This is a genomic window from Kitasatospora sp. NBC_01560 (assembly GCF_045208415.1).
Taxonomy (GTDB): Bacteria; Actinomycetota; Actinomycetes; order Streptomycetales; family Streptomycetaceae; genus Kitasatospora.
The window spans coordinates 9,251,364-9,309,034 of the sequence record NZ_CP109364.1 but is presented as its reverse complement, the minus strand read 5'-3'; the positions used below and the strand labels follow the sequence as shown (position 1 = coordinate 9,309,034).

Annotated in this window: 42 protein-coding genes (2 of these 42 cut by a window edge); 24 read left to right on the top strand and 18 right to left on the bottom strand. The window is 75.6% G+C overall.

What is annotated here, in order from left to right:
* The 6 genes from OH807_RS39655 to OH807_RS39630 form a co-directional block, all read left to right on the top strand.
* On the top strand, positions 1–1,632 hold the 3' portion of the coding sequence (locus OH807_RS39655; RefSeq protein ID WP_406209849.1) for a lantibiotic dehydratase. It extends 1,248 nt beyond the left edge of the window; only the last 1,632 of its 2,880 coding nucleotides appear in the window; the start codon falls outside the window, past its left edge; it ends in the stop codon at positions 1,630–1,632.
* Positions 1,625–2,692, top strand: coding sequence for a lantibiotic dehydratase C-terminal domain-containing protein (locus OH807_RS39650; RefSeq protein ID WP_406209846.1), 1,068 nt, complete (start codon positions 1,625–1,627; stop codon positions 2,690–2,692). Before OH807_RS39655 ends, OH807_RS39650 begins: the two co-directional genes overlap by 8 nt.
* The gene (locus tag OH807_RS39645; protein WP_406209844.1) at positions 2,689–4,017 is read left to right on the top strand and encodes a peptidase M50; all 1,329 of its coding nucleotides are present in this window, start codon (positions 2,689–2,691) and stop codon (positions 4,015–4,017) included. The genes OH807_RS39650 and OH807_RS39645 overlap by 4 nt, the downstream gene beginning before the upstream one ends.
* 64 nt (positions 4,018–4,081) lie before the next feature.
* Positions 4,082–5,071, top strand: a complete 990-nt coding sequence (locus OH807_RS39640) for an ABC transporter ATP-binding protein (RefSeq protein WP_406209841.1) — start codon at positions 4,082–4,084, stop codon at positions 5,069–5,071.
* Positions 5,068–5,820 (top strand): ABC transporter permease, encoded by a 753-nt coding sequence (locus OH807_RS39635; protein ID WP_406209838.1) that lies wholly within the window; start codon positions 5,068–5,070, stop codon positions 5,818–5,820. The genes OH807_RS39640 and OH807_RS39635 overlap by 4 nt, the downstream gene beginning before the upstream one ends.
* Entirely contained in the window at positions 5,817–7,754 is a 1,938-nt protein-coding gene (locus tag OH807_RS39630) for a TOMM precursor leader peptide-binding protein (protein ID WP_406209835.1), read from the top strand. Before OH807_RS39635 ends, OH807_RS39630 begins: the two co-directional genes overlap by 4 nt.
* Before the next feature lie 137 nt (positions 7,755–7,891).
* Here OH807_RS39630 and OH807_RS39625 read toward each other — a convergent pair whose 3' ends face one another.
* The gene (locus tag OH807_RS39625) at positions 7,892–8,080 is read right to left on the bottom strand and encodes a thiazolylpeptide-type bacteriocin (RefSeq protein WP_073926695.1); all 189 of its coding nucleotides are present in this window, start codon (positions 8,078–8,080) and stop codon (positions 7,892–7,894) included.
* 194 nt (positions 8,081–8,274) lie between these two features.
* Between OH807_RS39625 and OH807_RS39620 the strand changes: the two genes are divergently transcribed.
* The gene (locus OH807_RS39620) at positions 8,275–9,654 is read left to right on the top strand and encodes an amidohydrolase (RefSeq protein WP_406209830.1); all 1,380 of its coding nucleotides are present in this window, start codon (positions 8,275–8,277) and stop codon (positions 9,652–9,654) included.
* Between the two features lie 135 nt (positions 9,655–9,789).
* Here the strand turns inward: OH807_RS39620 and OH807_RS39615 are convergent, their stop codons facing one another.
* Positions 9,790–10,743 (bottom strand): ADP-ribosylglycohydrolase family protein, encoded by a 954-nt coding sequence (locus OH807_RS39615; protein WP_406209827.1) that lies wholly within the window; start codon positions 10,741–10,743, stop codon positions 9,790–9,792.
* A 555-nt stretch (positions 10,744–11,298) separates the two neighbouring features.
* On the opposite strand from OH807_RS39615, the gene OH807_RS39610 reads away from it, so the two are divergent.
* From OH807_RS39610 to gap, 3 genes are all read left to right on the top strand, one after another.
* Positions 11,299–11,688 (top strand): transglycosylase family protein, encoded by a 390-nt coding sequence (locus tag OH807_RS39610; RefSeq protein WP_406194293.1) that lies wholly within the window; start codon positions 11,299–11,301, stop codon positions 11,686–11,688.
* Between the two features lie 230 nt (positions 11,689–11,918).
* Positions 11,919–12,875, top strand: a complete 957-nt coding sequence (locus tag OH807_RS39605) for a GlxA family transcriptional regulator (RefSeq protein ID WP_406209823.1) — start codon at positions 11,919–11,921, stop codon at positions 12,873–12,875.
* Positions 12,876–13,131: 256 nt separating this feature from the next.
* On the top strand, positions 13,132–14,130 hold the full coding sequence (gap, locus tag OH807_RS39600; protein WP_406209820.1) for a type I glyceraldehyde-3-phosphate dehydrogenase: 999 nt from the start codon (positions 13,132–13,134) through the stop codon (positions 14,128–14,130).
* Between the two features lie 91 nt (positions 14,131–14,221).
* Here gap and OH807_RS39595 read toward each other — a convergent pair whose 3' ends face one another.
* Positions 14,222–18,232, bottom strand: coding sequence for a helix-turn-helix domain-containing protein (locus OH807_RS39595; RefSeq protein WP_406209817.1), 4,011 nt, complete (start codon positions 18,230–18,232; stop codon positions 14,222–14,224).
* A 319-nt stretch (positions 18,233–18,551) separates the two neighbouring features.
* Between OH807_RS39595 and OH807_RS39590 the strand changes: the two genes are divergently transcribed.
* The 3 genes from OH807_RS39590 to OH807_RS39580 all read left to right on the top strand — a co-directional run bounded on the left by OH807_RS39590 (position 18,552) and on the right by OH807_RS39580 (position 21,085).
* The gene (locus tag OH807_RS39590; RefSeq protein ID WP_406209814.1) at positions 18,552–19,409 is read left to right on the top strand and encodes a glycoside hydrolase family 25 protein; all 858 of its coding nucleotides are present in this window, start codon (positions 18,552–18,554) and stop codon (positions 19,407–19,409) included.
* 109 nt (positions 19,410–19,518) lie between these two features.
* Entirely contained in the window at positions 19,519–20,190 is a 672-nt protein-coding gene (locus OH807_RS39585; RefSeq protein WP_406209811.1) for a hypothetical protein, read from the top strand.
* A 142-nt stretch (positions 20,191–20,332) separates the two neighbouring features.
* On the top strand, positions 20,333–21,085 hold the full coding sequence (locus OH807_RS39580; protein ID WP_406209808.1) for a DUF6193 family natural product biosynthesis protein: 753 nt from the start codon (positions 20,333–20,335) through the stop codon (positions 21,083–21,085).
* Between the two features lie 165 nt (positions 21,086–21,250).
* On the opposite strand, the gene OH807_RS39575 is transcribed toward OH807_RS39580, so the two are convergent.
* The 4 genes from OH807_RS39575 to OH807_RS39560 form a co-directional block, all read right to left on the bottom strand.
* Positions 21,251–22,597 (bottom strand): esterase-like activity of phytase family protein, encoded by a 1,347-nt coding sequence (locus tag OH807_RS39575; protein ID WP_406209806.1) that lies wholly within the window; start codon positions 22,595–22,597, stop codon positions 21,251–21,253.
* Positions 22,598–22,969: 372 nt separating this feature from the next.
* Positions 22,970–24,178, bottom strand: coding sequence for a pyridoxal-phosphate dependent enzyme (locus tag OH807_RS39570; protein ID WP_406209804.1), 1,209 nt, complete (start codon positions 24,176–24,178; stop codon positions 22,970–22,972).
* Positions 24,179–24,318: 140 nt separating this feature from the next.
* Entirely contained in the window at positions 24,319–25,398 is a 1,080-nt protein-coding gene (locus OH807_RS39565; RefSeq protein WP_406209801.1) for a tyrosinase family protein, read from the bottom strand.
* Positions 25,385–26,044 carry a hypothetical protein gene (locus OH807_RS39560; RefSeq protein ID WP_406209798.1) on the bottom strand — a complete coding sequence of 220 codons (660 nt, stop codon included), beginning with the start codon at positions 26,042–26,044 and terminating at the stop codon, positions 25,385–25,387. Before OH807_RS39560 ends, OH807_RS39565 begins: the two co-directional genes overlap by 14 nt.
* Before the next feature lie 273 nt (positions 26,045–26,317).
* Here OH807_RS39560 and OH807_RS39555 point away from each other — a divergent pair, with 273 nt between their 5' ends.
* Positions 26,318–27,370, top strand: a complete 1,053-nt coding sequence (locus OH807_RS39555; protein WP_406209795.1) for a TIGR03617 family F420-dependent LLM class oxidoreductase — start codon at positions 26,318–26,320, stop codon at positions 27,368–27,370.
* Between the two features lie 61 nt (positions 27,371–27,431).
* On the opposite strand, the gene OH807_RS39550 is transcribed toward OH807_RS39555, so the two are convergent.
* A complete protein-coding gene (locus tag OH807_RS39550) occupies positions 27,432–28,160 on the bottom strand; it encodes a hypothetical protein (protein ID WP_406209792.1) in 729 nt (242 codons plus the stop codon).
* 15 nt (positions 28,161–28,175) lie between these two features.
* A complete protein-coding gene (locus tag OH807_RS39545; protein ID WP_406209789.1) occupies positions 28,176–30,479 on the bottom strand; it encodes a bifunctional lysylphosphatidylglycerol flippase/synthetase MprF in 2,304 nt (767 codons plus the stop codon).
* A 208-nt stretch (positions 30,480–30,687) separates the two neighbouring features.
* Here OH807_RS39545 and OH807_RS39540 point away from each other — a divergent pair, with 208 nt between their 5' ends.
* Complete coding sequence (locus OH807_RS39540; protein ID WP_406209787.1) at positions 30,688–31,713, top strand: hypothetical protein; 1,026 nt, start codon at positions 30,688–30,690, stop codon at positions 31,711–31,713.
* Between the two features lie 135 nt (positions 31,714–31,848).
* Here OH807_RS39540 and OH807_RS39535 read toward each other — a convergent pair whose 3' ends face one another.
* Both OH807_RS39535 and OH807_RS39530 read right to left on the bottom strand, forming a co-directional pair.
* On the bottom strand, positions 31,849–32,175 hold the full coding sequence (locus OH807_RS39535; protein ID WP_406209784.1) for a nuclear transport factor 2 family protein: 327 nt from the start codon (positions 32,173–32,175) through the stop codon (positions 31,849–31,851).
* A gap of 32 nt (positions 32,176–32,207) precedes the next feature.
* Entirely contained in the window at positions 32,208–33,392 is a 1,185-nt protein-coding gene (locus tag OH807_RS39530; protein ID WP_406209781.1) for a M20 family metallopeptidase, read from the bottom strand.
* Positions 33,393–33,561: 169 nt separating this feature from the next.
* Between OH807_RS39530 and OH807_RS39525 the strand changes: the two genes are divergently transcribed.
* The 9 genes from OH807_RS39525 (at position 33,562) to OH807_RS39485 (ending at position 41,771) form a co-directional block, all read left to right on the top strand.
* The gene (locus OH807_RS39525) at positions 33,562–34,587 is read left to right on the top strand and encodes an Lrp/AsnC family transcriptional regulator (RefSeq protein WP_406209778.1); all 1,026 of its coding nucleotides are present in this window, start codon (positions 33,562–33,564) and stop codon (positions 34,585–34,587) included.
* Between the two features lie 276 nt (positions 34,588–34,863).
* Positions 34,864–35,103: a hypothetical protein gene (locus tag OH807_RS39520; protein WP_406211431.1), complete on the top strand. Its 240-nt coding sequence runs from the start codon at positions 34,864–34,866 to the stop codon at positions 35,101–35,103.
* Between the two features lie 256 nt (positions 35,104–35,359).
* The gene (locus OH807_RS39515) at positions 35,360–35,662 is read left to right on the top strand and encodes a putative quinol monooxygenase (protein ID WP_406209775.1); all 303 of its coding nucleotides are present in this window, start codon (positions 35,360–35,362) and stop codon (positions 35,660–35,662) included.
* A gap of 371 nt (positions 35,663–36,033) precedes the next feature.
* Positions 36,034–36,786, top strand: a complete 753-nt coding sequence (gene dhbA / locus OH807_RS39510; RefSeq protein WP_406209772.1) for a 2,3-dihydro-2,3-dihydroxybenzoate dehydrogenase — start codon at positions 36,034–36,036, stop codon at positions 36,784–36,786.
* 174 nt (positions 36,787–36,960) lie between these two features.
* Complete coding sequence (locus OH807_RS39505) at positions 36,961–38,214, top strand: isochorismate synthase (protein ID WP_406209769.1); 1,254 nt, start codon at positions 36,961–36,963, stop codon at positions 38,212–38,214.
* A complete protein-coding gene (locus OH807_RS39500) occupies positions 38,211–39,803 on the top strand; it encodes a (2,3-dihydroxybenzoyl)adenylate synthase (RefSeq protein WP_406209766.1) in 1,593 nt (530 codons plus the stop codon). The genes OH807_RS39505 and OH807_RS39500 overlap by 4 nt, the downstream gene beginning before the upstream one ends.
* Before the next feature lie 20 nt (positions 39,804–39,823).
* Positions 39,824–40,456, top strand: a complete 633-nt coding sequence (locus OH807_RS39495; protein WP_406209763.1) for an isochorismatase family protein — start codon at positions 39,824–39,826, stop codon at positions 40,454–40,456.
* Entirely contained in the window at positions 40,453–41,265 is an 813-nt protein-coding gene (locus OH807_RS39490) for an ABC transporter ATP-binding protein (protein ID WP_406209761.1), read from the top strand. Before OH807_RS39495 ends, OH807_RS39490 begins: the two co-directional genes overlap by 4 nt.
* Entirely contained in the window at positions 41,262–41,771 is a 510-nt protein-coding gene (locus OH807_RS39485) for a GNAT family N-acetyltransferase (RefSeq protein ID WP_406209758.1), read from the top strand. Before OH807_RS39490 ends, OH807_RS39485 begins: the two co-directional genes overlap by 4 nt.
* An 81-nt stretch (positions 41,772–41,852) precedes the next feature.
* Here OH807_RS39485 and OH807_RS39480 read toward each other — a convergent pair whose 3' ends face one another.
* The 7 genes from OH807_RS39480 to OH807_RS39450 all read right to left on the bottom strand — a co-directional run.
* On the bottom strand, positions 41,853–42,962 hold the full coding sequence (locus OH807_RS39480; protein ID WP_406209755.1) for a FecCD family ABC transporter permease: 1,110 nt from the start codon (positions 42,960–42,962) through the stop codon (positions 41,853–41,855).
* Entirely contained in the window at positions 42,959–44,029 is a 1,071-nt protein-coding gene (locus OH807_RS39475) for a FecCD family ABC transporter permease (RefSeq protein ID WP_406209752.1), read from the bottom strand. The genes OH807_RS39480 and OH807_RS39475 overlap by 4 nt, the downstream gene beginning before the upstream one ends.
* A complete protein-coding gene (locus OH807_RS39470) occupies positions 44,026–44,865 on the bottom strand; it encodes a siderophore-interacting protein (RefSeq protein WP_406209749.1) in 840 nt (279 codons plus the stop codon). Before OH807_RS39470 ends, OH807_RS39475 begins: the two co-directional genes overlap by 4 nt.
* Before the next feature lie 109 nt (positions 44,866–44,974).
* Positions 44,975–46,732 carry an ABC transporter ATP-binding protein gene (locus OH807_RS39465; RefSeq protein WP_406209746.1) on the bottom strand — a complete coding sequence of 586 codons (1,758 nt, stop codon included), beginning with the start codon at positions 46,730–46,732 and terminating at the stop codon, positions 44,975–44,977.
* Positions 46,725–48,551 carry an ABC transporter ATP-binding protein gene (locus tag OH807_RS39460; RefSeq protein ID WP_406209743.1) on the bottom strand — a complete coding sequence of 609 codons (1,827 nt, stop codon included), beginning with the start codon at positions 48,549–48,551 and terminating at the stop codon, positions 46,725–46,727. Before OH807_RS39460 ends, OH807_RS39465 begins: the two co-directional genes overlap by 8 nt.
* A gap of 83 nt (positions 48,552–48,634) precedes the next feature.
* Positions 48,635–48,862 (bottom strand): MbtH family protein, encoded by a 228-nt coding sequence (locus OH807_RS39455; protein WP_406209740.1) that lies wholly within the window; start codon positions 48,860–48,862, stop codon positions 48,635–48,637.
* Between the two features lie 90 nt (positions 48,863–48,952).
* Positions 48,953–57,671 carry the 3' portion of an amino acid adenylation domain-containing protein gene (locus OH807_RS39450; protein ID WP_406209737.1) on the bottom strand. The gene runs 1,061 nt beyond the window's last position, so 8,719 of the gene's 9,780 nt are visible here — the last part of the coding sequence; its start codon lies beyond the right edge, outside the window — the gene reads right to left on this strand; it ends in the stop codon at positions 48,953–48,955.

The window sequence follows — 57,671 nt, the reverse complement described above, 5'->3', positions numbered from 1 at the left end:
CCGGCCGACTGCCTGGCGGGCTACCCGGCCGCCGACACCGCCGGACGCCGCTCCCTGCTGGCCGGGCTGCGCCGCGATCTGCTGGACGTGCAGCGCGCGTTGGGCGCACCGGAGCCCTCGCTGCCGCAGACCCTGCTGTACGAGGACGTGACCGGCCCGCCGGTGGCGGCGGACGCGGCCCCGTGGGCGCGGCTGGCCGCCGGACCGCTGGAGTCGCTGACCCGGATCCTGCCGCTCTTCGACGTGGCCCTCGCCCAACGCCTCACCCTGAAGGGCTTCTTCCTGGTGCGGTACGGCCGGGGCGGCCGCTGCGAGGACCTGCTCAAACTGGTGCACGACTTCCACGAGGACATCTTCACCCAGTACCTGCAGTTCACCTCGCAGCGCCCGGCCGCCGGCCCGGACGGCGCCCACCCGCCCGAGGAGAACTGGCTGGGGATGCCGGAGATCACCGCTCTCGACCGCGCCCGGAGCGAACTCACCGCCCGGATGGCCGCGTTGTGGGAGGGGCGGGCGGCCGGGGCCGAGGAGCTCGAACTGGACGACGCCACGGTGGCGGCGGTGGCCGCCGAGCTCGCACCGCTCCCCCGGGGGTTCGAACCGTACAGCCACTTCCTCCAGTTGGCCCGGCGCGACGGGCGCCCGCTGGTGGTGCTCAACAACTCCTACGGCGGCCTCTGCTTCCCGTTCACCCGCTTCACCCACTGCTTCGACCCGGCCGAGGACACCGGGCCGGAGCCGGTCGGACCTCCCGGCACGGCCGGCGAGGCAGCGGAGGACGGGCTGGTCGCCGGGCTGCGCGGGACGCTGCGCGGGACGCTGCGCGGCCTGCAGCCTCCCGGCGCGGTCTTCGCCGAGGTCACCGCCGGCGCCGCCACCACCAATCTCAACCTGCACGCCCGGCTGACGGACTTCGAGATCGTCTGCCCCGGCGAGACCAGCACCGCCCCCGCCGCCGCCCGGATCCAGCTCGACGACCTGTACGTCGAGCACGACCCGGCGGCGGACCGGCTGGTGCTGCGCTCGCGCCGCCTGCGGCAGGAGGTGGTGCCGCTCTACCTGGGCTACCTCGTCCCGATGGTGCTGCCGGAGATCCCCCGCACCCTGCTGCTGTTCTCCCCCACCTCGCGGGTCACCCCGGACGCCTGGCGCGGGGTGCCGGCCGGCCCGGCGGACGACGGGGTGACCCACCGCCCGCGCCTGCGGCACGGCAGCCTCGTCCTGCACCGGCGGTCCTGGAGCGCCGGCCCGGGGGCGCTGCCCGAGCCGCGGCCGGGCGAGGGCGAGGCGGCCCGCTACCTGGCCTGGCAGCGGTGGCGGCGCCGGCACGGGCTGCCCGCCCAGCTGTTCGCCAGGGTCCGCCCGGAGCCCGGGCCCGGGGGTGCCACCGGCTGGCAGGGCGCCACCAAGCCCCAGTACGTCGACTTCGACAGCCCGTTGTCGCTGACGGCCCTGGACGCCCTGCTCGCGGCCGGCCCGGCCCGGGTGGTGCTGGAGGAGATGCTGCCCGGCGAGCAGGCCCTGCACGTCCGCTCCCCGCTCGGCCGGCACGTCGCCGAGCTGGCCGTGGAGATCGTCCCCCGCGCGGCCGCCGCCGCGCCCGAGCAGCAGGGAGCGCACGGCCGTGACTGACCCCACCACGCCGGACACCGACCCCGGGCCCGCCCCCGGCGACTGGCTGGCCTTCCACGTGTTCTACGCCGCGAGCCCGCGCCCGCTGCTGCTGGAGTGCGTCCGCCCGCTGACCGAGGAACTGGCCCGCGACGGCCTGCTGGCCGGCTGGTTCTTCATCAACTACTGGCTGGAGGGCCCGCACCTGCGGCTGCGGCTGCGCCCCGCCTCCCCCGCCGCGACCGAGGAGGTACGGGCGCGCGCCGAGCGGGCGATCGCCGGATTCCTGCGCCGTCGGCCGGCGTTGTACGAGGTCAAGGGCGGCTTCCTGGCCGAGCTGTACAACACCCTGTTCGAGCTGGAGTACCCGGAGGAGGAGCGCGGGCGGCTGCTCGGCGCGGACGGCCGGATGCGGCTGCGGCCCAACAACACCTTCAGCGCCGAGCCGTACGAGCCGGAGTACGGCAAGTACGGCGGTCCGGCCGGGATCGCGCTCGCCGAACGGCACTTCCAGCGGTCCAGCGAGCTGGTGGTCGAGGCGGCCCGCACGATGAACGTGCACCTGCGCACGGTGGTCCTCGGGCTCTCCGCCCAGCTGATGATGACCATGTCCGGCTGCTTCCTGTCCGGTGACGAGGCCCTGCTGTCCTTCCTGGACCGCTACCACGCCTTCTGGAACGGTGCGTTCGCCGGCACCAACTACACCGCGCGGGACGGGTACGACCGCGCCTACGAGGCGATGGACGCCACCCTGCCGCAGCGCTTCCGGGTGATCCGGGAGGCCGTCGCGGCCGGAGAGCCGCAGCGGCTGCCGAGCGTCCTGCGCGGCTGGGCCGAGCACTGCCTGGAGCTGCGCGAGCAGGTGCTGGACCTCACCCGGCGCGGCGACCTCGTCTTCCGCTCCTGGGACGGCACCCGGGACCTCCCGGTCGGCGATCCGGCCGAGTCGCTCCCGATGCTGCTCTCGCCCTACCTGCACATGACCAACAACCGGCTGTCGGTGACCGTCCGGGACGAGGCCTACCTCAGCTACGTCCTCGGCCGCGCGCTGCGCGAGCCGCACCCGGCGGCGGCGCCGTGAGCGACCGGGACCTGCTCCTCCTGAGACCGCGGATCAAGCCGGGGGTGCGGATCAGCGGCGCCCTGCGGCGCGGCACCGGCACGATCCACCTGATCCGCGACCCGGACGGCGAACGGCGGCTGGAGGTCGGGGTGAAGGAGTACTTCATCATCGTCCGGCTCGACGGCACCCGGTCGCTGGACGAGATCGGCCAGGAGTACGCGCGGCAGTTCCGGCTGCGCCTGGGCGGTGCCCAGTGGCAGCAGATGCTGGGCCTGCTGTACGGGCGCGGGCTGCTCGCCGGCCACACCCCCGCCGCCGCCCCCGCACGGTCCGCCCCGCCCCCGTCCTCGTCCCCGTCCGCACGCTCCGCCTCGCCCCCGCCCGTCAGCTTCGCCTCTCCCCCGCCCACGCCCCCGCCCGTCCGCGGGCCCGGGCGCCGTTCGACGCTGCTCACCGGCAGCGTCCGGCTGGTCGCCGACCCGCCGGCCCTGCTCGACCGGCTCCACCGCGCCACCGGATTCGTCCGCCGCCCGCTCTTCCTGCTCCCCCTGGCGGTGCTGGTCCTGGCCCTGCTCGCCGGCATCGCCGCCCGGCTCGGGCAACTCGTCGACGAAACCGCCCGGCTCACCCACCAGCCGGTGGCCCTGGCGGCCGTCGGCGCGGTGCTCTGGGTGAGCCTCGCCCTGCACGAGCTGGCGCACGGTCTGGCCGGGCGGGCCTTCGGGGCCCGGACCACCGAGATCGGCCTGCGCCGGTGGCTGCTGATGACGTACCTTTACTGCGAGATGGAGGACGTCCGGTTCCTCCCCCGCCGCCGGCAGCAGGTCGCCACGGCGGGCGCGGGGGCGCTGATGAACCTGGCCCTGCTGCTGCCGTGCTACCCGGTCTGGGCGCTGCTCCCGGAGCGGGCCCAGGCCCGGCCGTTCCTGGCCGGCCTGCTGCTGTTCGGCACCGTGATGGCGCTCGCCAATCTGCTGCCGCTGCCGCCACTGGACGGGTACAAGATCCTCGGGTACGCCCTGGGCCACGTCCAACTCGCCACCGACAGCCGGACGTTCGCCACCCTGTTGGCGCGCGCGGCCGTCCGGCGCGGCAAACCGGGGGCGCTCGCCGGGTACTCCGGCCGGCTGCGGCTGGTGCTCGGCGGCTACGCGCTGGTCTGCGCCGGGCTGGCCGCCCTGGCCCTGGCCGCCACCGGACCGCTCTGCCGTTACCTGCTGCCGGCCCGCTACGCCGGCCCGGCCGGCTGGGCGCCCCTGCTGGTGGCCGGCGTCGCCCTGGCGCTGTGGGCGGTGGGCCTGCTGGCCCGGGCCGCCCGCCGCCGGCGCGGGGGTGCACCGTGACCGACCGCCCCGGGCCGCCGCCCCCGCCCCGCCGCCCCTGCCCGTCAACGATGGAGCACCCAGCATGAGTTCAGCGCGCAGCACACCGGACGCCGGCGATGCCGCCACGCCCGCACCCACGCCCGCATCCGCATCCGCATCCGAGTCCGCCCACGCCCCCGCCGTCCTGATCAACGGGGTGAGCAAGTCGTACGGCCGGGTACGGGCGCTGGACAACGTCTCACTGACGGTCCGTCAGGGGGAGTTCTTCGGCATCCTCGGCCCCAACGGCGCCGGCAAGAGCACCCTGGTGGAGATCATGGTGGGGATGCGCCGGCCGGACGCGGGCACGGTGACCGTCCTCGGCGGCAGCCCCTGGCCGCGGGACACCGCACTGCTGCGCCGGATCGGCGTGCAGACCCAGTCCTCGGCCTTCTTCACCCGGCTGACCGCCGGTGAGCACCTGGCGACCGTCGCCGCGCTCTACGGCCTCGACCGGGCGGCCGCCGGGCGGGCCCTGGAGCAGGTCGACCTGGCCGACCGCGCCCGGACCAGGGTCGACGACCTGTCGGGCGGGCAGCGCCAGCGCCTGGCGCTGGCCACCGCGCTGATCCACCGCCCCGACCTGATCTTCCTGGACGAGCCCACCGCGGCGCTCGACCCCCAGGCCCGGCGCTCGCTCTGGGAGGTGCTCCGCTCGCTGCGCGGCGAGGGCCGCACGATCGTCTGCACCACCCACCACCTGGACGAGGCCGAGGCGTTGTGCGACCGGGTGGCGATCGTCGCGCGCGGCGCCCTGCTGGCGCTGGACAGCCCCGGCAGCCTGGTCAGGTCGCTGGGCGCCCCGGCCCGGCTGCTCGTCCCCGCGGACCGGCTCTCGGTCGCGCAGGCCGAGCGCCTCGACGGGGTGGACCGGGTCACCGTGGAGGGCGGTGAGGTGGTGATCGAGACCAGGGCCGCCAACCGGGTGCTGGTGGCGGTGGGCGACCTCGTCGGCATCGAGACGGTCCAGACCCGGACCGCGACCCTGGAGGACGCCTACCTCCGGCTGACCGGATCGGAGCAGCACTCATGAGCGCCTACGCGGCGATGACCAGGGCCACCTACCTGGCCTACGTCCGGGACCGCACCTCGGTCTTCTTCACCTTCGCCTTCCCGCTGATGTTCCTGGTCGTCTTCGGGCTGCTGTTCCGCGGGCAGACGGTCAACGGCGGTCTGGCGTACATCAATTACATCGCGCCGGGCGTGCTCGCCTGGGGCATCGGCAACGCGGCGCTGTTCGGCGTCGCGTTCACCCTCATGCACTGGCGCCGGGACGACCTGCTGCGGCTGGTCTGGCGGACCCCGACACCGCTGCCCACGGTGCTCGCCTCCCGCTACGCGGTGGCGCTGGGCACCGGGCTGGTCCAGGCCGTGCTGTTCACCGCGGTGGCGCTGCTGCCGGTGTTCGGCCTGCACCTCGCCGGCTCCTGGCCGGCGGCGATCCCGGTGCTCCTGCTCGGCGTCACCGCCTTCGTCGCGATCGGCCTGGTGGTGGGCGGCCTGGCGAACACCCCGGAGGCGGTGGCGGCGATCGCCAACTGCGTGATGGTGCCGATGGCCTTCCTCTCCGGCGCGTTCTACCCCATCGACCTGATGCCGGGCTGGCTGCAGGCCTTCTCCCGGGTACTGCCGCTGCGCTGGTTCGTCGACGGGGTGACCGACGCCCTCGCCGGGCGCGGCGGCCTGCTCGGGCCGGCGGCGGACTGCCTCGCCCTGGCGGTCTTCGCCGGGCTGTTCGCCCTGCTGGCCGCCCGGACCTTCCGTTGGAGCAACCGGACATGACCGCTGACGCCCTGCCCCTGGAGGCCGCCCGCTCGGGGCTGGCCCGCGCCCTGGCCGCCCGGGCCGCCGCCGCCGGGCTGCCCGCCCCCGAGGTCGCCGCGCTCGGCAACCGGGACGCCCTGGGGCCGGAGCCGGCCGCCTCGGCCCGGCCGCGCTCGGCCGCCACCGTCCACCTGACCTCGTCCGCCGTGCTGGTCGGCCCGTGGGGCGGCGCACCGGACTCCCCCGCCGCCTGCGGCAGTTGCCTGGCGATGCGGTGGCAGCGGCTGCGCAGCCGGACCGAACGCGAGGCCCTGGAGACGGGGCTCGGCAGCACGGCGGTGGACCCTGGCTGGCCCCGGCCGACCTCGTGGGTGACGGACGCCGTGTGGTCGCTCTGCCTGCTGGTGCTGGGGCCCGGCGCGCCGCCCTCGGACCTCCCCCGGGTGAGCCGGCTGGACCTGGAGACCCTCCGGGTGACGACGGTGCCGCTGCTCGCCGAGCCGCTCTGCCCGGTCTGCGCGACGGCCTGCGAGGCGGACGGTGAGGCAGTCGGCGAGACGGACGGCGAAGGCCCGGTGCTGCCGCTGCTGCCACGGCCGAAGCCCGGCCCGGACGCGTACCGGCTGCGCCCGCCCGGCTCCTACGCGCTGCCCGCCGAGGCGCTGGCGAACCCGGTCTGCGGGGTGCTCGGCGCGGGCACCTGGCCGGACGTCACCTCGCCGACCACGGCGCCGGTGGCGGGCAGCGTCTTCATGCGCGGGTACGCCGGGCTGACCGACGTCACCTGGAGCGGGCAGGCCAACTCGTTCCGCGCCAGCCGCGACCTGGCCTTCCTGGAGGGCCTGGAGCGCTACGCCGGGACGCACCGGCGGCGCACCGGCGCGATGCTCGTCGACTCGTACCGCAACCTGGCCGGCGAGGCCCTGGACCCGCGCGACTGCGGCCTGTACGCGCCGCGGACCTACCGCGAGGACCCGATGGTGAGCCCCTTCGACCCGGAGCGCCCGATCCCCTGGGTGCGCGGGTACTCGCTGCGGGACGCGCGCCCGGTGCTCGTCCCGGCCCGGCTCTGCTACTACAGCGCGGGGCTGGCGGCCGACAACTTCGTCTTCGAGTGCTCCAACGGCTGCGCGATCGGCAGCTGTCTGGAGGAGGCGGTGCTGTTCGGGCTGCTGGAACTGATCGAGCGGGACGCCTTCCTGCTCGGCTGGTACGGCGGCGCCCGGCTGACCGAGATCGACCTGGACTCCTGCGGCGGGGGTGCGCTGCGGGCGATGGTCGACCGGGCGGCCCTCCAGGGGTACGAGGTGCACGCCTTCGACAACCGGGTGGACCTCACGGTGCCGGTGGTGACCGGCCTCGCGGTGCGCCGGGACGGCGGGCCGGGGACGCTGGCCTTCGCGGCCGGCGCCGGGTTCGACCCCGGGCAGGCGGTGGAGTCCGCACTCTCCGAGATCCTCACCTACCTGCCGCACCTGCCCGGCCAGGTCCGCGAGCGGCCCGACGAACTCGCCTCGATGGCCGAGGACTTCGGTCTGGTCCGCCGGCTGCCGGACCACGCCGCGCTGTTCGGCCTGCCGCAGATGGCACGGTACGCCGACAGCTACCTGGAGCCCCCGGCCGTACGGTCGCTGGACGAGGTGTACGAGGGCTGGGAGAAGGTCCGGCCGCGCTCCCCGGACCTGCTGGACGACCTGCTGTTCTGCCGGGACGAGCTCGTCCGGGCCGGCTTCGACGTGATCGTGGTCGACCAGACCTCGCCGGAGCAGCGGCGGCTCGGACTGCGGACGGTGTGCACGATCGTCCCTGGGCTGCTGCCGATCGACTTCGGCTGGTCGCGCCAGCGCGCGCTGGGGATGCCGCGGCTGCGGACCGCGCTGCGGCGCGGCGGCCTGCGGGAGTCGGACCTGACCGACGGCGACCTGCGGCTGGTGCCGCACCCCTTCCCGTGAGCGGCCCGCGGACGGCGACGGGCCTGCGGACGGCGACCGGCGCGCGGGCCGGACGGCCGGGCAGGCCCGGGAGAGCTGCGCCGGGGACGCCGCCGGCCCCCTCGCTGCCGAGGAGGCCGGCGGCCCTACCACAGGGGTCAGGCGGTGCAGCTGGTGGTGCTGGTGGTGCTGGAGCAGGTGCTGGTGGAGGAGCAGCTGGTCGAGGAGCCCAGCATGACCTCGCTGGCGTCCGAGTAGTCGCTGATCTCGAAGGTCTCCGACTCCAGGTTCAGGATCTCCTGCGCGAGGGAGGCCAGGTTGGTGTCGGGGGTGGTGTTCGCCGCCATGAGAGCTCCTTCAGGACGCTGGGGACAGCCCGGCCGCATCGGCCGGACCGGACGGAACCCGGCCACTCGTACGGCCCGCCCCGCCACACCGCCCTTTGTACGGGAGGCCACTGGCAGACCCGGCCGCCGTCCGCTGTCACCTCACTGACACCGCAGGCCGGCGCCCTGACCGAGCGCGGCCGAGGGGCCGGCCGATGACCGGACCGACGCTCGGACCGGCCCCCGGCCCGGACGGGCCGACCACCCGCGCCGCCGAGTTCTACCTGACGCTGCACCGGGATCCGGAGCTGTCCGGGCAGGAGGAGCGCACCGCCGCCCGGCTGACGGCCCGGCTGGGCGCCGCCGGCTACCGGGTGGAGACCGGCATCGGCGGCCACGGGGTGGCCGGCGTGCTGCACAACGGCCCGGGCCCGGTGCTGATGCTGCGCGCCGAACTCGACGCGCTCCCGGTCGAGGAGCGGACCGGCCTGCCGTACGCCAGCACCGCGCGCGCCCGGACCGCCGGGGGCGAGGACGCCCCGGTGATGCACGCCTGCGGCCACGACGCCCATCTGGCCTGCCTGGCAGGGGCGGCCGACACGCTGGCCGGCGCGCGGGAGCGCTGGCGCGGCACGCTGCTGGTGGTGGGCCAGCCCGCCGAGGAGACCCTGCGCGGCGCACGGGCGATGCTCGCGGACGGCCTCTACCGCCGCTTCGGGCCGCCGTCGATGGTGCTCGCGCAGCACACCGCGCCGCTGCCGGCCGGGATGGTCGCGCACGGCGGCGGCCCGGTGACGGCGGGCAGCGTCACCCTGGAGGTGGTCGTGCACGGCCGCGGCGGGCACGCCGCCGCGCCGCACCTGGCGGTCGACCCGCTGCTGGCGGCGGCCGCGATCGTGCTGCGGCTGCAGGCCGTGGTGTCGCAGGAGTGCGGCCCCGCCGAGCAGGTGGTGCTCACCGTCGGGTCGCTGCGCGCGGGCGGCCCGGCCAACCTCGTCCCGGACCGGGCGACCCTGGGGGTGACCGTCCGGGCGTTGTCGGCGGCCGTCCTGGAGCGGGTGGTGGGCGCCGTACGGCGGATCGTCCGGGCCGAGGCGGAGGCCTCCCGCTGCCCGGTGCCGCCGACGGTGGAGGTGGTCGCCGAATCCGGCGTGAACCTCCCCGATCCGGAGCTGACGGCCACGGTCCGCGCCGCCCACCGGAGCGCCTTCGGCGCGCACCGGGTGGCCGACTGGCCGCCGTCCATGGCCACCGAGGACTTCCCGCTGTTCGGCCCGGCCGGCGCCGCACTGCACGGGGTGACGGACGTTCGGACGGCGTACTGGATGCTGGGGTCGGTCGGCCCCGCGCAGTGGGCGGCCGCGCCGGGGGCGACCGCCGCCGAGAAGCTGGCGGCGCTGCCCGCGAACCACTCCCCGGAGTTCCGTCCGCATCCCGGCCTGACCCTGCGGACCGGGATCGCCGCGCTGGTCACGGCGGTGACCGCGCTACTGCCGCCGGACGGCACGGCGGACGGGCCGGCCGATGGGGCGTCCGGACGTCCGGGGGCGATCCCACCCGGTCGATCCGGGAACGACTCCGCGAAGGCACGGTGAGCACCTCCAGGACTTCCCGGCCGGCATGAGCGGATCGCGCACGGCCGTGGCGGAGCAGGCCGGCGCACGGAGCCTGCCCCGGCCCGTCCCTGCCGCACGGGCGGGAGCGGGACAGGGGCGGGAACGGGCAGGCGCTCAGGCGACGAGGCGGTGGGCGAGGTCGAGGAGTTCGGGGAGCCGGAGCACCCGGCCGCCGGACCCGGGCAGCGGCACGTGCAACGGCGCCGTCCAGCGGACCGGGATCGCGCCCGGCCCGTAGACGGCCCCGGCGAGACCGCCGGTCACCGCGGCGACGGTGTCCGTGTCGCCGCCGAGGTCGATCGCGGCGCGGACGGCCTCCTCGTAGCTCCCGGTGCTGCGCAGCGCCCAGACTGCCGACCCCAGACACGGCCAGACCGCCCCGTTGGCCTCGGTGGCCCGGTCGGGGTGCCAGTCGGGAGCGAGCACGACGGCGTACCGCTCCCGGTGTTCCCGGTCCACCTGGTCCAGGACGTCCGGGAGCCCCACGAGGGGGTCCGCGCCGTGGAGGGCGAGGCGCACCAGTTCGTGGAAGACGGCGGTGCCCTCCCAGGCGGCGCGGTCGCCGTGGGTGAGGGCGGCGATCCGGCGGGCCGCGGCCATGGTCGCCTGCCGGCCGGCCCGGGCGAAGTGGACCGCCGCCGTGGACGCCCGCATGAGGGAGCCGTTGCCGGCTGCCCGCAGAGTGGTCTGGAAGTGGATGGCGGCGGCCAAGTCCCACGGCATGCCGTTGGTGAGCACGTCCTCGGTCTGGATGCCGATGTCCTTGGGCTCCGACGCGGCCCACCGCTGGAAGCGGGCGAAGACGTCCGGCAGGTCCAGCCCGCCGCGGTCCAGGAGGGACTCCGCGACCAGGACAGCCATCTGCGTGTCGTCCGTCGCCTCGCCCGGGTCCCAGCCGCCCCCACCGCACATCTCGCCGCCCGCAGCGCCGACCGCGCCACCGCCATTGCCCCCGGCGGGGAACCGGGCGGAGAACGCCCCGGCGGGGCCGAATTCGAACGGGGCTCCGAGGGCGTCGCCGACCGCCGAGCCGACGACGACGCCGGCCGCGCGCTGTGTCCAGTCCATCGCGCCAGGCTATCCAGCCCCGTTCGGGCGGCTCCGGCCCCGGGCGGTGGGCGAGGCCGCCGGAGCCGGGCGCGTCCCTGTACCGGGCTCCCGTTCGGTGACGGAGAGTGCGGGGCCGGCGGGCAGCGGGTGAGGGCTGTGGTGCGGGCCACCCGCACCCCCACCCCGACACCCCACCACCGGCACCCCCCGCCAACGCCCCGTCACCCACCGTCGACGATGTGCCCGGCCTCACACCACTTTCCCTGTGGCCCGGACCACTTCCCCCACCCCAACGACCAAGAAAATAGGCGAAAAACGGGCCAAAACAACCCAAAAGCTTGATCCATACCTCAGGTAACAGCCCCCTGACATGCCCAAACCTACGAATCCTTGAAACCCCCACCCCGACCCCCGTAACTTCGAACCCGTTGCACCGAGCAAGCCGCACACCAGGGCCCCACCGCCCCGGGAACGCGAACGGTGCCCCACCCCGCGAGCGACACCCCCGCAGAAACCGAGGCCCACCCCAGGGCCTGGTTCCGCACGCCCGCACCCCCCGCCGAAAGGACCCGCATGACCCTCCGTAACGAGACCACCGCCACCGCCACCACCGCCAAGCGCCGCAACCGCGTCCGCACCGCACTGATGGCCGGGGCGCTCGTCGCCCTCCCCGTGGCCGGACTCGTCACGGCCAACGCCGCCTCCGCAGCCCCCGCCGGCGTCTGGGACAAGGTCGCCGCCTGCGAAGCCACCGGCAACTGGGCCATCAACTCCGGCAACGGCTTCTACGGCGGCCTCCAGTTCACCTCCAGCACCTGGGCCGCCTTCGGCGGCACCGCCTACGCCCCCCAGGCCCACCAGGCCACCAAGGCCCAGCAGATCACCATCGGCGAAAAGGTCCTCGCCGCCCAGGGCCCCGGCGCCTGGCCCGTCTGCTCCGTCAAGGCCGGCCTCACCAAGTAACACCCCGCACCACGACCACGCCGCTGCACCGCCCGGAAACCCCGGACCGGTCCAGCGGCGTCGTGGCATTCCAGGAACAACCGCCAACCACCCCACCGCCCGTCCGGGTACGTGCCCCGTCGGGTCGCGTGGCGTGTGCGGCCCGCGCGGTGGCAGGATCCTTGCGACAGGGGGCTTCCGCGTCACGGACGTCCGGAGGCCCGCCCCGCCGCGGGAGTGGAAGAGGTCCGATGGCTCGCAGGAACCACCGCGTCGCCGTGCTCGTGCTGGAGGGCGCGAAGCCGCTGGACGTGGGCATCCCCGCGCAGGTGTTCTCCAGCCGGCCGAGCATGCCGTACGAGGTGCGGGTCTGCGGCGCGGCGCCCGGGCTGGTGACCGGGGGCGACGGCCTCGCCTACCACGTGGCCGACGGCCTCGACGCGCTGGAACAGGCCGACACCGTGTTCGTCCCCGGCTACCGGGATCCGGCGACCACGGAGCCGCCGGCCGCGGTGGTCGCGGCGCTGGTGGCCGCCCACCACCGGGGCGCACGGCTGGCCGCCATCTCGACGGGGGCCTTCGCCCTGGCGGCGACCGGCCTGCTCGACGGCCGGAAGGCGACGACCCACTGGCATTACACGAAGGCCCTCGCCGAGCAGCACCCGCTCGTCTCCGTGGACGAGAACGTGCTGTTCGTGGACGAAGGGGACGTGCTCACCTCGGCGGGCGCGGCCTCCGGCATCGATCTCTGCCTGCACCTGGTGCGGCGCGACCACGGGGTCGGGCTCTCCAACCACGTGGCGCGCCGGCTGGTGGCCGCGCCCTACCGCAGCGGCGGCCAGGCGCAGTACGTGCCGCGGAGTGTGCCCGAGCCGCTCGGCGACCTCTTCGCGAGCACCCGTGAATGGGCCCTGGCGCACCTGGCCGAACCGCTGACCCTCGAAGCGCTGGCCCGCATCGCGCGGGTCTCGGCGCGCACCTTCTCCCGGCGGTTCGTGGAGGACACCGGCTACACGCCGATGCAGTGGGTGCTGCGGGCCCGGGTGGACCTCGCGCGCGAGCTGCTGGAGCGGACGGACCTGGGGGTGGAGCAGATCGCCGACCGGGTGGGGCTCGGCACCGGCGCCAACCTTCGGCTGCACTTCCAGCGTGTGCTGGGCACCTCGCCCACGGAGTACCGGCACACCTTCTCGGCGCCTGTCCCATGATTCCGCCGCAGGCCGGGGGCGGGGCGCAGCAACGGCCGGGGCCCACGGGGCAACGGCAGCGGCGGTGACAGGACCAGCGGCAGGGGCGGTGACAGGGCCGGCGGCAAGGGCAGCGTCAGGGCCGGTGGCGAGATCCTTGCGGTCGGTGGCAAGGGACGTGGCGGGATCCTTGCGTACCCTGTCGATCCAGCCCCTGTCCGGCCGCCGTCCGGGCGCGGACCATGGAGAACGCACCGAACGAACTAGGGAGCCCTCCATGACTCGCATCGCCATCAACGGTTTCGGCCGCATCGGACGCAACAGCCTGCGCGCCCTGCTGGAGCGCGGCAGTGACCTGGAGGTCGTCGCCATCAACGACCTCAGCGCCCCCGAGTCGCTCGCGCACCTGCTGAAGTTCGACAGCGCGCTCGGCCGCCTGAAGCGCTCGGTCACGGTCGACGGCAGCGACCTGGTGATCGACGGCCGCCGCATCACGGTGCTCGCCGAGCGTGACCCGGCCGCCCTGCCGTGGGCCGAGCTCGGTGTCGAGCTGGTGCTGGAGTCGACCGGCCGGTTCACCTCGGCGGAGGCCGCCCGGGCGCACATCACCGCCGGTGCCCGCCGCGTCCTGGTCAGCGCCCCCTCCGACGGTGCCGACATCACGCTCGCCTACGGGGTCAACTCCGACCTCTACGACCCGGCCGAGCACGTCATCGTGTCGAACGCCTCCTGCACCACCAACGCGCTCGCCCCGCTGGCGTCCGTGCTGGACGAGCTGGCCGGCATCGAGCACGGCTTCATGACCACGGTGCACGCCTACACCCAGGAGCAGAACCTCCAGGACGGCCCGCACCGCGACCTGCGCCGCGCCCGCGCCGCCGGGGTGAACATCGTGCCCACCACGACCGGCGCCGCCAAGGCCATCGGTCTGGTCCTGCCGAACCTCGACGGCAAGCTGTCCGGCGACTCCATCCGCGTGCCCGTCCCGGTGGGCTCGATCGTGGAGCTGAACACCACGGTCTCCCGCGAGGTCACCCTCGAACAGATCCTCGACGCCTACCGCACCGCGGCCGACGGCGCGCTCAAGGGCGTCCTCGACTACGCCGACGAGCCCCTCGTCTCCGGCGACATCACCGGCGAGCCGGCCTCGGCGATCTTCGACGCCGCGCTCACCCGGGTCGACGGCAAGCACGTCAAGGTCGTGGCCTGGTACGACAACGAGTGGGGCTTCTCCAACCGCGTCATCGACACGCTGGAGCTCCTCGCGCGCGCCTGACCGGCAGGCCCGTCCCGCCCGGCCTCCGTCCCGCCCGGCCCCGACCCATGGGCCCCGGCGGGACTTCGGCCTTCTGGCACCGGACCGGCCGTCAGGAGCAGCCGGTGCGGTAGGGGGCGCCGGGGGCCAGCCGGAGCCAGTCGCGTTCCGGCACGGGCGGGCGCAGGACGGCGCAGGCCTCGCGGGCGACGGCGGCCGGATCGAGGCTCCGGAGCGGCGCCGAGCCGTCGTCACCGCCGGCCAGCACGCGGCCGTCGGGGAGGAACGCGAGCCCGTTGAGCGGCTGCCCCGGCCCGGTGAGGACGGAGGTCGGCGACGCCGCCGTGAGGTCCCACCGGCGCAGCAGGCCCTGGCGGCCGACGTCCGCGACGGTCCTGCCGTCCGGGGCGAACGCCAGGGCGTGGACGGTGTCCGGGCCCACCGTGCGGAGGCCGCCCGCCGGATCGGCGGCCGCGCCGTCGTCACCGCCCGGCGGCGCGCCGGTGGCGGCGTCCCAGACGAGGACGAGACGGTCGTTGCCGGCCGTGGCCAGGAGCCGGCCGTCCGGGCTGACGGCCAGGTGGCGGATGTGGTCCTTGTGCAGCATGGTGCTCGGCCGGGCGACGGCCGCCGCGTCGCCGGCCGTGAGGAGCCAGACCGCCTGCGAGTCGCACGCGAAGGCCAGCTCGGCGCCGTCGCCGAGGAACGCCACCGCGTACACCGGGCCCACCGCACTGTGCGGGCGGGCCCGCAGCGCTGAGCCGTCCGGGGGGCCGGTGAGCAGCTGCCCGTTCGCCGTCCCCACCGCCAGCACCGCGCCGTCGGGGCTCAGCGCGATCGACGTGGGCTCGGCGCCCACCTCGACGGTGGCCGACCGGACGCCGTCCCCGGCGCGGGCCAGAGTGACCGTGCCGCCCGCGAAGGCGGCGGCCAGGGTCCGGCCGGCCCGGTCGAAGGCCAGTGCGGTGACGGTCCGCCCGTTCGGCGCGGAGACCGCCACCGGACGCGGCGCGGCGCCGCCGACGTCCCAGAGCGCGATCCGGCCGTCGGCCGTGCCCACCGCGGCCCGGGCCCCGGCCGCGGCGACCGCCGTCACGCGCGGACGGTCCGGACCGGGCGCGAGGTCGGTGCCGCGGCGCAGGTCCCAGATCAGGATGCTGCCGGGCGGGGAGCTGATGCCGGCCGAGGTGACGACCGTCCGGTTGTCCCCGCCGACGGCGACGCCGAGGACGAAGGTGGGGTGGCCGCGCAACTCCGCGGTGACCCGGCGGGTGGGCAGGTCCCAGACCCGGGTGCTCTGGTCCGCACCCGCCGACAGCAGCGACGCCCCGTCCGGGGTCAGGGCCAGCGCGTTGACGGAGCCGAGGTGGGCGGGCGCCAGGTCGGTCACCGACCAGTCCCGGTGCGTGGCCCCCTCGGGGGACAGGTCTGCGGACGGGTCGCGGACGGACGGGTCGGCGGACGGGTCCAGCGGGGCGGCGCCGGGTTCCGCCGGGCCGGTGACCGGTGGGCGGAAGAGCCGGATGCCGCCCTCTTCACCACCGACCGCGAGCAGCCGGCCGTCCGCCGCGAAGGCCAGCGACCGCGGATCCGGCGCCCGGCCGGTGAACACCGCGGGCGCCTCGCGACCGTCCCCGACCGGCGGCGCGTCGAGGTCCCGCACCAGGACGGTGCCCTCGGTCGACGCCGAGGCGAGCAGGTGGCCGGGGCCGAACCCGAGGCCCTGGACGATGCCGGTGTGGCCGGTCAGCGTCCGCACCGGCGGGGCCGCGCCGGCGTCCGTGCGCCAGACCCAGACCCGGCCCGGCAGGTCGCTGTCACTGCTGCCCGCGGCGAGCAGGGCGCCGTCCCGGCTGAAGGCCAGCCGCTTGGCGACCGAAGTCCTCTCGGTGGTGCTGCGCGGCATCACCGGGGACGGCAGCTCCTGCCGGTCGGCGACCCGCCAGAGCACGATCCGCCGGCTCGGCTCCTTCGTGATCGCGGCGGCGAGCAGCGAGCCGTCCGGGCTGAACTTCACGTCCTGCACCGGCCGGCCGAGGTCGCGGCCCTGCAACTCGGCCACCAGGGCGGTGGTCCGCACGTCCCAGAGGGCCACCTGGCCGCGGGAGTCCCCGGTGGCCACCAGCCGTCCGTCGGGGCTGAGCGCGAGCGCGTTGACGCCCCAGGCGAAACCCGGGATCCGGCCCGTCAGGTACTGCGCCTGGGTGCTCAGCACCGCGTCGTCGGCCGCCTGCCGCAGCTCGGGGACGCCGGCCCCGGCCACCCGGCGCGCCTCGACCGACGCCAGCATCGCCGCGTACGGGTCCCGGGCCGCGTCGCGCTGCGCCTCGGAGAGCAGCACGCGGGCGAGGTTGGCGCGGTTGGCCGTGGTGGCGCGGTCCCACTGCTGCCAGGCCGCCCCGGCCGCGAGCAGGGCCGACACCAGCAGCAGCGCCAGCCCGGCCACCAGCCGGCGCAGCGTCCGGGCCCGGCGGCGCTCGGCCGTGCGCTCGTGCTCCGCCCGCGCCTGCGCGGCGGCCAGGAACTCCCCCTCGACGCGGGTGAGCAGCTCCTCGCCGGCGGGCTCCGCCGCCCACTCCCGGGCCAGCTCCAGCCGGCTCCCCCGGTACAGCAGCGCCGCCTCCCGGCCTGCCGCGGCCCAGTGCTCCGCGTCCTGGGCGAGCTGCTGGTGCAGGCGCAGACCGGCCCGGCCCTCCTCGACCCAGTCGCGCAGGCGCGGCCAGGCGCGCAGCAGTGCCTCGTGGGAGAGTGCGACACCGCTCTCGTCGACGGTGAGCAGGCGATCGGCGGCGAAGGACGTCAGTACGTGGTCCAGCACGCCGTCACCCGGCGGGCGGGGAGCCGGGCTCCGGTCCCCCGACGGACGGCCGGCCTCCGGACCGCAGCCACCCGGAGCGTGCGCCACCGGACCACCTGCCACCGAACCGCACGACTCGGAAGCACCCGCCGCCGCCCGGGGCCCGGTGCCGGTCAGGGCCGTCCGCTCCACCCGGCGGCGCGAGACCCGCCCGTCCGGCCCGAGGTGGACCAGCCGGAGCAGCACCCGCCGGGCGGTGGCCCGCGCCTCCTCGCCGTCCAGCCGGGCCCAGGCGCGCTCGGCCGTCGCCGCCACCGACCCGTGCAAGCCGCCGATGGCCCGGTAGCCGGCCAGCGTCAGCGAGCGGCCGGAGCGCTGCTGCCAGACCGCGCGCAGGGTGTGGGCGAGTAGTGGCAGCGCGCCCGGGTCGTAGGCCCCGGAGGCGCCGGCCGCGTCCAGCCCGAGGTCGGTGGAGAGCAGCTCCGGCAGGCCGGGTTCGAGTTCCAGCCGGGCGGTGCGGGCCGGCCCGGTGATCGCCTCGGCCACCTCGGCCGCGCTCATCGGGCCGAGCGCCAACTGGCCGCGCCGGACCGCCCGCAGCAGGCCGTCGTGCGCCAGGCAGTGCCCGTAGAGGTCCGCGCGGACGCCCAGCACCACCAGCCGGCCGCCCTCGGGGCCGGCCTCCCGGCAGAGCGCGTCCAGGAAGGCCCGGCGCTCCTCCCGGTCGGCGCAGAGGGTGAACAGTTCCTCGGCCTGGTCGACGATCCAGACGGCGTCCGGGCCCTCGGCGAGGCCGGCGAGCCGGTCCAGCGGGCGCCCGGTCGGGGTGAGGACGGCCGCCGTCGCGGGGCCGAGGCCGGCCAGACCGCCGCGCCGCAGGGCGGGCACCAGGCCGGCGCGCAGCAGGGAGGACTTGCCGGCGCCGGACGGTCCGACGACCAGCACCGGCCCACCGCGGTCCGTCAGCCGCTCGGCGAGCAGGCCGAGCAGGGCGGCGCGGGCCCGGTCGCGGCCGTGGAACCAGCGCTCGTCCTCGGCCCGGAACGAGGCGAGCCCGGGATAGGGGCACTGCCCGCGCGTCGCCAGCTCGACCAGCGAGCCGCCGGCCCGAAGAGCGCGGTCACAGGCCCGGGCGAAGTCGGCGGTGGCGGGCTTGTCGCCGTTCTCCACCTTGCTGATGTGGCTCTTGTCGTAGTGCACCCGGCCGGCCAGGTCCGCCTGGGACAGCCCGGCCCCGCGGCGCAGCGTTCGCAGCACCGGACCGAATCCCGCCGCGTCGGCCTCCCGGGCCGGCCCCGACCGCGCCGGGTCGCTCTCCGTACTCACCGTGGGCCCCCGTTCCGTTCGCTCCCGATCGGTCAACGAGCCTGCGCGGAGCGGGTCACGCCGTGTCGGACTTTCCCCCCGGAGGAGTGGTCGTACCAGGTCAGCGGGGTTGTCGGGATGTCCCGACCGGACGACAACAGGCAACAGGTGCATCCGGCCCGGCCGCCGGGCCAAGCTCTCACCAGGCAGCGGACCACCGCCCGGCGCACCGCCCGCCCCGACGCTCCGTCACCACGACGGGCACCGCGGCGGGCACCACCGCCGGGCACCACCGCCGACCCCCGGCAGACCTGTGAACCACCGCAGAGGAGAACCCGACGTGAAGCTCCGACCTCGCACGGCGGCCCGCACCGCCGGCCCGGCCCCCTCGGCCCCCTCGGCCGCCCGTACGGCCCGCGGTTCGTCCGGCAGTGCCGTCCGCCAGGCGCTCGGGGTGACCGCCCTCGCGGCCGGCGTAGTCGCCGCCCTGGGCCTGGCCGCCCTCGGGCCGGTCACCCCCGCCGGAGCCGCCGGGACCGGCCCGGACTCCTACACCGTGCGCGGGATCGACAGCTACCACGGCGACCACGGGCCGCAGGAGGACCAGGCCTTCGACTGGCCGGCCATCAGCCGCAGCGGGCAGTCCTTCGCGATGCTCAAGGCCACCCAGGGGACCGGCTTCACCGACGGCTGGTTCGCCCGGGACCTCGCCGGCGCGCGTTCGGTGGACCTCATCCGCACCGGCTACCACTACTTCACGGCCGACCAGGACGGCACCGCCCAGGCGGACCACTTCCTCGCCGTGCTCCGCCACGAGGGCTTCACCGGCACCGGGCCGGGCGAGCTCCCTCCCGTCCTGGACCTCGAACAGTGCGAGAACGCCGGCCACCGGCTCCGGCTCGACCAGGTGCAGGCCTTCCTGCAGCGGGTCCGGACGGTCACCGGCACCGATGCCGTCGTCTACACCCGCCGGGGCTTCGTGGACGACTGCCTCGGCGGGACGAAGGAGCTGAGCGGCCGTCCGGTCTGGCTCGCCCGCTACGGCAGCACTCCGCCCCAGCCGCTGCCCGGCGGCGGCGGCTGGGACTTCTGGCAGTACACCGACCGCGCGTCGGTGCCGGGCACCTCCGGCAAGGTCGACGCCAGCGTCTTCCACGCCGACCGGGCCGCCCTGCGCCGCCTCGCCCACCTGGGCTGACCCGGCCCGCAACCCCCGGCCCGATCCGTCCTCACCGCGCACCCGTCCACACCGTTTCACCCCGTTTCAGCCCGTTCCACCCCGTCGCATGCCACAGGAGGCAGCACCCATGAAGCACATCCGCCGATCGACCGTCACCGCCCTCGCGACCGCCGTGCTCGGCGCACTCGTCCTCACCGGACCGGCCGCGGCCCTGCCGGCCGGCGCCGGGCCCGCCCTCGCGGCCACCGACCCGGTCGCCGGCCCGGTGACCGACGCCGCGGCGGACGCGGCCGCCCTCGCCGACGCCGAGGTGGTCGGCGGCGAGGCCGCCGAGGCCGGCTCGGACACCGATCTGCGTGCCTCGGCCCCGAGGATCACCCGGGCCGAGGAGATCCGGCGGGCCAAGGTCTGGCTCACCGACAACGGCGGCAAGGGCGTGCCCTACAGCCAGAAGAAGACCTGGAAGGACGGCTACCGTCAGGACTGCTCCGGCTACGCCTCGATGGCCCTCAAGCTCCCCAAGTCGGGCCCCAACACCGTCTCGTTGAAGAACGACGGCTGGACGAAGCCCATCGCGATGTCCGAGCTGCGCCAGGGCGACCTCGTCATCAAGGCCAACAGCAGCGACCCCAACCACCGGCACGTCGTCATCTTCGACAGCTGGGTGGACGGCAAGCACGGCTCCTACCGCTCCTACGAGCAGGCCGGCAAGGTGGGCACCCGCCACACCACGCACAGCTACGGCCTGAAGTCCGGCGACGGCTACCACGCCTACCGCCCCGTCAACCTGGCCGACTGACACCCCCCGCACCCCCGCGCGGCCACACCTCCCCGCGCCCGACGCACCCCCGCGGCGACCGGTCCCCCGGCCCGCGGGGGTGCGGTCGCGACAACGCCGATTCACCCCGCACGGACGGTCCGGCACCCGGCAGACTGGGGCGATGACCTCCTCCACCGCCGGCCCGGCCCCCGAAACCGCCGCCGAACCGCCGAACTGGCCCGGGACCGACCCCGGCCACCGCGACGGAAACCCGGCCACCCTGACGGACCTCGTCCTCCGCACGGCCGCGGAGCTGGGCCTCCCGCTCCCCGCTCCGGAGGCTGACAGCTGGGAGCGGACGGCCGAGTTCCGCACCGCCGACGGCCGCCGGGCCGTCGTGCGCGTCTTCCGTGACGACCACTGCTACCTGGTCCAGTGCCGTGGAACGGAGGCCTGGCTCGCGTACGGGAGGACCACCGACCCGGCCGCCGCCACCCGGGCCGCGGCCGCCTGGGCGGGCGGCGCGGACCTCCGGCGGACGCAGGAGGAAGCCCCCTTCCTCGACATCCAGGCGTGGGCCTTCGCCCACGAGCGCGAGCCGCTCGACGCGGTCGAGCTGGCCTGGCGGCAGCGGCTCGACTCGGTGCGTCAGCCCCCGTGGGACCGCCGCCCGCGCGTCCGCACCCTCGTGGAGGCCGCGTTCGACCAGCCGGCCCTGCGCCGGCTGACGCCCGTCACCAGCCACTACATCCTCTGGTTCTCCAGCAGCCCGTCCCTCCCGTACGCGCGGGTCGGGTGCTCGATCGACCCGCACCACAACGGGAAGTACGGCGTACGGGACCGCGGGGAGATCGTCGCGCGCACCGACACCGCCGAGGAGGCCGTCGCCCTCGCCGTCGCCGCCCTGCCGCCGCACCTGCGCTCCGCGGACTGACGCCCACGCGCCGGGGCCACGCAGACCGGACAGCCGACGCCAGGCCCTGACCATGGACTTCACCGGCGCCGCTTCCCCGACCGGGGGGCACGGGCCCACCGGCGAGCCCCGCCACCGTGGGCCCCGGCCCTCGGAAACCGCCTGCCCCTCGACGGGGCCCGCGGGTCAGTGCGGGAAGGGGAACGCCCTGGCGTACGAGGCCCAGCGGGCAGCGTCGCGCCCGTCGTTGCGGCCGCTGCCGTCGAGGTCCCCCGCCGGGCCGGACCGCAGCAGGCGGCGCAGGTCGGCCGGGCCGACGGTGCCGTCCCGGTCGAGGTCCGGGGTGTGCTCGGCGAGCAGCCCGGGGCGGACGGCCAGCAGGTGGAAGCGCGTGCCGGGGCTGCCGAAGGTACCGAAGTTGTCGTCCGTCACCAGCACCAGCGAGCGCGAGCCGTCGGCGAGCCTCGGCCCCCAGGTCAGGCCCTCCACGTTGTCGGGCCGCACACCGGTGGTGGCGAAGTCGAAGAGGAGCTTCTTGCGCATCACCCGCTCGCTGCCGTCGAGCCGACGGCGCCCGGCCACGTCGGTGGCACCGACGGTGGTGGTCCAGTAGATCCGGATCCCGAAATCCCGGCCGGTGAAGGCGGTGCGCTCGACGACGAGGTAGTCGGTCTCGTTGACGGCGAGGAGTTCGGAGGCTCCGCTCTGCTGCGCGGGTGCCGGGCCGGTGCCGTCCTCGGCGAGCGGGGACTGCGGGTAGACGAACTCGCCGGTGGTCCGGCCGCCGGCGCGGTCCTGGCGCAGCAGGCGGGAGCGGCTGCCGACGGCAGGGCCGGGGACCGGGCCGTCCTGAGCCAGCGCGTCCTCGGTGAGCGTCACGACGGTGGCGCCGTCCGGGGAGAGGGTCAGCCCCTCCCAGGCCTGGTTGTCGCGCACGCCGGAGACCACGGCGCCGCCGTCGCCCAGTACCGGGCGGTAGGCGGCGGGGACGGGCAGCTCACCGCGGTGGGCGCCGTCGGGCCCGGCCGTGCGGACGAACGGCGGCACTCCGGCAGCCGCGACGCCCTCGCTCGCCCACAGGACGGCCCGGCCGCCGGGGGCCCAGCGGATCGCCTCCGGGTCGACCGAGCGGCGCGGGTAGGGCTGCCCGTCGGGCCCGGTCAGGACGGTGGCGGACTCCACGACGGGCCGCCGGGCGGCGAATCCTTGGGCACCGAGCGGCAGACGGAGGGTGAAGAAGCGGGCGGGCGCGAGCTCGGAGCGGTCGTCGCTGAGGGCGACGTACCGGCCGGTGGCTCGGTCGTAGTCGATGCCGGAGAGGCCGCCGAACGGCTGCCCGGCCTCGACGGCACCGCCCGGCACGTCGAGGGTGTCGAGGAGCCGGACGTCCGGGAGTCGGCCGGCACCGCCGCCCTCCCGCGCGGAGGCGGCCGGGGAGCCGGCCGCGGCGGCGCCGCAGGAGGCGGCCAGCACGGCGGCCGCGGCGGCGATCCACCGGCGGCGGGCACGGAACGGACGGGGCAGGCGGGTCATCGGAGCTCCGGGAGGGTACGGCCGGGTCCTCGGGCCGCCCGCCCCGGCGAGCGGGTGGCAGGCGGGTCCGCGGGGCCGGCGTGGCGCGAACGGCCGCCGACGGGGCCGTGCGCCCGTGCCCGGCGGCGGCGCCCGAACGGCGTGACGGCAAATCTAGCCCGTGGTGGCAGGCCCGCCCGTGGCCCACGGTGACGGCCGGATGAAATCCACGCGAACTCGCCACGCCCCCGACACCCTGACAGCACACCCGGTCGGCACTGGCCGGTCCGCACCGGCGGGGCCGCGCCGGGGCCGTCCCCGAACGCCCTGCCCGGCACTCGCGGTTCAGGCGCCCTCCAGTCCTTGCGGCCCTTGCAGTCCTTGCGAGCCCTCTCAGTCCTTGAGGCCTGCGGCCAGCAGCCGGGTGCGGACGGCGTCCCAGGCCGGGTCGACGGGGGCCGGCGGCCGGAGACCGACGCCGCGGTCCTTGAACCCGCTGGACGTGGCGACGCACACCACCGGCCCCTCGATCCGCTCGTCCAGCGCCCGCAGGCCGGCCAGTCCGGCCGCGGCCGACAGCTCCACCCAGAACCCCTGCGAGGCCAGTTCCTCCTGGGCGGCGCGCAGTTGGCGGTCGTCGACCAGCAGCGGCCGGCCACCGCTGCCGCGCAGCGCCAGCACCCCCCGGTAGCTGCTCACCGTGCAGCCGATGCCGTAGGCGTCGGTGGCTCCCGGCTCGACCCGGGCGACCGGCAGGTGCTCGCGGACGGCGGCCGCGAGCGGGCCGCCGGCGGCGGGTTCGCAGCTGAACAGCCGGGGGACGCGGTCGGTCAGGCCGAGGCTCTGCAGTTCGGCGAAGCCCTTGCCGATGCCGAAGAGCAGCTCGCCGTACCCGGTCGGTACGAAGACCGCCGCGGGCACGCCGAGGTCCGCGGCGATCTCGTACGCGACGGTCTTGTAGCCCTCCGGGCCGAAGGAGCTGCCGGTGTGGAACGGGGTGAGGTTGCTGACCGGGAAGAGGCCGAACTCCGCCGCGATGCGCTCGGTCAGCGGCCACCGGTCCGCGGGCGGCACCGGCAGGACCACCGCACCGTACGCGTCGAGGAAGGAGGCCATCGCCGGCGGCGTGTCGGGGGCGCCGAGCACGACGCAGCGCAGCCCGGCACGGGCCGCGTAGGCCGCGGCGGAGGCGCCGTGGTTCCCGGAGGAGGCCACCACCACCCCGGGGGCGCCGACGGCGACCGCGGCGCTGACCGTGCACCGGTTGAGCCGGTCCTTGTGGCTCCAGGTGGGGTTGCGCGTCTCGTCCTTCAGGTGGACGCCGTCGCCGAGCGCGAGCAGCGGCGTGCCGCCCTCGCCGAGTCCGGGTGCGGCCAGCGGCGGCAGTAGCGCCGCCCAGCGGTCGAGCCCGGGGCCGGCGGGCCGCGCGGTGAGGAAGTCGGCCGGCACGCGCGCGTAGTCGTAGTCCACCTCGACCGGGTAGGGGACGGTCCCGGTACTGGTGCGCGGACAGCCGCGGGTCAGCGGGGGGAGCAGCGGGTAGCGGACCAGCGGGTCGCCGAGGGAGCGCTGGCCGGAGGCCAGGGACGGTGCCGTCGTCATGCCGGGATCCTACGAGGCGCCGGCCGGCCGGCGGAAACGCCGATGCTCCTGCCGCGGACACGATCTGACGGACCGTCCTCCGCGGTGGTGGTCCGCCGGCCCGACCGCGGTGGGGGCCGGCCGGCGGGGCCGACGCCGGGTCACGGCCCGCCGGGGGCCTCGTACCGGTAGCCGACGGCGTCGACGGTCCGGGTGTCCAGCATCGCGTCGACCGTCACCGGGCCCTGCCCCGAGAAGTCCGGCAGGAGGGCCTTGACCTCGGGCGCGATCCTGACGTCGTACCCGGGGGCGTCGCCCACCCAGGGCCACATCACGTCGCCCAGCCGGTGGCCGGGCGGCGCCGGATCACCGCTGAAGGGCGACTCCTCGGCCGCCGGCGGGTAGTGGTCGGCGGGCACGGAGCCGGGCACCGCGGCCAGCCGCCCGGCCTGCCAGGCCGCCCAGATCCGGTCGACGTTGGCGTGGTGCAGCCAGAACACCGGGTCGTTCGGGGAGAACGCCTGGGACATGTGACCGCCGATGAAGTTGTGACCCCGGTTGTGGGTGCGGGTGGTGGCCTGCACGCCGAGGTCGGTCAGCACCGGCTGGGCGCCCTGTTCCAGCACGAGCCAGAAGTACCAGAACGGGTGCACCCCGGGCTGCTGCACCAGCAGTTGGGCGAGCTGGTCGACCGACGACCGGGTCGGCGGCCAGCTCACGCCCACGCTGCCGCGGGCCAGCGAGGTGCCGAAGCCCTCGACCAGCAGGGGGTGGACGGGAAAGCCGCCCGCCCCGGCCGGCCACCAGGCGGGCCGTTCGGCCGGTGGCACCTGGCGGCGCAGCACGCTGCCGGTCAACGGCGCCGGCGCCCCGGTGCGCAGCGAGCCCAGGAAGTCGTCGGTGAACAGGGTGCCGGTCGCCCCGACGTGGTCGGCCCAGTTCCAGTACGGCACGGTGACGCCGGGCACCTCGGCCTGCAGGGCCAGCTCGAACTCCCGCAGGTACTTGCGGTGCCAGGCGCAGAAACCGATGTTCCAGTGCCCGTAGTTGACGGTCTCCCCCGCGGGCAGCCCTGGGGCGATCACCGCCATCACGGCGCCGTGCAGGGCCACGAACCGGTCGTAGACGCCCACACCGGCGGGGGCGCCCGGCGCCTGGCGCTGCTTGAGCCTGATCAGGGCCTCCAGGAAGCGGTCGCGTTCCTGCGGGGTGAGGCGGGTCGCGTCCTTACGGATGTCCATGGTCGGCTGCTCCGTGGTCGTGCGCTCCGTGGTCGTGCGGGGCGGGCTGGTCGGGGGTGTGCTCCTGCGGGTGGCCGTCGCCGTGGTCGTGCGCGGCACCGTGGTCGTGCATGGCGCCGTGGTCATGCATCGCCGCACCGTCGTGCATGGCACCGTCGTCGTGCATCGCCGCACCGCCGTGCATGGCACCGTGGTCGTGCTCCAGGTGGCCGGTGGCCGAGACGGGGTACAGGCCGGCCAGGAAGGCACGGTCCGGGTCGTCGGAGAGCAGCCGGCGCAGCAGCGCGCCCAGCGTCTCGCCGGTCCGGGCCCGCAGGACCAGCTCGCTCTGGTACATGCTCGCCGGGCCGAGGCCGATCTGCAGGATGCCGCCGCCCCGGTGCTCGACCACGGTGACCGGCGCCTCCTCGATGCCGATCAGCCCGCAGTGGATCGTGCCTTCCAGCTCGCCGGCGAGGTCGCGCAGGCGCCGGACGGTGCAGCCCTCGAACGGGGTGAGGGTGGTCACCAGGTCCAGGCGCTCGAAGAGCATGCCGGGCCCGGTGACGGTGAGCCGCAGTTCGGTGGCGTCGACGAGCAGGTCCACGAGGGTCTGCCCGCCTTTGAAGAGGACCGCGGAGACCGCGGCCGGTGCAACGGAGGTCATGGGTGTTCCGATCCGGATCGCCGGCCGGCCCGGTTGCGGGCCGGGAGGCGCGACGGCCGTCGGACCGGCCCGCGCGCCCGTCCCATGCGACCACCGGACCGGGCGAGGGGGCGGTCGGCGCGCGCAGCACGCCCTCACCGCACGCCGAACAGCCCATCCCCGCACCCCGGGCCGCCGTGCCGGGCGGCGCCGCCCCGGGGCGTGCGGGCGGGCCGGCCCGCCGTGGGAGGCTGTCGGTCGTACGCGCCCCCGATCCCGCCTGGAGCCCGCCCCATGGACCGTCCGCCGGCCGCCGCCCTGCGACTCGACGCCACCGTCTCCGGGCATCCGGCCGGCGTCCTCGACGCCGCCGAACAGGCCGAACGGCGCGGCATGGACCGCGTGATGGTCCCCGAGACCGCGTACGACCCGTTCCTCCAGCTGGCCCGTGCGGCCGACCGGACCAGCCGCGTCGAACTGGCCACCGGCGTCGCGGTCGCCCTCGCCCGGACGCCGATGACGCTCGCCTACCAGGCCTGGGGCCTGCACGCGGCGTCCGGCGGACGGGCCGTCATCGGGCTCGGCTCGCAGGTCAAGCCGCACATCGAGAAGCGCTTCGGCATGCCGTGGGACCGGCCCGCCGCGCGGATGCACGAGTACGTGCACGCGGTGCGGGCGATCTGGCACAGCTGGCAGAGCGGGGAGCGCCTGCGCTTCCGCGGCGACTTCTACACCCACACCGTCATGACGCCGGTCTTCTCCCCCGACCCCGTCCCCGCCGGCCTGCCGCGGATCCTGCTGGCCGGTGTCGGACCGCGCATGGTACGGACGGCCGGGGCGGTCGCCGACGGATTCATCGGCCACCCCTTCGGCTCCGTCGGCCACCTCACCGCGCAGGTGCTGCCGCTCCTCGCCGAGGAGCGGGCCCGCGCCGAGGCCGGACAGGCCGCCTGGACCGCCCGGCCGTTCGAGATCGTCGGCCAGGTGCTGACCGCGACCGGCCGCACCGAGGAGGAGCTGCGGGCCAACCGGGCCGCCCTGCGCGAGCGCCTCGCGTTCTACGCCTCCACCCCCGCCTACCTGCCCGTCCTCGCCCACCACGGCTGGGAGGGCCTCCACGAGGAGCTGCACCGGCTGTCGTTGCGCGGGCGCTGGGCGGAGATGGCCGCGCTGATCGACGACGAGGTCTTCGACACCTTCGCGGTCAGCGGTGGCGTCGAGGAGGTCGCCCGGACGATCCACGGCCGTTTCCGCGGGCTGGTCACCCGGGTCTCCGTCAGCCAGCCCGACGACGCGGCGCCCGCCCTGGCCCTGGACGTGCTCGAAGCCGTCCGCGCCCTCGGCTGATCCACCTGGCCGGCCGGATCCACCCGGCGGGCCGATCCGCCCGGCCCCGGTGGCAGCGTGCTCAGTTGCGGGGCGTGCCGCCGACGAAGTCCTTCAGGGCGTCGATCCGGGTCCGGCGGTCGGGCGGGTAGCGGCGCAGGGCGCGCTCGGCCCGGCGGGAGCCCGGCGGGTAACGCCAACGGGCCCACGGGGAGTCCGGTTTGGCCAGCCGGATGAAGGCGACCAGCCCGACCAGCGGCACCAGCAGGCCGATCACGCCGAGCGCCGTCTTGCCCTTGAGAATGGCACCCACGCAGAACGCCAGGTTGACCAGCATCACGCCCGCGAAGACGAGGTGGTTGACGGCGCCCGGGCCGACGTCCGAGAAGGGGTTGAACCCGGCGACCAGCAGCAGGCCGACCGCCACCGCCAGGAACGCCGCGTCGACCGACTTGCGGCCCTCGCGCGCCCAGTAGACGTCCTCCAGGTGCAGCCAGAGCGCGAACTCGTCGAGCGTCAGCGCCGCTCCCGCACCGAACAGCACGGCCAGGATCTGCACGCCCGGGCTGCCCGGGCGGTAGGAGAACTCGATCGCCCCCGCCACCAGCATCGCCATGATCCCGTACACCTGGTGGTGCACGTGGGTGCCGCCGACGGACATGTCGCGGAACGGCCCGCGGCCCGCCCGGATCAGCCGGGTGACCGCGCGGGTGCCGCCGAAGGTGAGGACGAAGGCCCCGAGCATCCACAGCCCGACGCCGTGGTTCGGCGCGGTGATGACGATCTCGATCTCGACTGCGTCGTGGCGCACGGTCGCCCCGTTCGGTCAGGCGGCGTGTTGCGGCACCTTGAACAGGTCCCGCACGGTGGCCGAGGGCATGTAGCAGCGGAGCAGCGAGAGGCCGATCCGGGGCAGGTCCGCCTCGTCGCGGTAGAGCAGGTACATGGGCTCGTAGTGCGGCTGGAACTTCGCCTTGAAGGCGTGCAGCGAGCGGAACCCGTAGTACGGCTCCATGGCCGCGCCGAGCTGGTCGAGGATCCGGTCCAGCACGGTGGGCGCCCCGGGCGGGCCGGTGCGGGCCAGCGGTGCGCCGGAGAGCGAGAGGAACCGCGCACCGTCCTCCCGCAGGGCCAGACAGCTGGAGGCGATCATGAACTCGACCACCGGCCGGAACCCGTCCCGGCGCCGGCGCATCATGTCCAGCGTCCAGCCGTGCGGCACCCCGTCCTCCCCGTACACCGGCATCCAGGACGTCACGCCCTGGAGGCGGTGCTCACCGTCCGTCGCCAGGCCGACCCGCATCCGCGGGTCGAGCGCCTCGTCGACGCCGCCGAGGGTGAAGCCCATCTCCGGCAGGCCCATGTCGCCGACCCACTCCTCGGAGATGCCCCGGACCTGTGAGACCACCTGACGGGGCTGTTCCGCGAGGGCGACGAGGCGGTACTCGACGCCGTCCTTCTTCGCCCGGTTCAGCGCCGTCCGCACGTCCTGCCACGCCTTGCCGCGGAACTCCAGGTCCGGCAGCTCGATCACGGTGTCCTCGGCCACCTGGACGGACCGCCAGCCCAGCTCGTCGGTCGTCCCGGCGGCCTGGGCGGTGGCCGAGAAGAGGCACGGGACGAGCCCCTGGTGGTCGCACATCCCCGCGAAACGCGTGATCGTCCCGGCCCGGGAGCCCTCGGCACCGACCGGGTCGCCGAGGGCGACCGCCACCCCGGCGTGGACGCGGTAGGCGAGGTAGCTCTCGCCGTCGCCGTCGGGGGCGTCGGGGAAGAAGTAGGAGTTGTCCGGCCAGGTCGTCATCCAGGAGAGGTTCCCGCCGCCGCGGTGCGCCAGCAGGTCCGCCGCCCGCGCCTGCGGATCCGCGGCCGGCGCCCGGGCCTGGGCCCGCGTCGGGTCCCGGTCCGCCGCGGGCGCCGTGCCGGCCGGGGTCGCGGCCGCGACGGGTGGCGCGGCTGCCGCCGGGCCAACAGGGGCAGCAGGGGCCTGGGCAGTGCGGCGGGTGCGGCCCGGCAGCCGGAGCCTGCGCCGCGGCCGGCGCGCCTGGAACGCCTCGCGCCCGGCGAGCAGCACGACGAGTTCGGCCGTCCAGATCACAGCCGTGGGCACGAAGACCGCGGCCCCCGTGACCGTCACCTGCTCGCCGAGCGCCTTGCCGATCACGTACGCCACCCCGACGAACAGCCCCAGCAGCGCGTTGAGCAGGCAGATCGCCACCGTCCAGCGCCAGGCCGCCCGGCTCCCCCGGCGCAGCCCGTTCACCAGCAGGGCGCCCACCACGAGGAAGACGGCGATCTGCCAGCCCGGCCCGCCCAGCCCCTGGGTGTCACCGGCCGGGCTGCGGCTCGGCACCAGCCAGACCACCACCAGGATCGCCGCGAGCAGCACCAGCCCGGCCACCGCCAGCAGCCGCCACTCCCGCCGGCTCAGCCGGCCGGAGGTGTGGGCGGCGCCCGGGACCGGCAGCCAGTGGGTCGCCGCCAGGCCGCCCGCGACCGCGAGCGCGTGTTCCAGATCGTCCAGCCGGCCCACGAAGAGCAGCGACACGGTCACGTAGGCGAGCAGGCCCAGCCGGAGCCGCTGGCGCCAGGGCGAGGGCAGCGTCGCCGAGGCGACCGCGCCCGCGCACAGCACGCCCGCCGAGACGCCGACGTCGATCGCCCGGGCCGTGTCCTGCGCCCACGACCACTCCGTGTGGCGCAGGGCGAACAGCAGCAGGGCCGCCACCAGGACGGCGGCGAGCTGGCCGGCGACCGTCACCGCGGCGGTCCAGCGGCTCCCGAGCCGGGCCTCCGCCAGGCCGACGAGGAGCACGACCCCGATGAGCACCGGCAGGTAGTCGAGCGGCGTGGCACAGAGGAACGGGCCGGTGAGCACCGTCCACCAGCGCCCCGCCTCGAACGAGGGGAGGCCGTACGCGACGTCCGGGTACCAGGACCGGTCGGACAGGGCGTTCCACAACCCGCCGAGCGAGAGCCCGACCAGCAGGACCACCGCGACCGTGCCCGCTGTGAAAGGGAACCGCCGGACCGTCGAGGCCGCCACGGCGGCCGAGGACCGGGTGGCGCGCCACCATCGCGGCGGCGTCGTTGCTTCTCCCGGCACCTCGGGAGCGGTTTCTCCTGGCACCTCGTACCTCCGTACGGTGCGGCCGAGTTCACCCCCACCTTGACCCTTCACCGGGCCCGGAGCCTCCTTGCCCAGCGTAGCCGGATTCGCCGGCCGGGGCCGGGCGGGCCGTTCCCGTACCGGGCGGGCCGTTCCCGTGCCGGGCGGCGCACGCGCGCCGGGTGCGCCGCCTGGCGCGGGGTGTGGGGCGTTGCGCATAGTGGGACGCGTGAGCGAGCTCCCCTGCACCGCCGGGCGGCGGACGCTGTTGGCCGGCGGCCTGGCCGTGCTGCTCGGCGCGGCCGGCTGCGGCGGCGGCGGCCGCTCGGCGGCGCCGTCCCCCACCACGACCCCTTCCACGTCCCCTTCCGCGTCGGCGGAGCCGTCCGCCACTGCCTCCGCGACGGCGACGGCGACGCTGCCCGCCACCACGCCCTGGGAGCCCGGCCCGGGAGAGGTCCAGCCGGACGTCAAACGGCGCGCCGTCCAGCTCGTCGAGGCGCTCGGCACGTGGGGCGCGGGCGGCCAGGGCCTCGCGGCGGCGCAGCAGCGGGTGGCGGCCCTCGGACTGCCCACCGCGCTCGCCGACCAGGCGGGAGCGGCCCTGCTCCCGGACGCGCCGCAGGCCGCGCTCCAGGTGGTCGACGCCCAGTACGGCGGCATCCTCACCGACTCGGCGAGCGTGCTGGTCGTGTGCCGCCAGTGGGCCCTGGCCGCCGACGGCACGCTCACCCCGGGCGGCACCACGGTGGACGTACGGCTAGACCGGGCCGAGCCGCGCTGGACGGTCACCGCCCTGCACCCGGCCCAGCCCGGCCCCCCGGCCGCCACCCCGGCCCCGGCCGTCCTCCAGGTGCTGGCCCAGCAGCGCATCCAGCTGCCGCCCGCGGCCGTCGCCGACCTGCGCAGCAGCACCGTCCACGACAGCGTGCTGCAGGCGATGCTGACCCTCGCCCGCAGCTACACCTTCCAGGTCAGCGTGGTGCGCTCCGGCCACCCACTCGACGTCTTCGGTACCGACCGGCCCAGCGACCACCCGCAGGGCCGGGCCTTCGACACCTGGCAGATCGACGGCCACCCGGTGGTCGATCCGGCCACCCCGGCGGACCTCGTTGACGGCTTCATGCGGGCCGCGGCCGCCGCGGGCTCCTACAACGTCGGCGGGCCAAGGCAGTTGAGCGGCGGCCGGACGGCCAACCAGTTCTTCTCCGACCCCACCCACCGCGACCACGTGCACGCCGGCTTCCTCACCTGAGGCCCGCCACGGACGTGCCGAGCGCGCTCCCGCGCGAATCCCGCCGACCTCGGCCGCGGTGGTCCGGCCGAACCGCTCCGCCGATGCGCGGCGTGGGGAGCGCTGCGGGGAGGCCGCCGGTAGGGGCCGGGGTGCTCAGCCGAGGAAGTCGACGCGGTCGATCAGACCTTCGCGCACCCGGTAGGCCACCAGGACGCGGATCGGCTCCTCGGCCAGGCCGTGGGCGACCTCGTGGTCGACCACCCGGTCGCCTTCGGTGAGCCGCCCCACGATCTCGGCCCGGCAGCGGCCCTCGGCGAACTGGCCGGCGTACCTGTCGCGCAGGGCCCGCCGGCCCTGAAGGTGGCTGCCGTCGGCCCGGTGGACCGTGACGTCCTCGGCGTAGGTGGCGACGAAGGCGTCGATGTCGTGGCTGTTGTAGGCGGCGAGCTGCTGCTCGACCACGTCGCGCGGTTCGGTCATGAGCTTGATCGTTCCTTCTTCGGCGTACGGGTTCAGGCCGCGAGGCGGCGGGTGGCGAGTTCGGCGTAGAGCGCGGCTCCGTCGGGGAGCACGGCGTCGTCGAACTCCGCGTAGGGCGAGTGGTTGAGGGGCAGGTCGTCGGGGTCGGTCCCCTTCGGGGCGGCGCCGAGCCACGCGAACGACCCCGGAACGGCGGCGAGCACCCGGGAGAAGTCCTCGGCCCCGGGCATCGGGTTCGCCATCGTCCGGAAGCGCTCCTCGCCGAAGACCTCCCGGACGGTGTCCGCCAGGAAGTCGGCCTCGGCTGTGTCGTTCACGGTCACCGGGTACCCGGGAAGGTACTCGATCTCCGCCCGCAGGCCGTGGGCGGCCGCGACGGCCCTGATCAGCTCCACCGCGGCGTCGGCGGCCTTGGACCGCGCCTCGGCGGAGAAGGTGCGCACGGTCGCTTCGAAGTGGGCGGTCTCGGGGATGATGTTGCGCTGGGTGCCGGCCCGGAGGAGCCCGACGGTGATCACCACCGGATCGAACACGTCGAAGCGGCGGGTCACCATGGTCTGGAGGGCGGTGACCATCTCGCAGGCCGCGGGGATGGGGTCCATGGCCCGATGCGGCACCGAGCCGTGGCCGCCCGCACCGCGGACGGTGACGTTCAGCGCGTCGGAGGCGGCGAGGATCGGGCCGCGCCGGGAGCTGAACTCCCCGTGCGGCATGGCCGAGCCCACGTGCAGGGCGTAGGCGGCGACCGGGCGCCGGCCAGCCGCGTCGAGCACGCCCTCGGCCAGCATGGCGCCGGCTCCGTCGAAGCCCTCCTCGCCGGGCTGGAACATGAAGACGACGTCGCCGGCCAGCTGCTCGCGCCGTGCGGCCAGCAGGTGTGCGGCGCCCGCGAGCATGGTGGTGTGCAGGTCGTGTCCGCAGGCGTGCATGGCACCGTTGTCGGCGGCGAACGGGACCGGGGCCTTCTCGATGACCGGCAGGCCGTCCATGTCGGCGCGCAACAGCACCGCCGGCCCCGGTCGCCCGCCGCGCAGCACCGCGGTGACCGAACTCAGCGCGGAGCCCTGGCTCACCTCCAGCGGCAGTCCGTCGAGGGCCTGCAACACCCGCTCCTGCGTACGCGGAAGGTGGAGGCCGAGCTCGGGGAACCGGTGCAGGTCGTGGCGCAGCCGGACCAGGTCCGGGGCCAGGGCGAGAGCGTCGTCGTACAGGGGCACAGGTACCTCCATCGAGCCCGCGTGCGGCGGGAACTTGTGCAGAGCGATCTTGATCCGTGATTCTGGATCGTACGGCGGGAGCTCCCGCGATTTCGCAGGATCACGCCATGGGAGGCCGGCTGATGAACGATTCCACCGGAAGCCGACGGTGACCGGCGCCGATGTGACAGTGGATGAGCTGGACCTCGCCCTGGTGAACGCGCTCCAGCTGCGGCCCCGGGCACCCTGGTCGCTGCTCGGCCAGACCCTCGGGATCAGCCCGGTCACCGCGGCCCGCCGCTGGCGCCGGCTCTCGGAGGCCGGGATCGCCTGGGTGACGGCCTACGGTCTGCCGCACCCCGAGGACCGCGGGTGCGTCGCCTACCTCGACCTCGACTGCGCTCCCGACCGGCTCGGGCAGATCGCCGACGAGCTGGCCGAGGAGCCGCACGTGATGAGCATCGACCATCACTCCCAAGGCTGCGACCTCGTCGTCGCTGCGGCCTTCACCGACCTGGCGAGGCTCTCCCGGTACACCACCGAACGGCTCGGCCGCCTCGCCGGGGTCAATGCCGTCCGGGTCCACCTGGCGACCGGCTTCTACGCCGAAGGGATCCGGTGGCGACTGGACTCCCTGGACCCCGCCCAGCGTGTGGAGCTGCACGAAGACCACCCGCCGGGCGACGGTCAACCGACCGGATGGCGAGCTGAAGTCCGGCAAGAAGACCGGGAGTTGCTCATCCGGCTGGGCGTCGACGGCCGCCTCGACCAGGCCGGGCTGGCCGCCGCCACCGGGCTCAGCCCGTCCACGTTGCGCCGCCGCCTCGACCGGCTGGCCGCCTCCGACGCGATCCGCTTCCGCTGCGAGATCGCCGCTCGCGACGCCGGCCGGCCGATCCTGGCGACCTTCCGGGCCGACCTCCCCCCGGACCGGCTCGACGAGGTCGGCCCCCAGCTCGCCAGACTCCCCGAAGTCCGGCTGTGCGTGTCCGTCACGGGCGCGCACAACCTCGTCCTCTCGGTCTGGCAACGCTCCCTCGCCGACGTCAAGCGGCTGGAAACCGCTCTCGCCCGCAGATTCCCCGATCTGCGGGTGGCCGAGCGCAGCGTGTCGCTGCGCAGCGTGAAACGGATGGGCCGGATCCTCGACGCGGACGGACGCGCCGTCCGCGCCGTTCCGATGGACATCTGGCGAGACCCGACCCCGGTCTCCTGACGGCCGTTCGGACCGGCCGGGGGTGCGGCGGAGCCACCCCCTGATCACGGAACGGCAAGTCCCGCGCCCCGACCGGGACGCCATCCGCGCGAACTGTGCACGAGGGAGGCGGTCTCCGAGCGGGCGGACCCGCACGGCCCGTCGCACTGCCGGGCGCCCGGCCCGCCGTTCCGCACTTGACAGCACAGGCAAGGCTTACCTAAGTTCAGCCGCATGTTCCGCAACCACACCGCCGCCGCCCACCAGTCCGCCCACCAGCGGCGCCGACGGGTGGGCCTGCTGCCGATCGACCCGCAGGCCGACCCCGGGCGGCGCGCCTGGGTGGCCTGCCCGAGCTGCGACGACACGCGCGGCTGTGCCACCTGTGCCGAGCGGCGCACCTGTGCGGAGCACTGGCGCTACCTGCTCTCCAACACCGGGAGCGTGCTCCACCTCCAGTGCCCCGGCTGCACGCACGTCTGGGACCACGAGAGCGGGTTCGGCGCCACCCGGCACCACGTCCGGCGCCCGGACTGAGCGCGCCGAACCGAACGCACGGGACTGAGCGCACGGGACTGAGCGCATGGGACTGAGCGCACCGGACCGGCCAGCGACCGCGCCGACCCTACCGACCGCGCCGACCGCGCGGACCGCGTCCGTACGAAGCAATGCGGGACCGACACCGGCCGGACCGCCGCGCAGGAGCGGGCCGACCGCCCGACCGGTGTGTTAAGCGTGAACGAGAGCCGCCCCTTGGCGGCGCCACCCCGCTCTCGATCACGAGGAGACCACCATGACGTCGAGGATCGGCCTGCTGGCCCGCATCGAGGCACGGCCCGAGCACGCGGAGGAGGTCGAGGCGCTGCTGAGCGGCGCCCTGGAGCTGGCCCGTGCGGAGGAGCAGACCGTGACGTGGTTCGCCTTCCGGGAGAGCGCCACCGTGTTCGGGGTCTTCGACACCTTCACCGACGAGGCCGGCCGCACCGCGCACCTCAACGGCCGGATCGCCGCCGCTCTCATGGCGGCCGCCCCCACACTGCTGGCGACCGCCCCGGACATCCGCACCACGGAGATCCTCGCGGCGAAGCCGGTCTGAGCGACCGCCGGCCGCAGCCGGCGACCCGCGGCCCGTCGAGCCCCTGCCCGACGGGCCGCCGTCGTGCCCCGGCCGACCCGAGCAGGGCGCCCTGGCATGCCATTTGACGTGGGAACCGGCACGGCGGACCGGGCCTTCGCCCGGCCGCCACCGCCGGACACGGGCGGGCGGGGAGGTCCGGGGGTGGCCACTGGCACGACAGCGGTGCGGTTAGGCTAACCTTACTTCACAGCTTCGCACGCTTGTCCGTCAGCCGTCGCGCCCCGATCCCAGGGAGTAGGCCCATGCCACCCGCCGCCACCCGTCCGCCCGGACTTCGCCGTACCGGCCGCACCGCCGTCAAGTCGGCCGCCACGACGGAGCGGTGACCGATGGCAGCGATATCCGACGATGAGTTCGACGGCCGGACCGCCCTGGTCACCGGCGCATCCCAAGGCATCGGGGCGGCCGTCGCCGCCCTGCTGACCGCCCGCGGGGCACACGTCGTGGCCTGCGACCTCTCCCCCTCCGGGCCCTCGACGCACCGGCTCGACGTCACGGACGCCGCCGCGGTCGAGGCGCTCGTGGAGCGCGCGGAGCAGGAGCACGGGCCGCTCGACATCCTGGTCAACGTCGCGGGCGTGCTGCACAGCGAACCCGCGCTGGGCATCAGTGACGAGAACTGGCAGCACACCTTCGCCGTCAACACCACCGGGGTGTTCCACACCTGCCGGTCCGTCGGCCGCCGGATGGCCGCGCGCGGCCGCGGCAGCATCGTCACCGTCGGCTCCAACGCGGCGGGGGTGCCGCGGGTCAACATGGCGGCCTACGCGGCCTCCAAGGCCGCCACCGCGATGTACATGCGCTGCCTCGGGCTGGAGCTGGCCTCCTCCGGGGTGCGGTGCAACCTGGTCTCGCCCGGCTCCACCGACACCCCCATGCAGCGGGCGCTGTGGACGGACGAGGACTCCGAGCGCCGGGTCATCGAGGGCGACCTCGCCGGCTACCGGGTGGGCATCCCCCTCGGCCGGATCGCGGCGCCCGAGGACGTCGCCGAGGCCGTCCTCTTCCTCGCGAGTGACCGCGCGCGGCACATCACCATGCACGACCTCTACGTCGACGGCGGCGCCACCCTGCGCGCCTGAGCCCGGGCAGGCCCAGGCCCCGGTTGAGCCCAAGCCCCGGGCAGGCCCAGGCCCCGGGCGCGCCCACCGCCGCCGCCCGGCCCGGCCGCCGCCCACCCGCTGTCCGGCGCCGCCCACCAGCAGTCCGATGTCCCCTCGACCCGGTGCCGCCCGGTACCGGCAGAACGGAGCACCATGACCACGGCTTCCGAGGCCCGGTCCCCCGCCCCGACCGCGGCAACCGCCCCGACGGCCCCGGCCACGCCGACCACCCCCGCCGCAGCGACCACGGCGGCCACGACGACGGCGGCGACCGGCCACGAGCTGCTGGCCGCCTACCGGCCGGGCGCCGACCGGGCCTTCCTCGCCGGCCCCACCCGCACGCTGCTCGCCGAAGGCCTGCACCGGGCCGTCCCCGATCCGGCCGAGGCCGGCCGGATCCTGGCGGCCGCGCGGGCCGAGGGCCGTGACGCGGTGGTGGTCGGGGCCATCCCCTTCTCCCCCGGGCGCCCCGCCGAACTGTTCGTCCCCGAGCGCGTGCACGTCGCGGCGCCCGTCGGCGAGGACGTCCGGGCCCCGGCCCCGGGCGCCCGGACCGGCGAGACCGCCTGGACCAGACGCCCCGTCCCCGCCCCCGAGGGCTACCGGGACGCCGTCGCCCGCGCCGTCCGGCTGATGGACGGGCCGACCGACCTCGCCAAGGTCGTCCTCGCCCGGACACTGGAACTCACCGCCGCCGACGGCATCGACATCCCCGCGATGGTCGCCCGCCTGCTCCACCGGGACCCTCGGGGCTACACCTTCGCCGTACCGGCCGGCGGCACCGCCACCCTGGTCGGCGCCAGCCCCGAGCTGCTGCTCTCCCGGCGCGGCACGCAGGTGGTGTCGAACCCGCTGGCCGGCTCCGCCGCCCGCAGCGACGACCCGGTGGAGGACCGGCGCCGGGCCGAGGCGCTCACCCGCTCGGCGAAGGACCTCGCCGAGCACGCCTTCGTGGTCGACGCCGTCCGCCGGGCGCTCGCCCCGCACTGCACCCACCTGGTCGCCCCCGAGCGGCCGTCGCTGCTGCGCACCGCGGCGATGTGGCACCTGTCCACCACCGTCACCGGCACGCTGCGCGACCCCTCGACCAGCGCGCTCGACCTCGCGCTGGCCCTGCACCCCACCCCGGCGGTCTGCGGCACCCCGACCGACCGCGCCCGCGAGCTGATCGGCGAGCTGGAGCCCTTCGACCGCGGCCTCTACACCGGTGTGGTCGGCTGGGGCGACGCCACCGGGGACGGCGAATGGGTCGTCACCCTGCGCTGCGCGGAGGCGGACGGGGACCGGCTGCGGCTGTTCGCCGGCGCCGGCGTGGTCGCCGCCTCCGTCCCCGCACACGAACTGGCCGAGACGGCCGCGAAGTTCCGCACCTTCCTGCACGCCGTCGGACTGGAGGACACGGAGTGAGTCTCTACCCCCTGGAGGCCGCCGACCGCTACCGCGCGGCCGGCTACTGGACCGGCGAGACGCTGGACGCCATGATCCGCCGGCACGCCGCGGCCACGCCGGAGCGGATCGCCGTGACCGACGGCGACCGGCACTGGAGCTACGCCGAACTGGACCGCCGCGCCGACCTGCTGGCCACCGGCCTGCTCACCCGCGGGCTCCGCAAGGGCGACCGCGTCGTCCTCCAACTGCCCAACGTGGCCGAGTTCTTCGAGGTCTTCCTCGGCCTGCTGCGGGCCGGCGTCGTCCCGGTGATGGCGCTGCCCGCCCACCGCCGCGCCGAGCTGTCCTACTTCTGCGAGTTCGCCGGGGCCAAGGCCCTGTTCGTGCCCGACCGGCACGACGGCTTCGACCACCGCGAGCTGGCCGCCGAGGTCTGCGCGGCGGTGCCCGGTCTGGGCGAGGTCTTCGTGGTCGGCGAGCCCGGGCCGTTCACCCCGCTCGCCGAGCTGCGCGCCGACGCCCCTCTGGCGCCCGCCGACCCCCCGCACTCCGGTGATCTCGCCTTCCTCCAGCTCTCCGGCGGCAGCACCGGGCTGCCCAAGCTCATCCCCCGCTGCCACGACGACTACCTGTACAGCGTCCGGGAGTCGGCCGTGATCTGCGAGCTGTCGCCCGCCACGGTGTACCTGTGCGCACTGCCCGCCGCCCACAACTTCCCGCTCAGCTCGCCCGGCACGCTCGGTGCCTTCCACGCCGGCGGCCGGGTCGTGCTGGCACCCGATCCGAGCCCGGCCACCGTGCTCGGGCTGATCGCCCGTGAGGGCGTCACCATCACGGGCGTCGTCCCCCCGCTCGCCCTCGCCTGGGCGACGGCCGCGCCGGACAACGGCCACGACCTGTCCAGCCTGGAGCTGCTCCAGGTCGGCGGCGCGAAGCTCAGCGAGCAGGCCGCCCGGCGCCTGGGCCCCGCACTCGGCTGCCGGCTCCAGCAGGTCTTCGGGATGGCCGAGGGCCTGGTCAACTACACCCGCCCGGAGGACCCGGAGGACACCGTCCTGACCACCCAGGGCCGCCCGATCTCCCCCGCCGACGAGATCCGGATCGTCGACGACGAGGACGTCGACGTCCCCGAGGGCGGGACGGGCCACCTGCTGACCCGCGGCCCCTACACGATCCGCGGCTACTGGCGGGCTCCCGAACAGAACGCCCGCTCCTTCACCGCCGACGGCTTCTACCGCACCGGCGACATCGTCCGCCGCACGCCGACCGGCCACCTGGTCGTCGAGGGCCGGGCCAAGGACCAGATCAACCGCGGCGGCGAGAAGGTCGCCGCCGAGGAGGTCGAGAACGTCCTGCTCGGGCACCCCGCCGTGCACGACGTGTCCGTCGTCGCCACCCCGGACGAGTACCTGGGCGAGCGCAGCTGCGCCTACGTGATCCTGCGGGCCGGCGCCGAGCCGCCCCGCCCGCGCGACCTGAAGTCCTTCGTGCGCGCGGCCGGGCTCGCCGAGTTCAAGGTGCCCGACCTGGTCGAGTTCGTCGAGGCCTTCCCCAGCACCGGCATCGGCAAGGTCAGCAAGAAGGACCTCCGCACCACCTCCCGCTAGCCCAGAAAGGCCCCCTTCGCATGGCCCTTCCCGCCATCGCCCCCTACGCGCTGCCCGGCCCCGGCGACCTCCCCCCTCGCAAGGTGTCGTGGCAGGTCGACCCGGCGCGGGCCGCCGTCCTCGTGCACGACCTGCAGAACTACTTCCTCGGTGCGTTCCCCGCCGAGGGCCCGCCGCTGGAGCCGGCCCTGGCCAACACCGCCCGCATCCTGGCGCACGCCCGCGCCCTGGGCATGCCGGTGATCTACTCCCACCAGCGCGGCGGCCAGACCCCGGAGGAGCGCGGCCTCCAGCTGGACTTCTGGGGCCCCGGGCTGCCCGCCGACGAGCAGGCGCAGGGCGTGCCGGTCGTCGTCGCGCCCGCCGGGCAGGACGTCATGCTGCTCAAGTGGAAGTACAGCGCCTTCGCCCGCACCGACCTCGCCGACCTGCTGGCGGAGTCGGGCCGCGACCAGCTGGTGATCGTCGGCGTCTACGCCCACATCGGCGTCATGATGACCGCGTCCGACGCGTGGTCGCGCGACATCCAGGCGTTCGTGGTGGGTGACGCCGTCGCCGACTTCTCCGCCGAGAAGCACGCCGAGGCCCTGCGCTGGGCCGCCGAGAAGTGCGCCGTCGTGCTGAGCACCGCCGACCTCCTGGAGGAGAAGTGACCACCACCGGCGAACGGCTGCTCACCGAGAAGGTGACGCTGCGCTACGGCGACCGGGCCATCGCCACCGAGCTGTCGGTGGCGGTGCCGGACGACTCGTTCACCGTCATCGTCGGCCCGAACGCCTGCGGCAAGTCGACCCTGCTGCGGGCGTTCGCCCGGCTCCTCAAGCCCGCCGCCGGGCGGGTCCTGCTGGACGGCGAGCAGATCGGGGCGCTGCCGTCCAAGGAGCTGGCCCGCCGGCTCGGCCTGCTCCCGCAGAGCTCCACCGCGCCGGACGGCATCACCGTCGCCGACCTGGTCGCCCGCGGCCGCTACCCCCACCAGGGGCTGTTCCGGCAGTGGTCGCACGAGGACGAGCGGATCGTCGCCGACTCCATGGTGGCGACCAACGTGGACGCCCTCGCCGACCGCTTCGTCGACGAGCTCTCCGGCGGCCAGCGCCAGCGCGTCTGGCTCGCCATGGCGATCGCCCAGCAGACCCCGCTGCTCCTGCTCGACGAGCCGACCACGTTCCTCGACATCGCGCACCAGGTCGAGGTGCTCGACCTCTGCGCGCGCCTGCACCAGGAGCAGGGCCGCACGCTCGTCGCCGTCCTGCACGACCTCAACCAGGCCACCCGCTACGCCACCCACCTGATCGCGATGCGCGACGGCGCGGTGGTGGCCGAGGGCGTGCCCTCCGAGATCGTCACCGCCGACCTGGTCGAGCAGGTCTTCGACCTGCCCTGCCAGATCATCGAGGACCCGCAGACCGGCACCCCGCTGGTCGTCCCGCTGGCCCCCGTACGCCGCGGCCCGGTCCGGTGACAGCGGCACTGCGCCCCGCCGCCGCCCTGCGGGCGGTCCGCGCCGCGGAGGCGGACGCACCGGCGCTCTACGCGCTCTCCGCCCCGTTCATGCGCTCCGGCGCGCTGCGCGAGCGGACCCCGGACGCCTACCGGCACCCCGGCGACACCTTCCTCGCCGTCCGCGCCGTCCGCGCCGGGGACACCGCCGGACCGGGCCGGCTCGACGCCTGCGTCGCGCTGCGCGCGCTGGCGCCCGAGGCCGGCCGGCCCTCGACCGGGCTGCTGCACAACCTCTGCGTCCGGACCGGCCGTCAGGGCGCGGGCCTCGGCTCGCTCCTGGTCACGGCCGTCCTCGCCGAGGCCCGCCGGCGGGGCCTGCGCGCCCTGGTGACCGCCACCACGGGGGGCGGGGAGCTCTTCCTGCGGCACGGGTTCCGCGAGATCCCGCCCACGGCGGCCCCCCGCGAGTGGGCCGCCGGGCTGGACCCGGCCCGCCGCTCCCGCGTCTTCACCCGGGACGTCTGAGCACGGCGCGCACCGACGAGGGCGGGCCGGTGGATGATCCACCGGCCCGCCCTCGTCCGTGTGCCGTGTGCTCCCCGTCGGTCAGCCGCGCCCGGTGCGCCACTGGCCGAGGATCAGCCAGACCAGGTAGCAGCCGCCGATGACGCCGGTGAGGACGCCGACGGGCAGCTGGGTGGGCGCCAGCAGACGCTGGGCCGCGAGGTCGCTGAGGGCCAGCAGCAGGGCGCCCAGCAGAGTGGAGCCGAGCAGGTTCGGGCCGGTGGCGCGGGTGAGCCGGCGGACGGCCTGCGGGGCGATCAGGGCGACGAAGGGGATCGGGCCGGCCGCGGCCGTGGCGGCGGCGGTCAGGCCGACGCCGATCAGGACCAGCCAGATCCGGGCGCCCTCCGTCCGCACGCCGAGCGAGGAGGCCGCGTCGTCCCCCATCTCCAGCATCCGCAGCGGCCGGCCGAGCAGGACGGCGGCGGGCAGCAGCAGGGCCAGCGCCACGGCCATCGGGCCGCAGTGCTCCCAGCCGCGCGCGTTGAGGCTGCCGGTGAGCCAGACGGCGGCGCTCTGGGCGTCACTGAAGGAGGCACGGGCGATCAGGTAGGCGTTGAGCGAGGAGAGCAGGGAGCTGACCCCGATGCCCACCAGCACCAGCCGGTAGCCCTGGGTGCCGCCGCGCCGGGCGAGCAGGTAGACCAGCACGGAGGTGAACAGGCCGCCCACCACGGCGCCCCCGGCGACGGTGGCGGCGCTGCCGCCGATCACCAGGATCACCGCGAGGGCACCGCTGGCGGAGCCGACGGTGAACCCGATGACGTCCGGGCTGCCGAGCGGGTTGCGGGCCAGCGTCTGGAAGAGCGCGCCGGCCAGTCCGAGTGCGGCCCCGACCAGCAGGGCGGTCAGCAGCCGGGGCAGCCGCACCTCCATGACGATGTAGCGGTCGGCCCGGCGCCCGCCGCCGGTGAGCACGTCGACCACGTCGGAGACGGGCAGCGGGTAGTCGCCGGCGGTCAGGGACCAGACGGCCGTACCGCAGAGCGCGGCGAGGATCAGCAGGCCGACGACGGTGGCGCGGGGGTGCCAGCGCAGCGAGCGGCCACCGGGCAGCCGGAGGGCGCGCAGCGGGACGGCGGTGCGGGGGGCGGACGGTGCGGGGGCCGGGGCGGCGCCGGCGGGCCGCTCGACCGTGGTGGGGCTGTTCACAGTTGGGCGATCCTCCGGCCGCGTACCAGGGCGATGAAGAGCGGGGCGCCGATGAACGCGGTGACGACCCCGACCTGGAGTTCGGCGGGGTGCAGGGCGAGTCGGCCGACGATGTCGGCGGCGAGCAGCAGCACCGGGGCGAGCACGGCCGACAGCAGCATGATCCAGCGCTGGTCCGGGCCGCAGATGTGGCGGGCGAGGTGCGGGACGGCCAGGCCGACGAAGGCGATCGGACCGACGGCCGCGGTGGCGGCTCCGCAGAGCAGCGTGATCGCGAGCAGGCTGAGCAGCCGGGTGCGGCCGGGGTTGGCGCCGAGGGCGTGCCCGGCGTCGTCGCCGAGTGCCAGGGCGTTGAGCGGCCGGCCGAGGAACAGCGCGAGCACCGCGCCCACCGCGAGGAAGGGCAGCACCTGGCCGAGCACCGCGGAGTCGACGCCGGCCAGGGTGCCGACCTGCCAGAAGCGGAAGCGGTTGAGGGTCAGCGGGTCGAGCAGGATCAGCCCGTTGACGAAGGCGGTGAGCACGGCCGTGACGGCGGTGCCGGCCAGGGCGAGCCGGGCCGGGGTGGCCGAGGCGCGTCCGCTGCCGCCGAGGATCTGGACGACCAGGGCGGCGACGGCCGCCCCCGCGAGGGCGAACCAGACGAAGGAGCCGAACGAGCGCAGGTCGAACAGTGCGGTGCCGGCGGCCACGGCGGCGGCGGCGCCGCCGTTGATGCCGAGCAGGCCCGGGTCGGCGAGCGGGTTGCGGGTGAGCGCCTGCATCATCGCCCCGGCGATGCCGAGGGCGGCGCCGACGGCGATCCCCAGCAGGGTGCGGGGGATGCGCGAGTGGTGGACCACGATCCAGTCCTCGGACGTGGGTTCGCGGTTCAGCAGGACGTGCAGGACCTGGCCGGGTGCGACGGAGCGGGCGCCGACGGCGATGCCCGCGAGGGCGAGCAGCGCGAGCAGGGCGAGTGCCCCGAACAGCCAGGCGGTGCGGCGGGCGGCGCCGGCGCGGCCCCGCGGCGCGGGCGCCGCCGGGGCCGGGGCCGGAGCGGGCTTGTCGAGTGTGTCGGTGCTCATGCGTGCGGCTGGTGGTCGTCCTCGTGGTGGTCGTGGTTGGCCACCCCGCGCTTCCAGTAGCCGTCCACGTCGACCTGGTTCTTGGTCAGGCCGCACTCGTTGCGCAGGTAACGGCGGATCGGCTTGAGGGTGTTGGCCTCGCCGGCGATCCAGGCGAAGCCCATGCCCTCGGGCAGGTCGGCGGCCCGGACGGCGCGCTCCAGGAGGTCGGTGCTGCCGGATTCGGCGGCGCCGCGGTGCAGCCAGGTGACGGTGGCGTCGGTGCGGGTGGGCAGGTGCTGCTCGTGCTCGGGCCCGGGCACCTCGGCGAAGGCGAGGACCTTGACGCCCTCGGGCAGCATCTCCAGCCAGCGGGCGAGGGCCGGCAGCGCCGTCTCGTCGGCGCCGAGCAGGTACCAGTCGTGGACGAAGGGGATCTCCTCGGAGCCGCGCGGGCCGAAGACGCCCAGCTGCATGCCCGGCTCGGCCGCGGCGGCCCAGCTGGAGCCGACGCCGGTCCCGTGCAGGACCATGTCGATGTCCAGCTCCTTGGCCTCGCGCCGGTAGTGACGGATCGTGTAGTCGCGGGTGAGCGGCTCGGACATGCCCTCGGGGGCGTCCATCCAGGTGTCGTCCTGGACGATCGGCTCGACCGGGAGGTCGTCGCCGGGGAAGGCGAAGCAGAGCTTGACGTGGTCGGTCGGGGCCTGCTCGCAGAAGCCCTCCAGCGCATCGCCGGCGAAGGTCACGCGCACGGTGCCCGGGGTGACCCGGACGACCTGCTTGACCTCCAGCAGGCGGTACTTGAGCGGGTGGCGGACGATCCGCATGCGCGGCGGTGCCGTGTCGGTGTTCATCGGTCAGCCCAATCCGTGGGAGGGGTCAGTAGGCCCGGACACGCCGCGTGCCGCCGGCCCGGGGAGCCGGGACGGCGGCACGCGGCGATCGTCACGCGATTAGGTTAGCCTAACCTGCACTCTTGAGACCAGTCAGGGTCTCGCTCCGCAGGCCCTCACCTGCCGGTTCGTCACCCGCCGCCGGCTCGCCCACCAGACGCCCGCCGTCGAGGCGGATCACCCGCGGCAGCCGCGCGATGGTGGCCGGCCGGTGGGCGATCACCACCAGGGTGCAGTCGGCGCGCAGTTCGTCGAGCGCGTGCTCCAGCCGGGCCGCCGTCACCGGGTCGATGTCCGCGGTGGCCTCGTCCAGCACCAGGACGGCCGGATCGGCCAGGACGGCACGCACCACGCCCAGGATCTGCCGCTCGCCCGCCGAGAGGTTCCCGCCGCGCTGGCCCACCTCGGCGTCCAGGCCGCCGGGCAGGCCGTCCAGCCACTCGCGCAGGCCCAGCTGCTCGACGGTCCGCTCGATCCGCTCCCGGCCCGGTGCTCCCTGCACCAGGGCCAGGTTGTCGGCGATCGTGCCGGCGACCATCCGGACCTCCTGCGGTACCAGGACGATCCGGCGGCGCAGCTGCTGCTCCGGGATGTCCGCGAGGTCCGTCCCGGCGAAGCTGACCGAGCCGGTGTCGGGCCGGTAGAGGCCGCAGAGCAGCTTGGAGAGCGTGGTCTTGCCGGAGCCCGTCTCGCCGACGACACCGGTCCGGCTGCCCCGGGGGAAGTCCAGGGTGAGGCCGTGCAGGGAGAGCCGGTCGGCGCGGTAGCCGTACTCGACGGCGGTGCAGCGCAGGTCGCCGCGGGCGGGCAGGTCGTCGACCCGGGCGGGGCGGCGCCCGGGTGCGGTGGCGGTCAGCAGGTCCAGCAGCCGGGCGAGGCCGGTACGGGCCGTCTGCACCTCGCCGACCAGCTGGGAGAGGTCGGCGAAGGAGTCGAAGAGGTTGCGGCTGGCCACCACGAAGACCACCACGGTGTCGAGCTCGATGGTGCCGCGGGTGATCATCCAGCCGCCGACCAGCAGCAGCACGACCAGCGCGGTGCCCTCGATCAGGCTGACCAGGTCGATGCGGTTCTCCACCCGCAGGGCGCGCCGGGCGGCCTTCACCGCGTGCCGGTTCTCGCGCTCGAAGCGGGCGCTCCAGCCGGCCAGGCCGCGGGAGGTCTGCAGGGCCTCACGGGCGGTCAGGGTCTCGGAGAAGGTGGCGGCGACGGTCGCCTCCGCCGTCGCCTTGCCGCCGAAGGCCGCCGCCGCGTCGCGCCGGAACCAGCGGGTGACGAGCAGGGTCAGCGGCAGGAAGACGGCGAGCTGGACGAGGAGCAGCAGCCAGGAGTAGCTGACCAGCACCACCAGGGTGAAGGCCAGGATCGCGACCGCGGAGACGAGGTTGCGCAGGTGCAGCCGGACGAACGCCGCGAGCGCGGCGACCTCGCCGGTGGCCCGGCGCAGCAGCTCACCGCTGCGGTGGCTCTCCAGGAAGCGCAGCGGGGCGGTGGCGAGGTTCTCCACGGCCTGCTCCCGCAGGGTGCGCACGACGCTCTCGCCGCCCTTGATGAGCAGCAGTTCGCCGACCCGGGCGAGGACCAGCTGGGCCACGCCGAGGCCGGCCAGCAGGGCGACGGCGAGGCCGAGACCGCCGCGGTCGCCGGCCTTCAGGGAGTGGGTGGCGAAGCCGAGGAGCGGGGCGACGGCGACCAGCGCGGCGGAGTCGGCGAGGCCGACGGCGAGCGCGACGCCGAGGCGGCCGCGGTGCGGGCGCAGGTAGGGCATGGCGCGGCGGAGCACGCCGCGCTCGTCGGCCTCGTCCTGCAGCAGGGGCTGCTCAGCCACGGGCCACCTCCATGGTGTTCGGGGTGGTCACGGCGTCGGGCCCTTCGGTGGCGGCGTCGCGCCCGCCCGGGCCGCCGCGCGGCGGCTCCAGGGTGACGACGCGGTCGGCGGCGTCCAGGACGGCGGAGCGGTGGGTGGCGAACAGCACGGTGCGGTCGGGGCCGGCCCAGGTGCGCAGCCGGTCGAGGACGAGCTTCTCGGTGCCGGTGTCCAGCGCGGAGGTGGAGTCGTCCAGCAGCAGGACCCTGGGGTCGCCGAGCAGGGCCCGGGCGATGGCCAGGCGCTGCGCCTGACCGCCGGACAGCGCGGTGCCGCCCTCGCCGAGTTCGGTCTCGTAGCCGTCGGGCATGGCGGTCAGCTGGTCGTGGATGCCGGCGGTTCGGCAGGCCTCGTACAGGGTCTCCGGCGCGATGTCGCGGCCGAGCCGGAGGTTGTCGGCGACGGTGCCGGAGAGCAGCACGGGCCGCTGGGCGACGTAGGAGATCCGCTCGCGGACCTGGTCGAGGCGGGCCTCGCGCAGGTCGGTGCCGCCGTAGGTGACGGTGCCGGCGTCGGGGTCGTCGAGGCGGACGGCGAGGCGCAGCAGAGTGCTCTTGCCGGAGCCGGTGGCGCCGTTGACGGCGACGAACTCGCCGTGGGCGACGCTGAGGTCGACCGGGCCGAGGACGGTGCGGCCGTCGCGGACGGCGGTGGCGCCGGCGAACTCCAGGGTGCCGTGTTCGGGGAGGTCCCGGGCCCGGCCGGCGGGCGGTTCGGCGACGAGCGGGCTGATGGAGAGCGCCTCGTCGATCCGGGCGGCGGCGACGTCGGCCTGGCCGCGCTCCAGCAGGCGGTCGACCAGGACGCGGGTGGCGAGGGTGACGATGGCCATCCAGCTGGTGAAGGCGACGAGGCCGCCGACGGTCAGGCGGTGGTCCAGGACGGCGAGGCCGCCGAAGCCGACGCCGGCGGCGACGGCCAGGCGCGGGACGAACGGGGCGACGGCGGCCCAGCCGGCCTCGATCCGGGCGGCGACGACCGTCCGTTCGGTGACTTCGGCGCTGGCGCCGTGGTGCCGGTCGACCAGCGGGCGGTGGCCGCCGGTGCCGCGCAGGCCGGTGCCGATCTGGAGCAGGTCGGCGACGGCGTCGGCGCGGTCGCCGTGGGCCTTGGCGAGTTCGCCGCTGGCGGCGGCGAAGCGGCGCGGGAAGTGCAGGTTGACCCAGACCAGGAAGGGCAGGGTGGCGAGGGTGACCAGCAGGAGGCTGACGTCGAGGGTGGCGATGGCGGGCAGCACGGTGAGGAAGGTCGTGCCGAGGACGACCCAGATGGCCAGGCCGTGCACCCACTCGCGGACGAGGTCGGTGTCGCGGGTGGCGCGCATGGCGAGGTCGCCGTGGCCGCGCGAGGCGAGCGCGGCGCGGTCCAGCCCGGACAGGTGGTGCAGCAGGCGGGAGCGCAGGTCGGCGCCGACCTTGGCGTCGGCGTAGCCGGCCCAGTACTGCCAGCCGTAGAGGCCGGCGAACTGGACGAGGGCGGCGAGCGCGGTGGCGCCGGCCCAGCTGACCAGGGCCCCGCTGTCGTGCTTCTGCAGGCCGTCGTCGATTGCCTTCTGCACGCACCAGGGAACGGCGAGCAGGGCGAGCTGGCGGATCGCCGCGGCGGTCATCGCGGCGGCGACGGTGGCGCGGTGCGGCCGGAGCGAGCCGCGCAGCAGGGCTCTGGCCCGGCGGCGGCGTTCGGCCGAGAGGGCGCCCGGCTCCAGCTCCTCGTCGGCTAGTTGCTCGGCGGTCAGGCCGTCGGACGGCCCGGCTGCGGGTTCTGGCTGATGGGTGCTCACGGCGATGGGCCATCCGTCGGGGGTAGCTGGGGGAAGGTTCGGGGCGGGAGGGGCCGGCCGGTCGCCGGCCCCTCCCGGGCGGGCTAGGAGGCGGCGACGGCCTCGGTGCGGGCGATCAGGCTCGCCGGGCGCAGGTCCGTCCAGTGGCTGTCGATGTAGTCGGTGCAGGCCTGGCGGGTGTCCTCACCGTGGACGCTGGTCCAGCCGGCCGGGACCTCGGCGAAGGCGGGCCACAGGGAGTGCTGGTTCTCCTCGTTGACGAGCACGAGGTAGCGGGCGTCGTCGTCCTCGAAGGGGTTGGTGGCGCTCATCCGGTGTCTCCTGGGAGTTCGTGGGGCGGATTCGTGGGACTGGTTCGTGAGGGGGCTGCCCGGTCCGGCGGCGGCCGGACCGGGCAGCGGTCAGGCGGAGCAGCCGGTGCCGTCGCCCGGCTCCGTGCCGAGGGCGTGGTCGACCAGACGGTCCACCAGGAAGTCGGCGAGGGCGGCGACGGTCGGCCTGGTGAGCAGGTCGGCCAGGCAGATGTCGCCCTCGAACTCGGTGCGCAGCCGCTGGAGCAGCGACATGGCGAGCAGCGAGTGGCCACCGAGGTCGAAGAAGTTCTCGTCGATGCCGAGCGAGGGCAGGCCCAGCACCTGGACGAAAGCCGAGTGCACCGCCTTCTCGCTCGGGTACCGGGGCTCGCGCTGCGGGCCGGTCGACGTGTAGTCCTCGGCGCCGGGCTCGGGCAGAGCCTTGCGGTCGAGCTTGCCGTTGACGGTCAGCGGCAGCGCGTCGAGGACGACGAACGCCGACGGGACCATGTACTCGGGCAGCCGGGACGCCAGCATACGCCGGATCCCGGAGACCTCGATAAGGGTACCCTCACTCGGCACCAGGTAGGCAGCCAGGCGCTTGATGCCGGGGGTGTCCTCACGGACCACCACGGCCGCCTGGGCGACGTCCTCGTGGGCCGCGACGGCGTCCTCGATCTCGCCGGGCTCGACCCGGTAGCCGCGGATCTTCACCTGGTCGTCGGCCCGGCCGAGGAAGTCCAGCAGGCCTCCCCCAGCCTCCGGCCGGGGGGACCCCCAAGCCCGCCACCGGACGACGTCGCCGGTGCGGTACATCCGCGCGCCGGGCTCGCCGAACGGGTCCGCGACGAACCGCTCCGCCGTCAGACCGGGGCGGTTCAGGTAGCCGCGGGCCAGGCCCACGCCGGAGACGTACAGCTCACCGGGCACGCCGACCGGCACCGGCCGCAGGTGGCCGTCCAGCACGTGCGCGACGGTGTTCCAGATCGGCCGCCCGACCGTCGCGGTGGCGGAGTCGGTCGTGCCGCCGCCGAGCGTGTTGATGGTGTACTCGGTGGGCCCGTAGAGGTTGTAGCCCATCACCCCGGGGGTGTCGCGCAGCTTCGACCAGAGGGTCTCGGCCACCGCCTCGCCGCCGAGCAGCACCAGCACCGGGCGGTGCCGGCCCTCGTCCAGCAGCCCCCGGTCGACGAGCGCCTGGGCGTAGGACGGCGTGACGTTGATGACGTCCACGGCGTGCTCGGCGCAGTAGGCCGCGAGGGCCTCCGCGTCACGGCGCAGCGCCTCGTCCAGAACGTGCACCTCGTGGCCCTCGACGAGCCAGAGCAGCTCCTCCCAGGACATGTCGAAGGAGAACGAGACGGTGTGCGCGATCCGCAGGCGCCGGCCGCCGGCCGAGGCCACCACCGGGTCGAAGATCTCCTGCCGGTGGTTCAGCTGCATGTTGGTCAGTCCGCGGTAGGGCGTGACGACGCCCTTCGGCCGGCCGGTCGAGCCCGAGGTGAAGATCACGTACGCGGCCGCGTCCAGGTCGACGGTCAGGCCGAGCGGGGTGGCGGGCAGGGCGGCGAGCTCGGCCTCGATCTGCGGGGAGTCCAGCAGCAGGCGCTCGACGCCGGGGGCCTCGGGCATCCGGCCCGCGGCGGCGGTGCTGGTCACCAGGCAGACCGGGGCGGTGTCCTCGACCATGAAGGCCAGCCGGTCCACCGGGTAGTCCAGCTCCAACGGCAGGTACGCCGCACCGGCCCGCAGCACCGCGAACAGCGCGGCCACCATCTCCAGCGAACGCGGCAGCCCCAGCGCCACCACCTTCTCCGGCCCCGCACCACGCGCCACGAACAACCGCGCCAGCCGGTTCACCCGGGCGTCCAGCTCCGCGTACGTCCACGACGCGGCACCGAACACCAGCGCCACCTCGTCCGGCACCGCCGCCGCACGCTCCGCCAGCAGATCCGCCACCGACGCCGCCGGCAGCTCACGGCCCGTCGCCGCCCACTCCCCCAACAGCCCCCGCTCACCCGACGTCAGCACGTCCAGGGAGCCGATGCGGCGCTGCGGGTCGGCGCCGACCTGTTCGAGGACGGCGAGCAGCCGCTCGACCAGGGCCTCGGCGGTGCCGCGCTCGTAGAGGTCGGTGGCGTACTCGAAGGCGATGTCGATCTCCTCCGCGGAGGAGGTCTCCTCGAAGTTGAAGTCGAGTTCGAACTTCGCGGCGCCCAGCTCGAACGGCAGGATGCGGCTCTGCAGGCCGAGCAGCCGGCCGCCCTGGCCGTCGTTGTGCTGGTAGCCGAGCATCACCTGGAAGAGCGGGTGGCGGCCGGGCACGCGCGGCGGGTTGACGGCCTCGACCAGCCGGTCGAAGGGCAGGTCCTGGTGGGCGAAGGCGGCCAGGTCGGTGTCCCGGGTGCGGACGAGCAGGTCCGCGAAGGTCGGGTCGCCGGAGAGGTCGTTGCGCAGCACCAGGGTGTTGACGAAGAACCCGACCAGGGCGTCCAGCCCGCCGTCGGAGCGGCCGGCGACCGGCGCGCCGAGCGGGATGTCGGTGCCGGCACCGAGGCGGTGCAGCAGGGTCGCGACGGCGGCCTGGAGCACCATGAAGGTGGTGGTGCCGGTCGCCCGCGCGACCTCCCGGAGCCCGCGGTAGACGGCCGGCGGCACCTGGGCGTGCACGGTGTCGCCGCGGTAGCCGGCCACCGGCCGGCGCGGGTGGTCGGTGGGCAGCGGCAGTTCCTCGGGGAGGCCGGCCAGCGCCTGCTGCCAGTGCGCGACCTGGCGGGAGTGCAGGCTCTGCGGGTCGTCGGCGGAGCCGAGCAGCTCCTGCTGCCAGAGCGTGTAGTCGGCGTACTGGACGGGCAGCGGCGACCAGGCCGGGGCCGCACCGGCGGTGTGCGCGGTGTAGGCCGCCGTCAGGTCGTCGATGAACGGCAGCATCGACCACTCGTCACCGGCGATGTGGTGGAAGAGCAGCACGACCGCGTGGTCGTCGGGGGCGATCTCCAGCAGGGTGACGCGCAGCGGCAGTTCGGCGGAGAGGTCGAAGCCGTACCGGACGGCCGCCTCGACGTCGGCGGCCAGGGTCTGCTCGCCGGAGCGGACGACGTGGACGGCGTCCGCGGCGGCGGGTGCGTCCAGGACGGTCTGGAAGACCGAGCCGTCGCGCTCGGTGAAGACGGTGCGCAGGCTCTCGTGGCGGTCCGTCACGGCGCGGACGGCGGCGCGCAGGGCGTCGGTGTCGAGCGCTCCGGTGACCCGGACGACCAGCGGCACGTTGTAGGTGGCGCCGGAGTCGTCGAGGTTCTGCAGGAACCACATCCGGCGCTGGGCGTGCGAGAGCGGGAGGTCCTGCGGCCGCTCGCGGCGGCCGAGGGCCGGCCGGCGCTCGCCGTCGTCGCCGGTGCGGTGGGCAAGGCCCGCCGGGGTCGGCGCCTCGAAGAGGTCGCGGACGGTCAGCCGGCCGCCCAGCAGGGTGCGGACGCGGGTGACCAGGCGGGTGGCGAGCAGCGAGTGGCCGCCGAGGTCGAAGAAGTGGTCCTCGGGGCCGACCTCGGTGAGGCCGAGCACCTCGGCGAAGGCGCCGCAGAGGATCTCCTCGCGGGCGTCGCGCGGGGCGCGGCCGGCGGTGCTGACGTCCGGGGCGGGCAGCGCCTTGCGGTCGAGCTTGCCGTTGACGGTCAGCGGCAGCGCGTCGAGGACGACGAACGCCGACGGGACCATGTACTCGGGCAGGCGCCGGGCGAGGGAGTTGCGCACCTCGGCGACGTCGATGCCGGCGCCGGCCGGGACGAGGTAGGCGGCCAGGCGCTTGATGCCGGGGGTGTCCTCACGGACCACCACGGCCGCCTGGGCGACGTCCTCGTGGGCCGCGACGGCGTCCTCGATCTCGCCGGGCTCGACCCGGTAGCCGCGGATCTTCACCTGGTCGTCGGCCCGGCCGAGGAAGTCCAGCAGGCCTCCCCCAGCCTCCGGCCGGGGGGACCCCCAAGCCCGCCACCGGACGACGTCGCCGGTGCGGTACATCCGCGCGCCGGGCTCGCCGAACGGGTCCGCGACGAACCGCTCCGCCGTCAGGCCGGGGCGGTTCAGGTAGCCGCGGGCCAGGCCCACGCCCGAGACGTACAGCTCACCGGGCACGCCGACCGGCACCGGCCGCAGGTGGCCGTCCAGCACGTGCGCGACGGTGTTCCAGATCGGCCGCCCGACCGTCGCGGTGGCGGAGTCGGTCGTGCCGCCGCCGAGCGTGTTGATGGTGTACTCGGTGGGCCCGTAGAGGTTGTAGCCCATCACCCCGGGGGTGTCGCGCAGCTTCGACCAGAGGGTCTCGGCCACCGCCTCGCCGCCGAGCAGCACCAGCACCGGGCGGTGCCGGCCCTCGTCCAGCAGCCCCCGGTCGACGAGCGCCTGGGCGTAGGACGGCGTGACGTTGATGACGTCCACGGCGTGCTCGGCGCAGTAGGCCGCGAGGGCCTCCGCGTCACGGCGCAGCGCCTCGTCCAGGACGTGCACCTCGTGGCCCTCGACGAGCCAGAGCAGCTCCTCCCAGGACATGTCGAAGGAGAACGAGACGGTGTGCGCGATCCGCAGGCGCCGGCCGCCGGCCGAGGCCACCACCGGGTCGAAGATCTCCTGCCGGTGGTTCAGCTGCATGTTGGTCAGTCCGCGGTAGGGCGTGACGACGCCCTTCGGCCGGCCGGTCGAGCCCGAGGTGAAGATCACGTACGCGGCCGCCGCGGGGTCGTACTCGGCCCGGTAGGGCTCGGCCGGCAGCGCGGCGAGCTCGGCGTGGACGCCGTCGTCGTCGAGCAGCACGGTGTTGGCGTGGGCCGGCATCAGCGCGGCCGCCGTCGAGTCCGTGACCAGGCAGACCGGGGCGGTGTCCTCGACCATGAAGGCCAGCCGGTCCACCGGGTAGTCCAGCTCCAACGGCAGGTACGCCGCACCGGCCCGCAGCACCGCGAACAGCGCGGCCACCATCTCCAGCGAACGCGGCAGCCCCAGCGCCACCACCTTCTCCGGCCCCGCACCACGCGCCACGAACAACCGCGCCAGCCGGTTCACCCGGGCATCCAGCTCCGCGTACGTCCACGACGCGGCACCGAACACCAGCGCCACCTCGTCCGGCACCGCCGCCGCACGCTCCGCCAGCAGATCCGCCACCGACGCCGCCGGCAGCTCACGGCCCGTCGCCGCCCACTCCCCCAACAGCCCCCGCTCACCCGACGTCAGCATGTCCAGGGAGCGGACGGGGCGGTCCGGGTGGTCGACGATCTGCCCGAGCAGGGCGACCAGGCGCTCGGCGTGCTCCTCGACGACGGAGCGCTCGAACACGTCCGGGCGGAACTTCCACTCGAAGGAGAGCGCCTCGCCGGGGTTGGTGATGAAGATCAGCGGGAAGTGCGTGGCGTCCACGTCGACGACGTCCTGGACGCCCAGCCCCTCCCGGATGCGGTCGCGCACACCCTGGTCGGCGGGCGTGTTGCGGAGCACCTGGAGGGTGTCGAAGAGCCGGCCGAAGCCGGTGCCGCGCTGGATCTCGCCGAGGCCGGTCTGGTGGTGCGCCAGCAGCGCCGTCTGCTCCGCCTGGAGGCGGCTGAGGAAGGCGGCGACGCTCTCCGCGCCGTCGAGCCGGGCCCGGACGGGCACGGTGTTGAGGAACATGCCGATGGTGGCGTCGATCCCGGCCAGCTCGGCCGGGCGGCCGGAGACGGTCGCGCCGAACACCACGTCCTCGCGGGCGGTCAGGCCGGACAGCAGCAGGCCCCAGGCGCCGGAGAGCACGGTGTTGAGGGTCAGGCCGCGCTCGCGGGCGAAGGCGGCCAGCCGGCCGGTCAGCTCGGCGGAGACCGCCGCGGTGACCTCCTGCGGCAGCAGGGCGGCCCGCTCGCGGGCCTGCGGCGCCAGCAGGGTCGGCTCGGCCAGGCCCTCCAGCGACCGGCGCCAGGCCTCCTTGCCCTGCTCGGCGTCCTGGGCACCCAGCCAGCGCAGGAAGTCCCGGTAGGGCAGGCCGAGCTCGGGGGCCGGCTGCCCGGCGCAGTGGGCCAACAGCTCCTGGAGGAACAGGCCGGCCGACCAGCCGTCCCAGAGCAGGGCGTGGTTGGTGATCAGGATCCGCTGCCCGCCGTCGGGGGCGAGCACCGACACCAGGCGCAGCAGCGGCGGGGCGGTCAGGTCGAAGCGGGTGGCGGCCTCGCGCTCGGTCAGCCGGCGCAGCTCCGCCTCGAACTCCCCGGCGGTGAGCGCGGAGAGGTCGGTCTCGGTGAGCGGCACGTCCACGGCGCGCGGGACGAACTGCACCGGGCGGCCGGGGCCGTCCTGGAGGAAGCCGGCCCGCAGGTTGGGGTGGCGCTCCAGGACGGCGGCGACGGCGGCGCGCAGGACGTCCAGCGGCACCCGGCGGGTCAGCGTGACGACGTCGCGGGAGGTGTAGACGTCCAGGGCCTGGTCGTCGTAGCCGGCCTCGAAGAGCAGGCCCTCCTGGAGCGGGGAGACCGGCCAGATCTCCTCGATCTCCAGCTTGGGCGCGACGGCCCGGACGGCGGCGTGCTCGGCCCCGGTGGCGGCGGGCAGGTCGGGCAGTTCCGGGGCCCGGCCGACGGCGTCGCGCGCGTCGGCGAGGGCGGCCAGGGCGGCGGGGGTGCGGACCTCGAAGACGTCACGCGGGCTGAGCGAGAGGCCCTCGGCGCGGGCGGCGCCGATCAGGCGGATGGAGGAGATGCTGTCGCCGCCGAGGCGGAAGAAGTCGTCCTCGGCGCCGGTCTCCGGCAGGCCCAGGACCTCGGCGTACAGCTCGCAGAGCAGCTGCTCGGTCTCGGTCTCGGCGGCGCGGCCGGCCGAGACGCCGGTGTAGTCGAGGGCGTCGTCGGGCAGGGCGCCGCGGTCGAGCTTGCCGTTGACGTTCAGCGGCAGCGCGTCGAGCACGGCGAACGCGGAGGGGACCATGTACGCGGGCAGCCGGGCCGCGACGGCCTCGTGCAGGGCGGCGGTGTCCAGCACGGCGCCGGCGGCGGGCACCACGTAGGCGACCACGCGGTCCACCGCGCCGGAGCGCACCAGCACCGCGCCGTGGGCGACGCCGGGCTGCTCGGCGAGGACGGCCTCGATCTCGCCCAGCTCGATCCGGTAGCCGCGGATCTTGATCTGCTCGTCGACCCGGCCGAGGTAGTCGATGGTGCCGTCGGGGCGGCGGCGCACGAGGTCCCCGGTGCGGTACATCCGGGTGCCGGCGGCGCCGTGCGGGTCGGCGACGAAGCGCTCGGCGGTCAGGCCGGGGCGGTCGAGGTAGCCGCGGGCCAGCTGCACGCCGGCCAGGTACAGCTCGCCGGGGGATCCGGCCGGCGCGTGCCGCAGCAGCGCGTCGAGGACGTAGGCGCGGCCGCCGGCCAGCGGGCGGCCGACGCTCGGGGTCTCGCTGTCGGCGAGGTCGGCGAGCAGCGCGTCGACGGTGAACTCGGTCGGGCCGTAGTAGTTGAGGACGGTCACGCCGGGCTCGGCCCGCAGCGCGGCCCAGAGCGGCTCGGGCAGGGCCTCGCCGCCGAGCAGCAGGACCGGCGGGCGGTGCTCGCCGGTCAGGAGGCCGGAGTCGAGCAGCTGCCGGGCGTAGCTGGGGGTGACGTCCAGGGCGTGGATGCGCTGCTCGCGGGTGTAGCCGACGACGGCCTCCGCGTCGCGCCGGTCGGCCTCGCCGAGGATGTGCAGCTCGTGCCCGCCGATCAGCCAGATCAGCTGCTCCCACGAGGAGTCGAAGGAGAACGAGGCGGTGTGCAGGGCGCGCAGGCGGCGCAGCCCGGCGGCGTCGAGGGCCTCGGCGAAGGCGCCGGCGAGGTGGTCGTGGGCCAGGTTGGCGAGGCCCTCGTGGGTGATGACGACGCCCTTGGGGCGGCCGGTGGAGCCGGAGGTGTGGATGATGTACGCGGCCTGGCCCGGGTGGACGGGGCCGCCGCGCTCGGCGTCGGTGAGCGGGCCGTCGGCGAGGGCGGCGAGCGCGGCCCGGGTGTCCGCCGCGTCGAGCAGCAGGACGGTGGCGCCGGGCAGCCCGGGGAGCCGGGGGGCGACCGCGGAGGTGGTCAGGACGACGGCGGGGCGGGCGTCGTCGAGCAGCAGGGCGAGCCGCTCGTCCGGGTGGTCGAGGTCGAGCGGCAGGTAGGCGGCGCCGGCCCGCAGCACGGCGAGGACGGCGCCGACGGTGTCGGTGGAGCGGGGCAGCGCGATGGCCACCCGGGCGTCGGGGCCGAGGCCCTGGCGGAGCAGCAGGCGGGCCAGCCGGTCGGCGGCCGCGTCCAGCTCGGCGAAGGTCTCCGCGGTGGGCGTGCCGGCCAGCGAGGGGCCGACCAGCGCGCGGGCGGCGGGCGTGCGGCGGGCCTGGGCGGCGAAGAGGTCGGCGACGGTGCCGGCCGGCACCTCGTGGTCCGGGCCCGCGAGGGTGGCGGGCAGGGCGGCGCGCTCGGCCGGGGCGAGCAGGTCGAGCCGGGCCAGCGGGAGGTCGGGGTCGGCGGCGAAGGCCGCCAGCAGGGCGACGAACCGGTCGGCGATCCGCTCGGCCTCGGCGGCGCCGAAGACGTCCGGCCGGTACTCCAGCTCGACGCGCAGCTCGGCGCCGGGCAGCACGGTGAGGCCGAGCGGGTAGTGGGTGGCGTCGCGGGCGCCGAGCGCGGTGACGGCGAGGCCGGCGGTGCCGCCGAGGGCCTCGCGCAGCGCGTCGCCGCCGCCCTGGTAGTTCTCCACCACCAGCAGGGTGTCGAACAGGCTGCCGTCGACGGCGCTCTGCCGCTGGATCGCGCCGAGCCCGAGGTGCTGGTGCGCCATCAGGGCGGCCTGCTCGTGCTGCACCTGG

Coding starts and splice junctions, on each gene's coding strand:
- OH807_RS39535 (WP_406209784.1), bottom strand. CDS start 32,175: ATGACCGAACCGCGCGACGTGGTCGAGCAGCAGCTCGCCGCCTACAAC.
- OH807_RS39475 (WP_406209752.1), bottom strand. CDS start 44,029: ATGAGCACCGACACACTCGACAAGCCCGCTCCGGCCCCGGCCCCGGCG.
- OH807_RS39515 (WP_406209775.1), top strand. CDS start 35,360: ATGACGTCGAGGATCGGCCTGCTGGCCCGCATCGAGGCACGGCCCGAG.
- OH807_RS39560 (WP_406209798.1), bottom strand. CDS start 26,044: ATGACCTCCGTTGCACCGGCCGCGGTCTCCGCGGTCCTCTTCAAAGGC.
- OH807_RS39625 (WP_073926695.1), bottom strand. CDS start 8,080: ATGGCGGCGAACACCACCCCCGACACCAACCTGGCCTCCCTCGCGCAG.
- OH807_RS39585 (WP_406209811.1), top strand. CDS start 19,519: ATGAAGCACATCCGCCGATCGACCGTCACCGCCCTCGCGACCGCCGTG.
- gap (WP_406209820.1), top strand. CDS start 13,132: ATGACTCGCATCGCCATCAACGGTTTCGGCCGCATCGGACGCAACAGC.
- OH807_RS39470 (WP_406209749.1), bottom strand. CDS start 44,865: ATGAACACCGACACGGCACCGCCGCGCATGCGGATCGTCCGCCACCCG.
- OH807_RS39455 (WP_406209740.1), bottom strand. CDS start 48,862: ATGAGCGCCACCAACCCCTTCGAGGACGACGACGCCCGCTACCTCGTG.
- OH807_RS39580 (WP_406209808.1), top strand. CDS start 20,333: ATGACCTCCTCCACCGCCGGCCCGGCCCCCGAAACCGCCGCCGAACCG.
- OH807_RS39565 (WP_406209801.1), bottom strand. CDS start 25,398: ATGGACATCCGTAAGGACGCGACCCGCCTCACCCCGCAGGAACGCGAC.
- OH807_RS39575 (WP_406209806.1), bottom strand. CDS start 22,597: ATGACCCGCCTGCCCCGTCCGTTCCGTGCCCGCCGCCGGTGGATCGCC.
- OH807_RS39605 (WP_406209823.1), top strand. CDS start 11,919: ATGGCTCGCAGGAACCACCGCGTCGCCGTGCTCGTGCTGGAGGGCGCG.
- dhbA (WP_406209772.1), top strand. CDS start 36,034: ATGGCAGCGATATCCGACGATGAGTTCGACGGCCGGACCGCCCTGGTC.
- OH807_RS39640 (WP_406209841.1), top strand. CDS start 4,082: ATGAGTTCAGCGCGCAGCACACCGGACGCCGGCGATGCCGCCACGCCC.
- OH807_RS39620 (WP_406209830.1), top strand. CDS start 8,275: ATGACCGGACCGACGCTCGGACCGGCCCCCGGCCCGGACGGGCCGACC.
- OH807_RS39635 (WP_406209838.1), top strand. CDS start 5,068: ATGAGCGCCTACGCGGCGATGACCAGGGCCACCTACCTGGCCTACGTC.
- OH807_RS39495 (WP_406209763.1), top strand. CDS start 39,824: ATGGCCCTTCCCGCCATCGCCCCCTACGCGCTGCCCGGCCCCGGCGAC.
- OH807_RS39505 (WP_406209769.1), top strand. CDS start 36,961: ATGACCACGGCTTCCGAGGCCCGGTCCCCCGCCCCGACCGCGGCAACC.
- OH807_RS39610 (WP_406194293.1), top strand. CDS start 11,299: ATGACCCTCCGTAACGAGACCACCGCCACCGCCACCACCGCCAAGCGC.
- OH807_RS39555 (WP_406209795.1), top strand. CDS start 26,318: ATGGACCGTCCGCCGGCCGCCGCCCTGCGACTCGACGCCACCGTCTCC.
- OH807_RS39615 (WP_406209827.1), bottom strand. CDS start 10,743: ATGGACTGGACACAGCGCGCGGCCGGCGTCGTCGTCGGCTCGGCGGTC.
- OH807_RS39630 (WP_406209835.1), top strand. CDS start 5,817: ATGACCGCTGACGCCCTGCCCCTGGAGGCCGCCCGCTCGGGGCTGGCC.
- OH807_RS39570 (WP_406209804.1), bottom strand. CDS start 24,178: ATGACGACGGCACCGTCCCTGGCCTCCGGCCAGCGCTCCCTCGGCGAC.